This window comes from Arthrobacter sp. 10L430 (assembly GCF_056395245.1).
The window spans coordinates 1-57671 of record NZ_JBFTJD010000022.1; the positions used below are offsets into that span (position 1 = coordinate 1).

Annotated in this window: 46 protein-coding genes and 4 pseudogenes (1 of these 50 running past the window's edge); 24 read left to right on the forward strand and 26 right to left on the reverse strand. The window is 66.2% G+C overall.

Annotated features, from left to right (window positions below; genetic code table 11):
• The 3 genes and pseudogenes from AC1DDG_RS16710 to AC1DDG_RS16720 all read left to right on the forward strand — a co-directional run.
• Nucleotides 1-360, forward strand: a 360-nt coding sequence (locus AC1DDG_RS16710) for an HNH endonuclease signature motif containing protein (protein ID WP_476876914.1), incomplete at its 5' end; no start/stop codon positions are given.
• A gap of 39 nt (nt 361-399) precedes the next feature.
• Nucleotides 400-878: pseudogene (locus AC1DDG_RS16715) on the forward strand (M24 family metallopeptidase); the annotation flags it as partial.
• A gap of 379 nt (nt 879-1257) precedes the next feature.
• Nucleotides 1258-3621: a SulP family inorganic anion transporter gene (locus AC1DDG_RS16720; protein WP_476876915.1), complete on the forward strand. Its 2364-nt coding sequence runs from the start codon at nt 1258-1260 to the stop codon at nt 3619-3621.
• 25 nt (nt 3622-3646) lie between these two features.
• Here the strand turns inward: AC1DDG_RS16720 and AC1DDG_RS16725 are convergent.
• From AC1DDG_RS16725 to AC1DDG_RS16735, 3 genes and pseudogenes are all read right to left on the reverse strand, one after another.
• A pseudogene (locus AC1DDG_RS16725) lies at nt 3647-3946 on the reverse strand (dihydrodipicolinate synthase family protein); the annotation flags it as partial.
• A pseudogene (locus AC1DDG_RS16730) lies at nt 3943-4958 on the reverse strand (NAD-dependent epimerase/dehydratase family protein). The pseudogenes AC1DDG_RS16730 and AC1DDG_RS16725, both read right to left, overlap by 4 nt.
• Nucleotides 4959-4986: 28 nt before the next feature.
• Nucleotides 4987-6501, reverse strand: coding sequence for a Gfo/Idh/MocA family protein (locus tag AC1DDG_RS16735; protein WP_476876916.1), 1515 nt, complete (start codon nt 6499-6501; stop codon nt 4987-4989).
• 185 nt (nt 6502-6686) lie between these two features.
• On the opposite strand from AC1DDG_RS16735, the gene AC1DDG_RS16740 reads away from it, so the two are divergent.
• Complete coding sequence (locus tag AC1DDG_RS16740) at nt 6687-7700, forward strand: LacI family DNA-binding transcriptional regulator (protein ID WP_476876917.1); 1014 nt, start codon at nt 6687-6689, stop codon at nt 7698-7700.
• A gap of 20 nt (nt 7701-7720) precedes the next feature.
• Here AC1DDG_RS16740 and AC1DDG_RS16745 read toward each other — a convergent pair whose 3' ends face one another.
• A complete protein-coding gene (locus AC1DDG_RS16745) occupies nt 7721-8311 on the reverse strand; it encodes a TetR/AcrR family transcriptional regulator (protein WP_476876918.1) in 591 nt (196 codons plus the stop codon).
• Nucleotides 8312-8432: 121 nt separating this feature from the next.
• Here AC1DDG_RS16745 and AC1DDG_RS16750 point away from each other — a divergent pair, with 121 nt between their 5' ends.
• The gene (locus AC1DDG_RS16750; protein WP_476876919.1) at nt 8433-9713 is read left to right on the forward strand and encodes an MFS transporter; all 1281 of its coding nucleotides are present in this window, start codon (nt 8433-8435) and stop codon (nt 9711-9713) included.
• A complete protein-coding gene (locus tag AC1DDG_RS16755; protein ID WP_476876920.1) occupies nt 9714-12254 on the forward strand; it encodes a beta-glucosidase in 2541 nt (846 codons plus the stop codon).
• A 124-nt stretch (nt 12255-12378) separates the two neighbouring features.
• Here AC1DDG_RS16755 and AC1DDG_RS16760 read toward each other — a convergent pair whose 3' ends face one another.
• Nucleotides 12379-13074, reverse strand: coding sequence for a FadR/GntR family transcriptional regulator (locus tag AC1DDG_RS16760; protein WP_476876921.1), 696 nt, complete (start codon nt 13072-13074; stop codon nt 12379-12381).
• Between the two features lie 80 nt (nt 13075-13154).
• On the opposite strand from AC1DDG_RS16760, the gene AC1DDG_RS16765 reads away from it, so the two are divergent.
• Nucleotides 13155-14486: an alpha-hydroxy acid oxidase gene (locus tag AC1DDG_RS16765; RefSeq protein WP_476876922.1), complete on the forward strand. Its 1332-nt coding sequence runs from the start codon at nt 13155-13157 to the stop codon at nt 14484-14486.
• Between the two features lie 20 nt (nt 14487-14506).
• On the opposite strand, the gene AC1DDG_RS16770 is transcribed toward AC1DDG_RS16765, so the two are convergent.
• Nucleotides 14507-15160 carry an ArsR/SmtB family transcription factor gene (locus AC1DDG_RS16770; protein WP_476876923.1) on the reverse strand — a complete coding sequence of 218 codons (654 nt, stop codon included), beginning with the start codon at nt 15158-15160 and terminating at the stop codon, nt 14507-14509.
• Between the two features lie 76 nt (nt 15161-15236).
• Nucleotides 15237-16448: an acetoin utilization protein AcuC gene (locus AC1DDG_RS16775; protein ID WP_476876924.1), complete on the reverse strand. Its 1212-nt coding sequence runs from the start codon at nt 16446-16448 to the stop codon at nt 15237-15239.
• 120 nt (nt 16449-16568) lie between these two features.
• Between AC1DDG_RS16775 and AC1DDG_RS16780 the strand changes: the two genes are divergently transcribed.
• Both AC1DDG_RS16780 and AC1DDG_RS16785 read left to right on the forward strand, forming a co-directional pair.
• Nucleotides 16569-18002 carry a TrkH family potassium uptake protein gene (locus AC1DDG_RS16780; protein WP_476876925.1) on the forward strand — a complete coding sequence of 478 codons (1434 nt, stop codon included), beginning with the start codon at nt 16569-16571 and terminating at the stop codon, nt 18000-18002.
• A complete protein-coding gene (locus tag AC1DDG_RS16785; protein ID WP_230121008.1) occupies nt 17995-18681 on the forward strand; it encodes a potassium channel family protein in 687 nt (228 codons plus the stop codon). The genes AC1DDG_RS16780 and AC1DDG_RS16785 overlap by 8 nt, the downstream gene beginning before the upstream one ends.
• A gap of 179 nt (nt 18682-18860) precedes the next feature.
• On the opposite strand, the gene proC is transcribed toward AC1DDG_RS16785, so the two are convergent.
• The 5 genes from proC to AC1DDG_RS16810 all read right to left on the reverse strand — a co-directional run bounded on the left by proC (nt 18861) and on the right by AC1DDG_RS16810 (nt 25459).
• Nucleotides 18861-19694 carry a pyrroline-5-carboxylate reductase gene (gene proC, locus AC1DDG_RS16790; protein ID WP_230121007.1) on the reverse strand — a complete coding sequence of 278 codons (834 nt, stop codon included), beginning with the start codon at nt 19692-19694 and terminating at the stop codon, nt 18861-18863.
• A 498-nt stretch (nt 19695-20192) separates the two neighbouring features.
• Nucleotides 20193-21185: a Ppx/GppA phosphatase family protein gene (locus tag AC1DDG_RS16795; protein WP_476876926.1), complete on the reverse strand. Its 993-nt coding sequence runs from the start codon at nt 21183-21185 to the stop codon at nt 20193-20195.
• 80 nt (nt 21186-21265) lie between these two features.
• Nucleotides 21266-21715, reverse strand: coding sequence for an SseB family protein (locus AC1DDG_RS16800; protein ID WP_230120997.1), 450 nt, complete (start codon nt 21713-21715; stop codon nt 21266-21268).
• Between the two features lie 183 nt (nt 21716-21898).
• Nucleotides 21899-24637, reverse strand: a complete 2739-nt coding sequence (gene topA, locus AC1DDG_RS16805; RefSeq protein ID WP_476876927.1) for a type I DNA topoisomerase — start codon at nt 24635-24637, stop codon at nt 21899-21901.
• A 126-nt stretch (nt 24638-24763) separates the two neighbouring features.
• Nucleotides 24764-25459 (reverse strand): ArsR/SmtB family transcription factor, encoded by a 696-nt coding sequence (locus tag AC1DDG_RS16810; protein WP_476876928.1) that lies wholly within the window; start codon nt 25457-25459, stop codon nt 24764-24766.
• A 247-nt stretch (nt 25460-25706) separates the two neighbouring features.
• Here AC1DDG_RS16810 and AC1DDG_RS16815 point away from each other — a divergent pair.
• Nucleotides 25707-26846 (forward strand): annotated as a pseudogene (locus tag AC1DDG_RS16815) (MFS transporter); the annotation flags it as partial.
• 105 nt (nt 26847-26951) lie between these two features.
• Here AC1DDG_RS16815 and AC1DDG_RS16820 read toward each other — a convergent pair.
• Nucleotides 26952-28598 (reverse strand): DUF7059 domain-containing protein, encoded by a 1647-nt coding sequence (locus AC1DDG_RS16820; RefSeq protein ID WP_476876929.1) that lies wholly within the window; start codon nt 28596-28598, stop codon nt 26952-26954.
• A gap of 42 nt (nt 28599-28640) precedes the next feature.
• On the opposite strand from AC1DDG_RS16820, the gene AC1DDG_RS16825 reads away from it, so the two are divergent.
• From AC1DDG_RS16825 to AC1DDG_RS16840, 4 genes are all read left to right on the forward strand, one after another.
• Nucleotides 28641-29201, forward strand: coding sequence for a hypothetical protein (locus tag AC1DDG_RS16825; RefSeq protein ID WP_476876930.1), 561 nt, complete (start codon nt 28641-28643; stop codon nt 29199-29201).
• 205 nt (nt 29202-29406) lie between these two features.
• The gene (gene srmL / locus AC1DDG_RS16830) at nt 29407-30564 is read left to right on the forward strand and encodes a PheS-related mystery ligase SrmL (RefSeq protein ID WP_476876931.1); all 1158 of its coding nucleotides are present in this window, start codon (nt 29407-29409) and stop codon (nt 30562-30564) included.
• An 88-nt stretch (nt 30565-30652) separates the two neighbouring features.
• On the forward strand, nt 30653-31096 hold the full coding sequence (locus tag AC1DDG_RS16835) for a hypothetical protein (RefSeq protein ID WP_476876932.1): 444 nt from the start codon (nt 30653-30655) through the stop codon (nt 31094-31096).
• Between the two features lie 69 nt (nt 31097-31165).
• Entirely contained in the window at nt 31166-31735 is a 570-nt protein-coding gene (locus tag AC1DDG_RS16840) for a hypothetical protein (RefSeq protein ID WP_476876933.1), read from the forward strand.
• A gap of 65 nt (nt 31736-31800) precedes the next feature.
• Here the strand turns inward: AC1DDG_RS16840 and trhO are convergent, their stop codons facing one another.
• Nucleotides 31801-32694, reverse strand: a complete 894-nt coding sequence (gene trhO, locus AC1DDG_RS16845; protein ID WP_476876934.1) for an oxygen-dependent tRNA uridine(34) hydroxylase TrhO — start codon at nt 32692-32694, stop codon at nt 31801-31803.
• Nucleotides 32695-32845: 151 nt separating this feature from the next.
• On the opposite strand from trhO, the gene AC1DDG_RS16850 reads away from it, so the two are divergent.
• Together AC1DDG_RS16850 and AC1DDG_RS16855 are read left to right on the forward strand one after the other, a co-directional pair.
• Nucleotides 32846-33538: a GNAT family N-acetyltransferase gene (locus tag AC1DDG_RS16850; RefSeq protein ID WP_230119346.1), complete on the forward strand. Its 693-nt coding sequence runs from the start codon at nt 32846-32848 to the stop codon at nt 33536-33538.
• A 93-nt stretch (nt 33539-33631) separates the two neighbouring features.
• Nucleotides 33632-36028, forward strand: coding sequence for a DEAD/DEAH box helicase (locus AC1DDG_RS16855; protein ID WP_476876935.1), 2397 nt, complete (start codon nt 33632-33634; stop codon nt 36026-36028).
• On the opposite strand, the gene AC1DDG_RS16860 is transcribed toward AC1DDG_RS16855, so the two are convergent.
• From AC1DDG_RS16860 to ssd, 7 genes are all read right to left on the reverse strand, one after another.
• Nucleotides 36025-36393, reverse strand: coding sequence for an Rv3654c family TadE-like protein (locus tag AC1DDG_RS16860; RefSeq protein WP_230119348.1), 369 nt, complete (start codon nt 36391-36393; stop codon nt 36025-36027). The genes AC1DDG_RS16855 and AC1DDG_RS16860 overlap by 4 nt on opposite strands.
• Nucleotides 36390-36788 carry a TadE family type IV pilus minor pilin gene (locus AC1DDG_RS16865; protein ID WP_476876936.1) on the reverse strand — a complete coding sequence of 133 codons (399 nt, stop codon included), beginning with the start codon at nt 36786-36788 and terminating at the stop codon, nt 36390-36392. The genes AC1DDG_RS16860 and AC1DDG_RS16865 overlap by 4 nt, the downstream gene beginning before the upstream one ends.
• A gap of 80 nt (nt 36789-36868) precedes the next feature.
• Nucleotides 36869-37153, reverse strand: coding sequence for a DUF4244 domain-containing protein (locus tag AC1DDG_RS16870; protein WP_476876937.1), 285 nt, complete (start codon nt 37151-37153; stop codon nt 36869-36871).
• Between the two features lie 256 nt (nt 37154-37409).
• Nucleotides 37410-38024 carry a type II secretion system F family protein gene (locus AC1DDG_RS16875; protein ID WP_476876938.1) on the reverse strand — a complete coding sequence of 205 codons (615 nt, stop codon included), beginning with the start codon at nt 38022-38024 and terminating at the stop codon, nt 37410-37412.
• 105 nt (nt 38025-38129) lie between these two features.
• Nucleotides 38130-39044 (reverse strand): hypothetical protein, encoded by a 915-nt coding sequence (locus AC1DDG_RS16880; protein WP_476876939.1) that lies wholly within the window; start codon nt 39042-39044, stop codon nt 38130-38132.
• On the reverse strand, nt 39041-40378 hold the full coding sequence (locus tag AC1DDG_RS16885; RefSeq protein WP_476876940.1) for a TadA family conjugal transfer-associated ATPase: 1338 nt from the start codon (nt 40376-40378) through the stop codon (nt 39041-39043). Before AC1DDG_RS16885 ends, AC1DDG_RS16880 begins: the two co-directional genes overlap by 4 nt.
• Before the next feature lie 59 nt (nt 40379-40437).
• Nucleotides 40438-41784, reverse strand: a complete 1347-nt coding sequence (ssd, locus tag AC1DDG_RS16890; protein ID WP_476876941.1) for a septum site-determining protein Ssd — start codon at nt 41782-41784, stop codon at nt 40438-40440.
• Between the two features lie 271 nt (nt 41785-42055).
• On the opposite strand from ssd, the gene AC1DDG_RS16895 reads away from it, so the two are divergent.
• Nucleotides 42056-43864, forward strand: a complete 1809-nt coding sequence (locus AC1DDG_RS16895) for a bifunctional 3'-5' exonuclease/DNA polymerase (protein WP_476876942.1) — start codon at nt 42056-42058, stop codon at nt 43862-43864.
• Nucleotides 43865-44109: 245 nt separating this feature from the next.
• Entirely contained in the window at nt 44110-44307 is a 198-nt protein-coding gene (locus tag AC1DDG_RS16900; RefSeq protein ID WP_476876943.1) for a YegP family protein, read from the forward strand.
• Between the two features lie 72 nt (nt 44308-44379).
• On the opposite strand, the gene AC1DDG_RS16905 is transcribed toward AC1DDG_RS16900, so the two are convergent.
• The 3 genes from AC1DDG_RS16905 to AC1DDG_RS16915 all read right to left on the reverse strand — a co-directional run bounded on the left by AC1DDG_RS16905 (nt 44380) and on the right by AC1DDG_RS16915 (nt 47604).
• Nucleotides 44380-45057 carry an NUDIX hydrolase gene (locus AC1DDG_RS16905; protein WP_476876944.1) on the reverse strand — a complete coding sequence of 226 codons (678 nt, stop codon included), beginning with the start codon at nt 45055-45057 and terminating at the stop codon, nt 44380-44382.
• Nucleotides 45054-45872 carry an endonuclease III gene (nth, locus tag AC1DDG_RS16910; protein WP_476876960.1) on the reverse strand — a complete coding sequence of 273 codons (819 nt, stop codon included), beginning with the start codon at nt 45870-45872 and terminating at the stop codon, nt 45054-45056. Before nth ends, AC1DDG_RS16905 begins: the two co-directional genes overlap by 4 nt.
• 151 nt (nt 45873-46023) lie before the next feature.
• Complete coding sequence (locus AC1DDG_RS16915; protein WP_476876945.1) at nt 46024-47604, reverse strand: hypothetical protein; 1581 nt, start codon at nt 47602-47604, stop codon at nt 46024-46026.
• Nucleotides 47605-48000: 396 nt separating this feature from the next.
• Here AC1DDG_RS16915 and acs point away from each other — a divergent pair, with 396 nt between their 5' ends.
• The 5 genes from acs (at nt 48001) to AC1DDG_RS16940 (ending at nt 54223) form a co-directional block, all read left to right on the forward strand.
• The gene (acs, locus tag AC1DDG_RS16920) at nt 48001-50013 is read left to right on the forward strand and encodes an acetate--CoA ligase (RefSeq protein WP_476876961.1); all 2013 of its coding nucleotides are present in this window, start codon (nt 48001-48003) and stop codon (nt 50011-50013) included.
• A gap of 164 nt (nt 50014-50177) precedes the next feature.
• On the forward strand, nt 50178-51488 hold the full coding sequence (locus AC1DDG_RS16925) for an ABC transporter substrate-binding protein (protein ID WP_476876946.1): 1311 nt from the start codon (nt 50178-50180) through the stop codon (nt 51486-51488).
• A gap of 16 nt (nt 51489-51504) precedes the next feature.
• Nucleotides 51505-52476: a carbohydrate ABC transporter permease gene (locus tag AC1DDG_RS16930; RefSeq protein ID WP_476876947.1), complete on the forward strand. Its 972-nt coding sequence runs from the start codon at nt 51505-51507 to the stop codon at nt 52474-52476.
• Nucleotides 52473-53384: a carbohydrate ABC transporter permease gene (locus AC1DDG_RS16935; protein ID WP_230119359.1), complete on the forward strand. Its 912-nt coding sequence runs from the start codon at nt 52473-52475 to the stop codon at nt 53382-53384. Before AC1DDG_RS16930 ends, AC1DDG_RS16935 begins: the two co-directional genes overlap by 4 nt.
• Nucleotides 53385-53440: 56 nt before the next feature.
• Nucleotides 53441-54223 carry a DeoR/GlpR family DNA-binding transcription regulator gene (locus tag AC1DDG_RS16940; RefSeq protein WP_476876948.1) on the forward strand — a complete coding sequence of 261 codons (783 nt, stop codon included), beginning with the start codon at nt 53441-53443 and terminating at the stop codon, nt 54221-54223.
• Between the two features lie 52 nt (nt 54224-54275).
• Here the strand turns inward: AC1DDG_RS16940 and AC1DDG_RS16945 are convergent, their stop codons facing one another.
• Together AC1DDG_RS16945 and AC1DDG_RS16950 are read right to left on the reverse strand one after the other, a co-directional pair.
• On the reverse strand, nt 54276-55295 hold the full coding sequence (locus AC1DDG_RS16945; protein ID WP_476876949.1) for a LacI family DNA-binding transcriptional regulator: 1020 nt from the start codon (nt 55293-55295) through the stop codon (nt 54276-54278).
• Between the two features lie 14 nt (nt 55296-55309).
• Nucleotides 55310-56512 (reverse strand): Gfo/Idh/MocA family protein, encoded by a 1203-nt coding sequence (locus AC1DDG_RS16950; protein ID WP_476876950.1) that lies wholly within the window; start codon nt 56510-56512, stop codon nt 55310-55312.
• A 224-nt stretch (nt 56513-56736) separates the two neighbouring features.
• Here AC1DDG_RS16950 and AC1DDG_RS16955 point away from each other — a divergent pair, with 224 nt between their 5' ends.
• Nucleotides 56737-57671, forward strand: the 5' portion of a protein-coding gene (locus tag AC1DDG_RS16955; RefSeq protein ID WP_230119390.1) for a carbohydrate ABC transporter permease. Its footprint extends 10 nt past the window's final position; 935 of the gene's 945 nt are visible here — the first part of the coding sequence; its start codon is at nt 56737-56739; the stop codon falls past the right edge of the window.

Below are 57671 nucleotides of genomic sequence, written 5' to 3' on the forward strand. Positions count from 1 at the left end.
TGCGACGCCGACATCATCCCCATCCTCCTCGGCAGCCAAGGCCGCATCCTGGACATCGGCCGCACCACCCGGATCTTCCCACCCCACCTCCGCAAAGCCCTCACCGCCCGCGACCAAGGCTGCGCCTTCCCCACCTGCACCATCCCCGCCCCCTGGTGCGAAGCCCACCACACCACCTACTGGTCACACGGCGGACCCACCAACACCGACAACGGCGTCCTCCTCTGCACCCACCACCACCACCTCATCCACAAAGAACAATGGCAAATCCACATCACCACCGGCATCCCCTGGTTCATCCCCCCACCCCACATCGACCCCACCCAAAAACCCCGACGCAACCACCACCACCGAACATAAAACGCTGCCCACCCGGCACCCAGCCCAAAGCTTCGCCGCTTACCGATTGGCCGCAGGGCAATGCTGGTGGCCTGCGCCAGGCGTGATGGCCTCGTGGCCAATGCGACCCGCTGGGTCCGCTTCGATGCGTCCAGCCCCGAGGAACGGGACGCTGAGGCCAGAATCGCTGCAGTCGACGCGGACGTCTTCGCTACCACGGTGCCAGGGGGCCCGGCTGGCCGGCATATTCACGGAAATCCAGTCCGCTTACGTGCGCCACGGCTTCGGTCCGGAGCAGTGGGAACTGCATCACCAAGGCGGTCCGGCAGGGTATGCCGGGCGCGATCCGGGTCACGGGAGGCGCAGAGGATGCCGTGGTGGTCAACCGGCCCTTCACTTGGAACCCGTCCGGTCCGGGCGTGAAAATCGAGGACACCATCCAGCTGACCGGCAACGGGCTCAATGTCCTGACTGCACAACCGCGCTGGCCGTCCGCTCCGGCTGACGGCATCGAAAGACCGCTGACGCTGCAGTTGTGAAGCTCATTTTGCGGCTGCGAAGCCAGGCACGGGCAGAATTTTTTTGCGGCAGGGAACCGTCAGATGAGCTGAATTACTAACTTGACTTGATTTTGTTCCTGAATTCCGAGGCGAAGCCCCACCATCCCCATGCGCCTACTCCTCATCTGCCGTCCACCCCGGAACCACGGCAGGAAGCCATCGGGCAAGCGATGAAGGCGCCTTCACCGAACCCGAGGTGGCGGCGCCTCTCATCACGTCAAAAGGAGCCGTTCACACTTTATTAAGCCCCGGTTTACGGGTTCACTCGGGTGTTTCTTCTCACGATGGAGACCCTTGCGGCCCTCACAGCGGCATCAATAGCGTGGACAAGGACCCGCCAAACGAGCCAAGGACTGAAATGCCCTCAACAGCCGCCACGGATCCAATCCCCCTACACACCGGAAGCCGAATTCCCCTACGAACCGTCCTCACATCCGGACTCCGCTGGGACTTGCCAGCGTCCCTGGTGGTGTTCCTCGTCGCGGTTCCGCTGTCGCTTGGCATCGCCGCGGCCTCCGGCGCCCCGGTTATGGCCGGCCTGATCGCTGCAGCCATCGGAGGCATCGTGGCCGGCACCCTCGGCGGATCGCCCCTGCAGGTCAGCGGCCCGGCCGCAGGACTCACCGTCATCGTCGCCGGTCTCATCGACCAGTTCGGCTGGCCAGCCACCTGCGCCATCACCGCGGCCGCCGGAGTTCTTCAGGCCCTGCTCGGCTTTGCACGGGTTGGCCGCGTGGCACTGGCCATCGCCCCCGTCGTCGTCCACGCCATGCTGGCCGGAATCGGCATCATCATCGTCCTGCAGCAGGCGCATGTCATGCTCGGCGCCGAGGCCGGCGAATCAGCATGGCAGAACGTCAAGGCCCTTCCGTCCACCATCGCCTCGCTGGACCACCAGGCCGCTGTCCTCGGCGTCACCGTCATCCTCCTTGTGCTCGGCTGGAAGCACATGCCGGCCGCCGTGCGCCGGGTCCCCGCGCCACTGGTGGCAGTGGTCGCCGCCACGGCGCTGTCACTGCCTTTCAAGTCCGACGTCGACCGGATCACCTTTGACGGGTCGCTGCTGGACGCAGTGTCGTTGCCTCAGCTGCCGGGCGGACACTGGGGGGCCGTTGCGGTCGGCGTCATTACTATCGCCCTGGTAGCAAGTGTGGAGTCGCTGCTCTCCGCCGTCGCCGTGGACAGGATGCACCACGGCGCCCGGACGGATTTCAACCGTGAACTCCTCGGCCAGGGAGCCGCGAACGTAACGTCCGGAATGCTGGGCGGCCTGCCCGTCACTGGTGTGATCGTGCGCAGCGCGACAAACCTTGAAGCAGGGGCACGGACCCGCAAGTCGGCCGTCCTTCACGGCATCTGGGTCCTCGTCTTCTCGCTCCTTCTTGCGGGGGTTATCGAACTGGTTCCGGTGGCCGTCCTCGCTGGCCTGCTCATCATTATCGGCATGCGGCTGGTGAAGGTGGCTGACTTCAAGACCGCCCGCATGACCGGCGACCTGGCGGTGTATGCCGTCACGCTTCTCACTGTGGTGTTCGTCAACCTCCTCGCAGGCGTGCTCACCGGGCTCGCCCTGGCCGTGGCGCTCGTCCTGTGGCGCGTGGTCCGGGCCAGCATCCACGCGGAACCCTTGGGCGAGAGGGACGAACGGCGCTGGCGGGTGATCATTGACGGCTCCTGCAGCTTCCTCTCCCTTCCCCGCCTGAGCCATGTGCTGGCTTCAGTCCCGTCGGAGTCGCACGTGACCGTGGAGCTTGAGGTGGACTTCCTTGATCACCCGGTCCACGACACCCTGGAGGCCTGGCGCCGGCGGCACGTCAGCAACGGCGGCACCGTGAAGATCGAGGAAAGCGGTACAGCCACACTGCACGATGCCCAGGCCGGCCCTCCGGCGCGTGGCAGCTCGCGTTCCGCCCTCCGCGGCGGCTTTGCCCCGTGGCGCAGCTGGCAGCAGCATGAACGGCCGGCCCACGCGGGCGCGGCGGCCGAGGCTCCAGCTCCGCTGCGTCCGGTACTCGAGGGCGTGGACAACTACCACCGGCGCCACGCGCACCTGCTCCGTCCCCACGTGCAGGAACTGTCCACAGCCCAGAACCCCGACACCTTGTTCCTGACCTGCGCAGATTCCCGGCTGGTGCCGAACCTGATCACGAGCAGCGGCCCCGGCGACCTGTTCACCGTCCGGAACGTCGGCAACGTGGTGGGAAACGACCGGCTCGATCCCTCGGTTGAAGCAGCTCTGGACTTCGCGCTCAACGAACTTTCCGTCAGGTCCGTGGTCATCTGCGGGCACTCAGGCTGCGGTGCCATGACGGCCCTGCTGGCTGAGCCCGCCGCGGGTTGGGACACGAAGGCCGGTGACGGTCGGGAAGAGGCCGGGCGCAGCCCCGTCGACGCCTGGCTCGATCACGCCCGGCCCAGCCTGGCCGCATTCCGCGCCGGCCATCCGGTACAGGCTGCCGCGGCAAACGCGGGATATGGAGAGGTGGACCAACTGGCAATGGTCAACGTGGCCGTCCAGCTTGAGCAACTGCAGCGCCATGCCGACGTGCAGGCGGCACTCCGGTCCGGCGAGCTGCACCTCACAGGGCTGTTCTACGACATTGCCACAGCCCAGGTTCTGCAGGTCACCCCGGCCGGTATCAGCCATTTGGATCCGCTGCCGCGGAGTGACGACGGCGGTCAGCTCACCGGGTCTGCTGCGGCGCCCGCGTTGAGTAACTAAGCGTTGACTACCTGAAGCTGAAGCCAAGTCCGTCGGCGCCGGCCACTTCGGCAGCCCGGGTTGCCGAAGTGGCGTGCCCCAGCGGTCCGCCCGCTCCGGCAACGACCGGCACCCGGCCGGCAACGACCTCGACGGCGGCTGCCACCACAGTGCCCACTTCGTCGACGCCCAGCGCGTGGAACTCGCCCGTGCCGCAGGCGGCGAATACTCCACCGGGTCCGAACGGCAGCCGGGAGCTGATGTGTTCCTTCAGGACGGCCACGTCCACGGTGCCGTCGGGGGCGAACGGGGTGACGGGGAAGAAAAGTACGCCGTCGAACTTCACGGTGTCTCCTTGAGTCCTGTCCCTGCCGTGGCCATGGCCGTGGGGGCCTCATCGTTGAGTCGTGGTGGGGCTGGGTTTCCTAGTGCTGGGTTTCCTAGTCCTGGGTTTCCTAGTGCTGGATTTCTCAGTTCCGTCCGCCAGCTCCGTGTGGGCTCCCAGCCGAGCAGTTCCCGGGCTTTTGCGATGGAAAAAGCAGGGCGCGTGCCGGTCAGGGCTGCTGCCAGTCCGGCACTGCCGGGGAGGAAACGCGGGATGAGTTCCGCCAGGGGCTCGGTGGCGAGGGCGTCTGCCGCGCCCACAAAGAACGTCTGGCCGTTGGGGATGGAGTCCATTTTTTGCAGGAGCAGGCCCAGGAAATCGGCCACGTCGCGGGCATCGACGTAGTTGAACAGAGCGGGTGCGGCGAGAACGGGGTCGGCCAGCCGCTCGGCCAGTGTATGGCCCTGCTGGGTTGGCGCGCCCTCCCACTCCTCGGGCGAGATCACGAAACAGGGACGGAACGCGGCGTACCGGATCCTTCCGCCCTGCGCCGCGCAAACATCTGCACCGTCTGTTCGGCGATTAGCTTGGACAGAGCGTAGGCGTTCCAGGGTTTGGGTGTTGTGTCCTCGTCCAGCGGGAAGGCATCCGGCAGCCAGCCGGCAGGTGAACCGTAACCAAGCACGGTCGGGCTGCTCGCGGTGACGATTTTCGGGACCCCCGCTTCCGTGGCGGCGCTGAGAACGGCGTAGGCGAGCCGTGTGTTGGTGCCGAAGATGACGTCCTCTGGCGCGCTGAAAGGTATGGCAATCGCCGCGAGGTGGATGACGGCGTCGGGCGCTGAGTCCCGCACCAGGCGCAGGGCCTCCCCCGGCGCCAGAAGGTCAGCGGTAAGCTGAACGGCGCCGGCGGGCAGCCGGTCTGCGGGCACGGCGTCCCGGTCAACTGAGATGACATCGTGGCCGGCCCCGGCAAGGCCTTCAACAACGCTGCGTCCCAAACGGCCTGCGCCGCCGGTAACTAAAATCCTCATCGATTTTCCTAACTTGTGGTCCGCCGGCTCAGCGGCCGCGGCGGAGGTCTGCGCCGAGGTTGAGCTCGTCAATGCGGACGGGGACGGACGTGGCCAGGGATTCATTTCCGGCAATGCCCACGGATACTGAGCGGAGTCCGTCCCGGTAACCGGAGGGACGGCCCAGCGGATCCGCGCCAGGACCGTTGAAAAGGTCCGAGAGGAGCAGGATGTCGCCCCCGCCGTGGCCGCCCTCGCCGTTGATGATCGGCACCTCGTAGGCAGCTTCCCAGTGGCGCTGTACCACCAGTCGCTCACCATTGCGGCGGACAGCGTCGTCCTCCTCGACCGGTGTGGCGCTTGGGTCCACCGCGGTCTTCTTGTCGTTGCTGTGCAGCACGGCGGACCGCTCCACCACCTCCAGCTCGGCCCGGCCTTCAGTGCCGTTGATGGCCACCCGGTACCCTTCCCAGGGGCTGTGGGCGTTGAGCGAATAGCTCAACGTTGGCCCGCCGTCGTAATCCACCACGACAGCGAGGTTGTCCTCGATGGTGATTCCGGCGGTAAAGACGTCCTGGTCACGGCGGTAGCCGTCATAGCGCTCATTCTGGTAGTAGAGCTCCCGCAGCTTTTCGTCCTCGCGAAGGTCCAGGAGGAAGGGGTCGGCGCCGGCCTCGCGGCCCGTGGCGGCGCCTCCCGTGGCGGCGCCTCCCGTGGCGGCGCCTCCCGTGGCGGGGATGCCGGCGTCGGGATTGCCTGCTGTGGGACTTGGGGTGCCGCGTTCCGGCCGGACGCCCAGGCCCCGCTCGCCTGCATTCTTGTCGCCGTAGAACTTCAGGCCGCCCGAAGCGAAGACGCGCACAGGGACATCGTCGATCCACCAGTTCACGAGGTCGAAGTGGTGCGAGGCTTTGTGGATGAGGAGCCCGCCGGAGTTGGCCTTCTCGCGGTGCCAGCGGCGGAAGTAGTCCGCGCCATGGACCGTGTCCAGCATCCACGAAAAGTCCACCGAAGTGACCTTGCCGAGCACTCCGCTCTGAATGACTTCTTTGAGGGCGCTGTTCCGGGGCGAGTAGCGGTAGTTGAACGTCACCACCACGTTGCGTCCGGTCTTCGACACAGCCGCGGTGATGCGCCGGCAGCCTTCGGCGTCGATGGTCAGCGGCTTCTCCACCACGACGTCGGCTCCCGCCTCCAGCACGGTGACGATGAAGTCGGCGTGCGTGTGGTCGGGCGTGGTGATGATGACACGCGCAATGTCGTGATCAGCGATGAACTCAGAGAGCCTGGACGGTTCAAAGGTGGCCAGGGGTTTCGGCTTTCCGCCAACCAGCTCGCTGGCCAGGTCCTGGAAATACTGCACCCGGCCGGGATTGACGTCGCTGAGGGCCACGAGTTCGGCCACGTCGGCGTGCTGGCCCAGAATGGCGCGGACATACATTTCCGAGCGGGATCCGGTGCCGACGAGGGCGAAACGGGTGCGCGCCGGGCGCTCACCACCCGCTGCAGTGCCGGAGGTCTCAGCCAGCGCGGGCGTTTCACCGGCGGTATCGACGTTGACCATGGATTGGCCCTTTCGAAAGGCAGAGGTGCCAACCGGTTGACTGGCTGGCCTGGGATGGGAAGAATCGAATGAGAAAGCGTTTTCTCATTGCGTTATATGCTTTGTATCAAGTGATCAGCAGGTGCGTCAACCAAATATCCGCAGCTCCGGCGGGATCTGATGTTGCCAGCCAGGGAAGGGGCCACATGGGCCGGAGATCAACCACTCGCCGGATCGGCATAGCCGACGTCGCGTTGAAGGCGGGGGTGTCGCACGCGACGGTTTCGCGTGTCATGAACGGCAACTTCACGGTGGACCCTGCCATCGCCACCCGGGTCCGGGAGGCGGCCGCCGAGCTGAACTACCAGCCAAACCCGGTGGGCCGCAGCCTCGCACTGGGAAAGACCGACACCATCGGCATCGTGGTGCCGGACCTGGCCAACCCCACATTCCAGGCCATCCTCCGCGGACTCAGCATGGCCGCTGCCCAGGATGGTTACCGCGTGCTGATCGCCGATTCCTCCGAAGTCTCCAGCGAGGAGGCCATCCTGGCCGGAGAGGCTCGACGGCGGTGCGACGGTCTGGTGCTTTGCGCACCGCGCATGGGGGATGCCGAACTCGTGGAGCTGGCGCCGTCGCTGCAACCAATGGTGCTGATCAACCGCACCACCACCGAAAGCAGGGTCCCCAGCCTCATGGTGGATTATGGCCAGGGAATCCAGGAGCTGGCCGAGCACCTCGTGGAACTAGGCCACACCCGGATTGTCTTCCTCTCAGGCCCGTCACGCAGCGCCTCCAACGCGTTGCGCGTGCAAGGGCTCGAGAAATTCCAGGCCGGGCACCCCGGCATCGAACTCCAGATGATTGACGGCGGTTCAAATTTCGAGGCCGGGCACGGTGCAGTGGATGCCGTGCTGGCCAGCGGCGGCACCAGCGTGCTGGCATTCAACGACCTTGTGGCAATGGGCCTGCTCAGCGGACTGCACGAGCGCGGCGTCCGGGTGCCCGAGGATATCTCAGTGACAGGCTTTGACGACATCCAGTTCGCCAGGTACACCACCCCGCCCCTGACCACGGCGGCGGTGCCCATCACGGAGCTCGGCGCTCAGGCCTGGCAGCGCCTGCGTGCGCTGATCCGAAACGAAAGCTCCCAGGATGCCGTGAATATCTTCCGGCCGCAGGTGGAGGTCCGCGGCAGTACGGGACCGGCCAAAAACTAAAAAAACTCGGTCGGGGCGAACTAGGACGCCTGCGGGGCGAGCAGGACGCCGATGAGTTCCCCCAGCCCCTGCGCCATGTCCACATTCTTGTCATACAGCCACTGCAGCTGCAGCCCGTCGAAGGCCGCAATGACCAGGCGCGCCAGGGACTCGGCCGCAACGTCCGACCGGACCTCCCCGGACTGCTGCTTGTGCCCGATATCCGCCGCGAGCTCCTCGACCAACCGGGCGTACCTGTCTTGGAAATAGCCATGGGAAGCATGCCCTGGATCATTTGCCGTAGCTGATGCCACGGCATACAGCGTGGTCAGCCCAGGGGCCTCGCGGTTCCGTGCCGCGACGGGCACCAGCGCCGCCAAGCCGATTTCCCCGGTGCTGCCCAGCTCCCGGCTGCGGCGGTCGCGCTCGGCGAGTACCGCAGTCAGGAGTTCCTGCTTGCCGGTGAAGTAGTGGAACAGGGTGGCCTCCTTGACGCCCACCAGCTCCGCCACCCGCTTGAGGGCCGTGCCTTCAAAGCCTTCGGTGGCAAACACGTCGGTGGCCGTCTGGACGATCTGCTCACGGCGTTCCGCGCCTTTTGCATACGGCCCGCGGGGCTTCGTTTTAGACATCCCGCCAGTTTATTTCACGTCCGGCCATGTCACCTTAGGCAAAACCTAGTCAGACTTGGTTTTTACTTGTACGCTATTTCTCGAAGACCCAACGGAGGGTCACTTTTCGTCAGGAGGCAACGTGGCCGTCACGACCATTACCCAAGATTCCGCGGCTCTGGCCGCCCCGTCCCCATCACCCCGCCCTTCAGTCACCAAAGCACCGCGCGCCTACGTCATCGGCATGCCGATCGCCAGCGCGGGCCTGTGGATGGCGCTGCTCGCGCCTGCCATCGTGGTGCTCGCCATCAAGGTTTCCGAGATCACCACGCCGGACACCCGGGCTGGCGCACTGAGCCTCGTGGCCGGCGTCGGAGCCGTTGTGGCACTGCTGGCCAATCCGCTCATCGGCCGGCTGAGCGACCGCACGACGTCCAGGTTCGGCATGCGCAAGCCGTGGATCATCGGCGGTTCACTTGTCGGCCTGGGTGCGCTGTTCCTCCTGGGTGTGGCCGCGGACGTGTCCGGGGTGCTGGTGGCCTGGATCGTGGCGCAGCTCGGTTTCAACGCGGCGCTGGCCGCGCTCGTGGCCACACTTCCTGACCAGGCCGCACCCCAGGAGCGTGGCCGGCTGTCCGGCCTGATCGGAATGACCCTGTCCATCGGACTCGTGTCCGGTGCCTACTTCGCGCAATTGTTCGACAACGCCTTCCAGATGGCCATCGTCCCGGGCATCGTGGGCACGGCAGTGGCGATCGGATTCGCCTTCACCTTCAAGGACCGCGTCCTCACCGAGAAGCCCGCGCCACTGAACCTGAAGGAAGTGTTGGGATCCTTCCACTTCAACCCCCGCATCCATCCCGGCCTCGGCTGGGCCTGGCTCACCAAGTTCATGGTCTACGTGGGCTACTGCGCCGCACTGCTCTACCTTCCCTATTTCTTTGCCGACCAGCTCCACGTTGCAGAGGAGAGCATCGCCAGCCTGGTGTTTCAGGCAACCCTCGTCAGCTCGGCGGGCACCGTGGTCACGAGCCTTGCCGGAGGGTGGATCAGCGACAGGATCGGCAAGCGCAAGGCCCTCGTCATCGCCTCCGCCCTCATCATGATGGCGGGCCTCATCATCATCGCCACGAGTTCCAGCACAGACCAGGTCATGGTGGGACAGGCAATCGTCGGCCTGGGCCTCGGTTGCTTCGGTGCCGTCGACGTCGCCCTGATCGCCGACCTGCTTCCCGGCACACAGACTGAGAACGCCAAGACCTTCGGCGTCTTCAACATCGCCCAGGCACTCCCCCAGTCCCTTGTTCCGGCTGTCGCCTTCCCCGTCATCGCGCTCGGCGGCTACACAGCCCTGTTCCTCGGCGGTGCCGTCGTCGGAATCATCGGCGCCGTCCTCGTAACCCGCATCAAAGGAGTCAAGTAAATGAACCCCACACTCTCGACGCAGAAGCCCGGCGCATCCGACGAGTCTGCAGCCAGCCCCGCAGACGCGCCGCTGGATGCACCCTTGGACCCGTCCGCCGAGGCCCGCCTGCGCGAGCTCGCCGCAAGCCTGAGCCTGGAGCAGCAGGTCAGGCTCCTCACCGGCGCGGACGTCTGGTCCACGCACGCCCTGCCGGAAATCGGCCTCGAGCGCATCGTGCTCTCCGACGGCCCCGCCGGTGTCCGCGGCGAAGACTTCGACGAGCGGCACGATTCCGTCTCGCTGCCGTCGTCGTCCGCCCTTTCCGCAACCTGGAGCGTGGACATGGCCCGCCGCTACGGCCAGGTGCTGGGCCAGGAGGCGCGTCGCAAGGGCGTCCACGCCGTGCTCGGCCCCACCATTAACCTGCACCGCTCACCGCTGGGCGGCCGGCACTTCGAGTGCATGAGCGAGGACCCCCGCCTAACTGCCACCATGGCCGCCGGCTACGTGTCCGGGGTGCAGTCCATGGGCGTCGGCGCCACCCCGAAGCACTACCTGGCCAACGAGGCCGAAACTGAACGCTTCACGTCGGACTCCGTAGTGGACGAGCGCCCCCTCCGCGAGCTGTACCTTGCCGCCTTCGAGGACGCCATCACCGAGGCCCGCGCCTGGCTGGTCATGAGCTCCTACAACTCCATCAACGGCACCACCGCAAGCGAGAACAAGCTCCTCGAAACACCGCTCTCCACCGAGTGGGGCTTTGACGGCGTCGTGGTCTCCGACTGGACCGGCGTCCGGTCCGTGGCTGCTGCGAACGCGCACCAGGACCTCGAGATGCCCGGACCGGTGGGCCACTGGGGCGCAAGACTGATTGCCGCCGTCCACGACGGCAGCGTCAGCCGGGAGGCGATCCTGGAAAAGGCCACGCGGATCCTGCGCCTGGCCGCCCGTGTCGGTTCGCTTGCGGGCTTCGAGCCCGCCGTCACGGAGTTCCCCCGAGCACTCGACGGCGCCCAGGTGGCCCGCGAGGTGGCCGTCCGCGGCGCCGTGCTGGTCCGCAATGAAGGCGGCCTCCTCCCCCTCGACGCTTCGTCGTTGACCAGCGTGGCAGTGATCGGCCACAACGCCGAAGAGGCCCGAACGCAGGGCGGCGGCAGCGCCACGGTCATGCCCAGGTACAACGTCTCACCGCTGGAAGGCCTCCGAAAGGCATTGCCGGGCGATGTTGCCGTCACCTTTGCACGCGGCGCCAAGGTTGCCGAGGGACTCCAGCCATTTGCCCGGAGGTCCCTTCACAATCCGGTCAGCGGCGTCCCGGGGATGCGCGTGACCTTCCTTGACGCCGACAGCAGGGAGATCTCCGGCGAGGACCGGCTGGCCTCGCACCTCATCTGGTTCGGCGTCGGCATTCCGGACGGCACGGCCTTCGTCCGGATGCAGACCGAATGGACTGCTGAAACTGCCGGCACCCATCACGTGGGGGTGGGCACGGTAGGCCGCATCCGGCTGTCGGTCGACGGCGCGGACGTGTTCAGCGGAGAACTGGAGGACGACACCGATGTCCTCGGAGCCGCCCTCTTCGATCCGCCCCAGACAGTTCATGCCATCGAGACCACGGCGGGCCAGCGCACGGCCCTCGAGGCTCTCTACGAGTTGCCGCAGCAGCAGGAGATCCCGCTCATCGCCATCCTGCTCGGCGAGGAAACCGTCGTCGATGATCCCCAGGCGGAGATCCGGGCCGCAGTCGAAGACGCCCGCACGTCGGACGTCGCCGTGGTGGTTGTGGGCACCAACGCGGCCATCGAGTCCGAGGGATTCGACCGCAAGGACCTGGACCTGCCGGGTCACCAGAACGAGCTCGTCGAAGCTGTGGCCGCCGTCAATCCACGCACCGTTGTGGTGGTCAATTCCGGTTCTCCCGTGCTGATGCCGTGGATCGACAAGGTCGGCGCTGTGCTGCTCGGCTGGTTCGGCGGCCAGGAGTTTGGCTCCGCGGTGGCGGACATCCTGCTCGGCAAGGAGGAACCAGGCGGCCGCCTGCCCACCACCTGGCCCGCCGCGCTTGAGGACGTGCCGGTTCTCAGCACCACACCCGTGGACGGCAAGGTGGTGTACTCCGAGGGCATTCACGTCGGATACCGCGCCTGGCTCAAGCAGGAAGCCGCCGGCGGTGCCGCGCCCCTGCTGCCGTTCGGCTTCGGCCTGGGCTACACCGCGTTCGAGCTTGGCCGTGCGCACGCGCCGCAGTCCGTTTCCGCCGGCCAGGACGTGGTGGTCAACGTTCCGGTCCGCAACACCGGAGCCCGGACGGGCCGCGAAGTGGTGCAGGTCTACATTGCCCGTGCGGACTCCGCAGTGGAGCGCCCGGTCCGCTGGCTTGCAGGCTATGCCGGGACGCATCTCGCCGCCGGCGGCACAGGCAGCGTCGAGGTCCGGATCCCCGCCAGGGCGTTCGGCCATTACGACGGCGGATGGCAGTTTGAGCGCGGGGCGTTCCGGCTGCTGGTGGGCCGGCACGCGGCCGACGACTTCCAGGAACTGGAGATCGAGGTCCGCTAGCCAGCCTTTCCCTGCCATGACAATTGGCGGCAGTGTCCGTCGTGAACACTGCCGCCAACTGTCTTCTGGGCGAGATGTCTTCTGGGCGAACTTTCGTCTGGCGAGCTGCCTTATGGGCGAACTGTCAGCCGTGGCCGCGCCCAAGACCGGATTCTTTGTAGTACCCCTCGATGTGGGCGGCAACCAGCTCTGCTGCGCGGCCGCCGTCGCCGTTCCTGATGGCTTCCAGAATCTCCCTGTGCTCCGAGCGCAGCCGGGCAGCGGTTGCATCCCAGTCGGGAAGGTTCGCCGTCAGCTTCGCGGCGTAGCCCTGGATGGCTTCGCGCAGGGACCCCATCATGGCGCTGACCACGGCGTTTCCTGCGGCGTCGGCGAGCGCAATGTGGAAGCGGACATCGAGGGCCAGGAATTCGTCCACTCCCGGCCCGGCGGCGTCCATGTCATCGAGCAGTTCTGAAGCGTGAAGGAGCTCCGGAGCATCAGGCTTCGCCCGGGCCGCAGCCCAGGACTCAAGCAGCACGCGGGTCTCCACAACGTCCGACACCGGCAGGTGCTGGGTGGCCACGTGCAGCCGCAGGGCCGAGCCAAGCGCCGCAGTCGGGTCGGAAATCACCACCGTCCCGGCCTCGGGTCCCGAGCCGACGCCGGCGCGCACCACGCCCATGGCCTCCAGGATGCGGATGGCTTCCCGGACCGAGGTCCGGGAAACGCCGAGCTGCTCGGCCAGGCTGCGCTCCGCGGGGAGGCGCCCGCCCACGGCGAGCTGCCCGCCCGAGAGCTGGTCCTCGATCCACTGCATGACAAGTTGGTGCGTGCGCATGCGCCCATCCTAGTTGATGTGGTTGGACCACATGGACTAGAGTGTGGTCCAACCACATGATTCCGCACTCGGAGGCAGCAATGACGCAGACAGTTGAACCGACCAATCCGGAGGCACCCACCACGCCGAAGGAAACGGCGCCAGCGGGCACGGAGCTCAGTACTCCTAAGGCTCCCCGCATACCCGATGCCCTCAAGCGCCGGGTGCCCAAGTATTCGGACCTTGCCCCGCTGATGCAGTTCAAGAAGCCCGAGTTCAGCAAGGCGGCACGGCTCAACAGGGCAAGCACCATCTGGGAACTCCGCGATATCGCAAAACGCCGCACGCCCAAGGCCCCCTTCGACTACACCGACGGCGCGGCTGAAGCCGAAATCACCCTGCGCCGCGCCCGCGAGGCTTTCCTGGACATCGAGTTCCGCCCGGGCATCCTCCGGAATGTTTCCAGCATCGACCTGGGCACCGACATTTTGGGCAAGCCCTCACGGCTCCCGGTCGGCATCGCCCCCACCGGCTTCACCCGGATGATGCAGTCTGAAGGCGAATACGCCGGCTCGCAGGCAGCCGAAGCCGCCGGCATCCCCTACACGCTGTCCACCATGGGCACCGCGTCCATTGAGGACGTTGCCGAGGCGGCGCCCAACGGGCGCAACTGGTTCCAGCTGTACCTGTGGACGGACCGGGACCGCTCCCTTGAGCTGATCGAGCGGGCTGCCAGGGCTGGCAACGATACCCTCATGGTCACCGTGGACACCGCCGTCGCCGGCGCCCGGCTCCGTGACGTCCGCAACGGCATGACCATCCCGCCGGCACTGACACTGAAGACCGTGCTGGATGCCTCCTACCGCCCGGCCTGGTGGTTCAACTTCCTCACCCACGAGCCGCTGACGTTCGCCTCGCTCTCCCGCTACACGGGCACGGTGGCTGACCTGATCAACTCGATGTTCGACCCCACCCTGACCTTCGAGGACCTCGACTGGCTCCGCGAGACGTGGAAGGGCAAGCTCGTGGTCAAGGGCATCCAGACCGTGGAAGACGCGCGCAAGGTAGTGGACCACGGCGCCGACGGCGTGATCCTTTCGAACCACGGCGGGCGCCAGCTGGACCGGGCGCCCATACCGTTCCACCTGCTCCCGGACGTCAAGGAAGCCTTCACCAAGGACAACAGTGACGCCGCGATCATTCTCGACACCGGGATCATGAGCGGCGCGGACATCATTGCAGCTCTGGCCCTCGGCGCGGACTTCACTTTGATTGGCCGCGCCTACCTGTACGGGCTCATGGCGGGCGGCCGGGCCGGCGTGGACCGCGCCCTCCAGATCCTGGAAAAGGACATGACCCGGACGATGGCCCTGCTCGGCGTCAGCAAGCTCTCAGAACTTACCCCGGACCACGTGCGGATCCTCGGCAAGTAAGCCGCCGGCCAGCCCTTGGGCTATTTCTTGCGGCCGAACTTCGGCAGGTTGGCCAGGAGGTCGGCCGCCTTCTTCGCACCGCGGCCCACGGTGCGTCCGATCTGCTGCGGAACGGTGTCGTCGTGGGCGGCGCCCCCTGGAACCACGACGGCGGGGCTCAGCTGCCCGTGGGCGGGTCGCCCGGGTGCGTCGAGGGCAGGTTCTGCAGCGGCCGCCGCTGTGCCGGCGGGACCGGCAGCGGCGGAACCGGCGGCAGCAAAGGCCTCCGGGACGTCCGTGGCCGGAGCAGCGGCCGGCGAGGCGGCGGCGCGGGAAGTTCCGGCGCTCTGGGGCCGCGCGTTCGCGCGCTGCGGTTCCTCGTCGGACCCGCCGTGGGCCGGGGTCTCGGGCGACTCGGCCGCGGCAGCCGCCGGGCCGACGTCGAAGGTTTCCAACCAGCTGGCGATCCCCGCCAGCGGTTTCGGGTTGAGCGCGTAGTAGCGTTTCTGGCCCTGCGCGCGCATGCTCACGAGGTCGGCCTCGCGCAGCACCTTGAGGTGTTTGGAGATGGTGGGCTGGCTGGCGGCGAGCTCCTCGACCAGCTCCCCCACTGCTTTGTCCCCCTCGCGGAGGGAAGCGAGAATGTCACGCCGTGTTGCCTCAGCAATGACGGCAAATACGTCGTCTGTCACCATGAGTCCAACCCTAGCGACATATACGCCGGATGGCATCTACTATTTCGCCCATCCGATGGCTCATGTCCGAGCCGTATCAGTCGAACCAGGGATCCAGGCCGTACAACGGGAACACTTCCTTGCGGGTGGCCATCACGGTGCGGTCCACGTCGTCGTTGGGATCGAACCCGACCTCCCACGACCGCCACCAGACGTCGGCGTCGTCGCCCATGAACGCGGGGGCTGCAGTGCCGTACCGCTCGTGGACGTACGTCCGCCACGCTTCCGGCACCGGCGTGCGCAAAGGCACGGGGCGGCCCGCGGCGATGCCGATCAGGTGGCTCCACGTCCGCGGCACCACCCCGGTGATGTGGTACCCGCCGCCGCCGGTGGCAATCCAGCGGTTGTCGCAGTGGCGCGCGGCGAGGTTCCCGACGGCGGTGGCCGCCTCGCGCTGGCCGTCCACGCTGACGTTGAGGTGCGTCAGCGGATCCAGGCGGTGGGAGTCGCAGCCGTGCTGGCTCACGATCACGTCCGGTTCAAAGGCCCCGACCAGCTGCGGAACCACCGCGTGGAACGCGCGAAGCCAGCCGGCGTCGCCCGTGCCGGCCGGGAGGGCAACGTTAACGGCGCTGCCCAGGGCGTTCGGGCCGCCGATCTCGTTGGCGAAGCCGGTACCTGGGAAGAGCGTCATCCCCGTTTCGTGCAGGGAGATGGTGAGGACCCGGGGATCGTCCCAGAAAATGCTTTGCGTCCCGTCCCCGTGGTGGGCGTCGACGTCGATGTATGCCACGCGCTGCACGCCGCCGTCGAGCAGTTTCCGGATGGCGAGCGCAGCGTCGTTGTAGATGCAGAAACCGCTGGCCCGGTCGCGTGACGCGTGGTGGAGCCCGCCGCCGAAGTTCACAGCGTGCACCGCTGAGCCGTCCAGGATCGAGCTGGCTGCGAGCAGGGATCCCCCGGCGAGGCGTGCGGCGGCCTCGTGCATTCCCGCGAAGGCCGGGTCATCCTCGGTGCCCAGCCCGTGGGCCTCGTCGGATGCCGTTGGATCCTCGCTGACGCGGCGGACCGCCGCAACGAACTCGGGGCTGTGGACAGTGGTCAGCTCGCCGTCATCGGCAACCTCCGGGGCCGCCAGCCTGACGTGCGCAAGGTCCAGCAGGCCCAGGCTCCGGGCCAGCCGTTCGGTGAGCTCAAGCCGCTCCGGCGCCATCGGGTGGCCCGGACCAAAGTTATACGCCGTCATGGCGGCGTCCCACACCACCGTCGTTGGCAGTACGGGGAGGCTGAGTCCGGGCAGGAAAGTCATCACTCACAGGCTACCCGAGCGGGGTTACCGCCGCGGCGCTCCGCGCCCGGCCCGGCCATATGGCGGACTTTAGTGGTTTACTACTGGAGGAAGCAGATTCAACCGAGGAAAAAGCCACACATGACGCAAAGCCAGTCGAGGTCCCAGAGCCCGGCCAACTGGCAACCCGCAGCGCCGGAGCGGGACGGCCTGTGGATCTTCACCGGTATACGCGACTTTATCGACAACATCGCCAACACCTCCCCCGCGCGCCTGGCTCTCACGGCGTTCTTCGTTGTCATCTTGCTCTTCACCGGCCTGCTGTCCCTGCCGGCGGCGTCGGCCACGGGCGAGTACACCCCGCTCCACCAGGCCCTGTTCACCGCCGTCTCGGCCGTGTGCGTGACCGGCCTGACGGTGGTTTCGACAGCCGCCCACTGGTCGTTCTTCGGGCAGCTCGTCATTCTGGTCGGCATCTTCGTAGGCGGCCTCGGCACCCTGACGCTGGCCTCGCTGCTGGCCCTGATGGTGAGCAAAAAGCTAGGCGTCCGCGGAAAGCTGATCGCCCAGGAGGCGATGAACAACGCAGGGCGCCTGGGCGAGGTGGGCACGCTGCTCCGGATCGTGATCACCACGTCCGTGGTCATCGAGGGCACGCTGGCGCTGGCCCTCGTTCCACGGTTCCTGACTCTCGGTGAACCGTTCTGGGAGTCCGTCTGGCACGGCGTCTTCTACTCGATCTCGGCCTTCAACAACGCCGGCTTCACCCCGCATTCGGACGGCGTCGTCCCCTACGAGACGGATCTCTGGATCCTTATCCCACTCATGCTTGGCGTGTTCATGGGCAGCCTGGGCTTCCCCGTGGTCATGGTCCTGCAGCAGAACGGCCTCAACTGGAAGAAATGGAACCTGCACACCAAGCTGACCATCCAGGTGTCGTTTATTCTGCTGGCGGCGGGAACGGTCCTGTGGGGCCTCATGGAGTGGGACAACGCCCGGACCATCGGGGGCATGGACATCGGGGACAAGATCACCCATGCACTGTTTGCCTCCGTCATGACACGCTCCGGGGGCTTCAACCTCGTGGACCAGAACCACATGGAGTCCACCACTAAACTGCTCACCGATGCGCTCATGTTCGCCGGGGGCGGTTCCGCCTCCACGGCGGGCGGCATCAAGGTGACCACCATTGCCGTGATGTTCCTGGCCATCGTGGCAGAAGCCCGCGGTGACGCGGACGTCAAGGTTTACGGCCGGACCATCCCCCAGGGAACCATGCGTGTGGCCATCTCCGTCATCGTCGCAGGCGCTACCCTGGTTTCCGTCTCCGCCTTCCTGCTGCTGCACATCAGCGGGGCGTCACTGGACCGGGTGCTGTTCGAGACCATTTCCGCCTTCGCCACCGTGGGCCTCAGCACGAACCTCAGCGCCGAACTCCCGCCGTCGGGCGTCTACGTGCTCTCCGCCCTGATGTTCGCCGGCCGCGTCGGCACCGTCACGCTTGCCGCTGCCCTGGCCCTGCGCCAGCGCAGCCAGTTGTACCACTACCCGGAAGAGAGGCCGATCATTGGCTAATTCGTCAGGGGCCGTCAACCGGCCCGCCCACAATGCTCCCGTTCTGGTGATCGGGCTGGGCCGCTTCGGCTCCTCCACTGCCGAGCAGCTGGTCAAGCAGGGCCGCGAGGTGCTGGCGATCGAGCGCGACCGGTCCCTGGTGCAGAAGTGGGCGCCGGTCCTCACCCATGTGGTGGAGGCAGATGCGACCAACATTGACGCGCTCCGCCAGCTCGGCGCGCAGGAGTTCAGCTCTGCTGTCGTTGGCGTGGGCACATCCATTGAATCCTCGGTGCTGATCACCGTGAACCTCGTGGACCTGGGCATCGAGCACTTGTGGGTCAAGGCCATTACGCCGTCGCACGGCAAGATCCTCACCCGGATCGGCGCCAACCACGTCATCTACCCCGAGGCCGACGCCGGGGTCCGTGCCGCGCACCTCGTGTCAGGCCGCATGCTGGACTTCATTGAGTTCGATGACGACTTCGCGATCGTCAAGATGTACCCGCCGCGCGAAACCGTGGGCTTCACCCTGGACGAATCCAAAGTCCGTTCCAAGTATGGCGTGACCATCGTGGGCGTGAAATCTCCCGGCGAGGACTTCACCTACGCGCGCCCGGAGACCAAAGTGTCTTCCCGCGACATGCTGATCGTGTCAGGGCATGTGGACCTGCTGGAGCGCTTCGCCGCACGGCCGTAGCCCCTGGCAGGACGCACCGGACCGGTCACTGGACGCGCCACAGCAGGACGCACCTGACCCCGGCAGAGCCACTTCCCAAATGCACAAACCCGGGCACCGTGGTGCCCGGGTTTGTGCATTTCTGCTGCCGCGGTGCGTGGCCGCGGGTGTGTGCTGCCGGCTTAGCCGAGCTGCTTGGCCTAGCCGAGCTGCTTGGTCATCTCGGCGGCCCGGTCCGCCGCGGCTCGGGCCCCGGCCGCGATGATGGCCGGCATGCCCTTTTCATCGAAGGTGGCGATGGCGCGTTCGGTGGTGCCGTTGGGGCTGGTCACGGCCTTGCGCAGTGCGGACGGCTCGGCGCCGGGTTCTGCCAGCATGAGTCCCGCGCCCGCCACGGTCTCGCGGGCCAGCAGCAGCGAAAGTTCCTCGTCAAGGCCGAGCTCGACGCCGGCAGCCGCCATGGCCTCCGCGAGGTAGAAGGCGTATGCAGGGCCTGAGCCACTGATGGCCGAGAGGGCATCCACCTGCTCCTCAGGAATTTCGACGACGGTGCCCACCGCGGAGAGGATGTCCTTCGCCTTCTGGAGCTGCTCGGGCGTGCAGTGGGTACCGGCCGACACCGAGACCACACCGCGACCCAGCCTGGCAGGAGTGTTGGGCATGGTCCGGATCACGGGCTGGCCCTGCGGCAGGGCGGCTTCAAGCTGGGCGATCGAGACAGCCGCAGCCACGCTGATGACAATGGTGTCGGGGGAAAGCGAATCGCTGATTTCGCGGGCAAGCTCTGTGATGCCCACAGGCTTCACGCCGAGGAGCACCACTGCGGAGCCCTTCGCCGCCTGTTTGTTGTTGTCAGGCTCCTCTGCACCGGCGATGGCGGTAATGCCGTGGTGGCGTTCCGCCAGTTCGGCGGCCCGCTCTGCGCGCCGGACGGTGGCCACCACGTCCATGGGATCGGTGCCGCCGTGTAGGAGGCCGCCCATGATGGCCTCGTTCATTGATCCACAGCCAAGGAATGCGATTCGGTTGCTCATGGCTCCATCATTGCAGTTCACCGTCGCGGATGCAGGCCGGCAGGATTCACAGCGAGCTCCCATGTTGACTGAAGCCTGCACACATCATTGAGTCATAACTTTGGAAGTACCTCATTGAGGGTGCGAGTGATAAGGCAAGCATGGGGATGTTTGCCTGGCACCGACGGTCTGCAGCGGTTTACCCATTTTCCTGCAGCGGGCCGCCGGTGCCTTCGCTTTTAAGCCGGCGCTTGAGGGTGGCGCGGATTCCCAGCTCCCTTTCAGGTAAATCCCCCTCAACGCACATTCTCGTTCGCTAATGTCGTAAGTGCCTCACAAGGTGCGAGTGATGGAGCCGGTCCTTCGGGATCGGCGCGGCGCCGGTCGGTTGCAGGAGTGTTCCCCCAGCTCCTCTTGCAAAACCGTCCGGCGCTTCACCTTTTAAGGGGCAGGGCTGCTCATGAAGGGGCCGGACAGCCCATTAGGGGCAGGCAGCTCAGCCCTGCCGTGTAAAGCTGTTCAGCCGGCAGCCAGCGGCTCCGACTGCTGCGTCCCGACATGCGGAGCAGGCTCCAGCGGGCCGTCAAAGACCAGCTGGTCCAGGCGGCGCAGGATGAGGCCTTCCCGCAGGGCCCACGGGCAGATCTTGATCTTCTTGAATTCGAACAGCTCAAGAGCAGCTTCAGCCACCAGCACGCCCGCGAGGAGCTGGTTGGCGCGCGCCTCCGAGACACCCGGAAGGTGCAGCCTGTCCTCGCTCTTCATGGCCGAGATCCGCTGAGCCCACAGTCCGAGGTCGGTGGCGTGCAGCTCGCGCTTGACATACGGACCGGCCCCGCTGGGTGCCGCCCCTGCGATCCTGGCCAGCGAACGGAACGTCTTGGATGTCCCGGCCACGACATTGGCCCTCCCGATCGCGTCGAAGCTCTTGGCCGCGGGCTTGAGGGTTGCCCGGATGTAGCGCCGGAGGTCCTTGACACTCCTGGCTGAGGGCGGATCCTCGTGCAGCCAGTCCCGGGTGAGGCGGCTGGCGCCGAGAGGCACGGACGTGGCAAGCTCCGGGAGCTCATCCTCGCCGGATGCCATCTCGAAGGAGCCCCCGCCGATGTCCAGGTTCAGGATGGTGCCCGCCCCCCAGCCGTACCAGCGGCGGACGGCGAAGAACGTCATGGATGCTTCCTCGCTGCCTGTCAGTTCCTGCAGCGTCACAGTGGTCTCGTGCTTCACCCGGGCCAGCACTGCCGGCCCGTTGGTGGCTTCCCGGATGGCCGAGGTACAGAATGCCAGCAGGTCGTCGGCCTTATGCCTCGCGGCAAACTCCCACGCCTCAAGGACGAACTCGGTCAGCTCGTGCTGCCCGGCGTCGGTGATGTTGCCGTCGCCGTCGAGATACTGCACGAGGGACAGCGGCCGTTTGTGGGAAGCGAAGGGCACGGGGCGCGCGCCGGGGTGCGCGTCCACGAGCAGGAGGTGGACAGTGTTGGACCCGATATCAAGGACGCCTAGCCGCATCCTGCCATTATTCCCCGAGGAGCAGCGGAGGCTGCAATCGGTTCAGGCACATTTCTGGCCTGCACAGACGTAGAAGGGAGCTATTCGCCTTCGAGGCCGGCGGGGTTGGTATCCGCCTCATCGGCGCGCTTGAAGTCGCGCTTGATGTTGGCGATGCCCTCGGGGTTGATTTCGAACCCATAGGCAGCCCCAGGGTTGATGACCATGCCCAGCTCGTCGCCGATGTTCGCGATGATGGCCGCACCCTGGGTCCCGAGCACGTTCGGGGCCGCCTCGAGGTACTCCGGGTCGACGCGGCTGGGGTGTGAGAACACGGCCAGGACCGGCTGGCCCTCGGCGTTGCCCAGCACCAGCGGCTCAACCTGGGAATCTTCGCCTTCGAGGGCGTCGGAGCTGATGATGTAGACCTCGTTGTTGAGGAACGACAGGATGACGTCCACAGGGTTGGCGTCCTGCCGATCCCCCTGGGCCAGCTTCTCCTCGAGGTCGTTCAGAGGCGTGGTGTCTGCGGTACCGGTCTGTTCAGTCATGTATCTACTCGATCACGTTGCGGAGCCGGGTGCAATTCCGGCCCGCCTGCGCTCCACCCGCCCGGCCCACCGCCGGTCGAGCGCGCCGAGACCCAGGTTTCGCTCCCCACCCGCACCCTAACCTCGCAAGCTCGGTCAGGGAACCCTGCGGTCGTGCCCCCAAGCTCAACCGGCGGCCAGGGGTTACTTCTTCGCTGTCGCCTTCTTGGCCGGAGCCTTGCGTGTGGTGGTGGTCCGCTTGACCGGGCCCTTGGCCCGCTTTTCGGCCAAAAGCTCGACGGCGCGTTCCCGAGTGAGTTCCTCCAGTGAGGTGCTTCGGGGCACGGTGATGTTGGTGACGCCGTCAGTGATGTACGGGCCGAAACGGCCTTCCTTCACCACGATGTTCTTCTCCGAGACCGGGTCCGGGCCGAACTCCGCCAGCGGCGGCACGGCCGCGCGTGCGCCGCGCTGCTTCGGCTGCGAGTAGATCTCCAGAGCCTGTTCCAGTGTGATGGTGAAGATTTCCTCTTCAGAGCCGATGGACCGTGAGTCCGTTCCCTTCTTCAGGTACGGGCCGAAGCGGCCGTTCTGTACGGTGATCGGGTTTCCTTCGGCATCCTGGCCCAGGACCCGCGGAAGGCTCATGAGCTGGAGCGCCTCATCGAGGGTGATGGTGTCAACGGTCATGGACGCGAACAGCGAACCGGTACGCGGCTTGGCCTTCACGGGCTTCTTCGGCGGTTTGGGCTTGCCGTTCTTGTAGTACTCCACCGGCTGGTTGGCCAACTGCTCCTCCGTCATCTCCGGAATGACCTCGGTGACGTAGGCGCCGTAGCGGCCGTTCTTGGCCACAACGGTGTGTCCCGTGTGGGGGTCGGCGCCGAGGACCCGCTCCTCGGGAGCAGCGGTCTCCATCAGCTCAATGGCCTTGGCAGCGGTGAGCTCGTCCGGGGCCAGGTCTTCGGGGACGTTGGCACGGGCGGACTCGACGACTTCGCCGGTCTTGGGGTCAACCGTGGGCACGGAGCTTTCGAGGTAAGGCCCGAACTTGCCGACGCGCAGCGTGATGCCCTCGGCGATGGGCACCGAGTTGATTTCACGGGCGTCAATTTCGCCAAGGTTGTTCACGATGCTCAACAGGCCGGGGTCGGCGTCTTCACCGTAGTAGAAGTGCTTGAGCCAGGCTGCGCCGACGGCCTGGCCGTTGGCGATCTTGTCCAGGTCGCCTTCCATGTCCGCCGTGAACTCATAGTCCACGTAGTCGTGGAAGTGCTGTTCAAGCAAACGGATCACCGAGAACGCGATCCAGCTGGGAACCAGGGCAGACCCCTGCTTCCGCACGTAGCCGCGGTCCTGGATGGTGGAGATCGTGGAGGCGTAGGTGGACGGGCGCCCGATGCCCTTCTTTTCCAGCTCCGCAGTCAGCGACGCTTCGGTGAAGCGCGGCGGCGGCGAGGTTTCGTGGCCTACGGCCAGGATTTCCGACGCGGTGAGGGCATCGCCCTTGGCCACGTTCGGCAGGCGGCGTGCTTCCTCGGACTCGTCGTCTCCGCGGCTTTCGTCCTTGCCTTCCTCGTAGGCGGCGAGGAAGCCGGGGAAGGTGATGACGGTGCCGGACGCCGAGAACTCGGCGTCGCGGCCTTCGGCCGCGCCACTTACAGCCACCGCACCAAGCCGGATGGTGGCCGTGGAGCCCTTGGCGTCGCCCATCTGGGAGGCGACGGTGCGCTTCCAGATGAGCTCGTAGAGCCGGAATTCGTCGCCGGAGAGCTGCTTGGCTACCTGCGCCGGCGTGCGGAACGAGTCACCGGCGGGGCGGATGGCCTCGTGGGCTTCCTGCGCGTTGGCCGCCTTGCTGGTGTAGACGCGCGGTGACTGCGGAATGTACTCGGGGCCGTACAGCTCGGAGGCCTGGCGGCGCGCGGCCGTAACGGCTTCGTCGCTCAGCGCCGAGGAGTCGGTACGCATATAGGTGATGTAGCCGTTTTCGTACAGGCGCTGGGCGATCTGCATGGTGCTCTTGGAGGAGAATCGGAGCTTGCGCCCGGCTTCCTGCTGGAGCGTGGAGGTCGTGAACGGGGCCGCGGGACGGCGGGTGTACGGCTTCGTGTCAAGCGAGCGGACACGGAATTCGGCGTTCTGGAGCCCGGCCGCGAGCGACGTGGCGAGTTCCTCGTTGAGGTGGGCGGCATTGCGCGAGGTGAGTTCGCCGTCGTCGTTGAAGTCCCGGCCGGTGGCAACCTTGGCGCCGTCAACCGCGGCGAGCTTGGCTTTGAACGAGCCGGAGTCTGCGCCGAACTGGCCGGTCAGGTCCCAGTAGGACGCCGACTTGAAGGCCATGCGTTCACGTTCACGGTCAACCACCATGCGGGTCACCACGGACTGCACGCGCCCGGCGGACAGCCCGCGGGCCACCTTGCGCCACAGCACCGGGGAGATCTCGTAGCCGTAAAGGCGGTCCAGGATGCGGCGGGTCTCCTGGGCATCAACCAGCGCGGCGTCGACGTCGCGCAGGTTGTCCATGGCGCGGTGGATCGCTTCTTTGGTGATTTCGCCGAAGGTCATCCGGTACACCGGGACCTTGGGTTTGAGGACTTCCAGCAGGTGCCACGCGATGGCTTCGCCCTCGCGGTCCCCATCGGTTGCGAGATAGAGAGCGTCGGCGTCCTTGAGCTGGGCCTTGAGTTCGGCCACCTTTTTCTTCTTGTCCGGAGACACCACGTAGTACGGCTTGAATCCGTTTTCGACGTCGACGGCGAACTTGCCCACGGAGGTCTTCTTCAGTTCTGCCGGGAGTTCGGAAGGCTGCGGCAGGTCGCGGATGTGACCGATGGAGGCCTCTACGATGAAGCCCTCGCCCAGGTACTTGGCGATGGTCTTGCTCTTGGCCGGAGACTCCACGATCACGAGTTTCTTGCCGGTTTTGGCCTTGCTTGGCACAGTGCTCCTACAGAAAAAGGTTGCTCGGGCAGATGAGCCCATATTGGCCTAGTTCACCATATTTTGCAGAATCATGCGCTGTCATGTGGAAAACACGTGGCCGCTGTCACTGCCAAGCAAACTTAATTAACCACCGGCGGCGGCACCATCGCGGCCACTTCCCGACGGGGACCGGTCGTCCGGAATCATGGACCACATGGTGGCAATCCGCTCGGCCCCGGGCGGAACGTCGTTGGGGTCCTCAAGCTCGTAGTCGCGCAGCAGTTCAAAGACCTTTTCGGTGAGTTCACGGCGCTGTCCGGGCGTCAGGTATAAGAGGTCCGTGGCCAGCACCACCGCCATCGAAGGCTCGGCAGACTCGCCGCGGTTCCGCTGCTCGTCCCGGGTCTTGGCGTAGGCGTTGGCGCGGCGGCGGAATGCCTGCAGTTCGAGGTCGACCACGGCGAAGTCGGGGCTGGCCACCCCGCCGCCCGAGTTGATGGTGAAGTCGCTGCCGGCCGCCTTCCAGCGCCGTTCGCGCGCATCCCCCGCGGTCTCCGCCGGCACCACGATCCCCCACTTTTGCAACGCCCTCAGGTGGTAGCTCATCGCACTCGGCGTGAGGCCAGTCTGCTGCGCAAGCTCGGTGGCCGTGCGGCTGGACTGGGTGGAGTACAGCTCCGAAATGACTTCCAGCCGGGCAGCATGGGCCAACGCCCGGATTGCCTTGGGGTCGGTGATCTCCACTTTCTTTTCCGGGCGGGGCCTGCGCTTAGGATGCTTCTCCTCGGCGGGGGAAGTCGTCTTGTTGGCGGATTCCGCCGAGGGCGTGTCTGTACTCACCCTCCAAGTCTAGCCAGCCCGGTCAGGTTATGAAAGAAATGCTTGACATCACTAATCCTGAAAGAGTACTTTCACAGTTATGAAAGAAACCCTTCATAGCTCGCCGGATGTGGCTGATGTTTCTCGTGCTGAGGGTGCGCCTGCCACGGCTTCCTCCGCGGCCCCTTCCCCGGCTGATTCTTCTGCGTCGGCTGCGCAGGCCCTCTGGCGCAACCGTGACTTCGTGATCGCGAGCAGCGCGCGGTTCATGGCAACGGCAGGCATGGGCGCCGTCGTCGTTTCGGTCATGCTGCATCTTCAGGAGACGGCGGCGAGCGGGAGCGCCCCTGTTCCCGGCCCGTGGCTCGTGGCCGGCTATCTTCTGTGCTCGGCACTGCCGCTCGTGATCCTTGCCCCGTGGACGGGACGCCTGGCAGACACGAAGGACTCAAGAACGCTGGCGGTTGGGTCATCGGTGGTCAGCGCGGTGGCAGTGGCGGTTATGGGCGTCGGAATGGAGTTTTCCGACATCCGCATCCCCGTGCTGTTCGCCATGACTTTCCTGCTGGATGCGGCCCAGGCGGTGGCTGGGCCCACCTGGCAGGCGCTGTTGCCCCGGATCGTCGGGGAGGACCGGACGCCGCGGGCACTGGGCACGATGCAGGCGACGATGATGATTGCCGGGATGGCGGGCCCGGCCGCGGGCGGGCTGCTGAGCGGCTGGGGAGGCACCGGGCTGGTCTTCGCTGTGGCGAGCGGCTGTTATGTGGCCATGGGCGCGGGCGCGGCCCTGGTAGGAACGAGGAGGGCAGGTGCCGTTGAGCAGGCCGGCAGGGCGAAACCTGCGCTCCTTGACGGGTACCGGTTCATCCGCAGGGACAGCCTCGTTTGGGCGCTGGTGCTGGGTGCCCTCTTCTACATCACAGTGGGCGAGGCAACCAATGTCCTGGAGGTGTTCCTGGCCCGCGCCGAACTCGGCGCCACGGAAACCCAGTACGGCCTGCTGGCAGCCGCATTCGGATTGGGCATGGCGGCGGGAGCCGCCCTGGCCGGCCGTATCCGCACCGAAGGGTCGAGGCTGCGGATCCTGCTGGCGGCCATGGTCCTGACATCGGTGTTCCTCGGGATCATGGGGCTCGCTCCGGACGTCCTCTGGTTGTTTGCGGCCTACACAGCCATGGGCCTGGCCTGCGGCGCGTTGAATGCCTGCTTCGCCGCCATCACCATCCTGCGCATTCCGGAGAGCGGCCGGGGGCAGGCCATGGCCATCGTGGGCGGCCTGACCCGGGCGGTGTCCATCGCCGCTCTGGCACTGGGCGGACTGCTCGGGGCCGTGGTCCCGATCCGGGCCAGCTTCCTCATCACGGGCGCAGCGGGCGTCGCCGTTGCGTTGGCGCTGGCGGCCTACGTCCTGCCCCGCTTCGGCGGCAAAGGCGCCGCACCCGGCGCGCTACCGGACGGTGCGGCGGGCGGTGCACCGTCCGGTGCAGCACCGGGCGCGGCACCGTCCGGGCTAGAACCCCTCCAGGGGAAGCAGGAAACCGTCGCGGACCAAGTTCGCCACTTCGGTGAGCAGGCCCGCCCGGAAGGCATCGCCGTCGAATCCCTCGTGGCCGCCCAGCAGGGCCTCAAGGGCGCCGATGATCTGCCCGGCGGAGAGGTCGCCGTCGCACGCTGAGACGAAGCCGGCAAGTTCGGTGCTCAGCAGGTTGGTCCGCCGGAGCCCGGCACCCTGGCGCAGGAGGATGACGCCAGGGTGCTCGGCGCCCGGCCGCTGGTGGCGTTCCTCGGTGACGTCGTCCGCCACCACGAGATGCGCGGCGGAGATTTCGTTGGCTGCCAGCCAGTCGGCGCGGCCGACGGCGGCACCCAGGTGGGGCCCCACCGGCTGCTCGATCGGATACGTGATCTCCTCGAACCGATAGACCCTGCGCGTGCCGGCAGCAGGCCGCCGGAGCCAGATCATTCCGAAGCCCACACCGTCCACGTTCCGCGACGCGAAGTCGTCCAGGTAGGCGGCGTAGGCGTCCTGGTAGTGCTTCCGGTCGCGGTTTTCCGAGGCATCCTGCAGCCAGGTTTCGGCGTACTGCTCCGGCCCCACCTGCTCGCGCTGGATGAACCACACGTCAGTGTCCGGGCTGGTCCAGCTTTGCGGCCGTTCCTCCCATGACTTCCCCGCCGTGATCTCCCAGTTGCCCAAAAGCTGGGCTGTTCCGCCTGGCGCCAGCACGTCCGGCAGGGAACTGACCAGTGACGCCACGATGTCGTCCCCCGGCAGGCCGCCGTCGCGGTAAGTGAACTGGTCTCCGGCGGCCTCTCCGGTGGTCCGCGGCGTGATGACGAAGGGCGGGTTGGACACCACGACGTCGAACAGCTCTCCGGCCACCGGCTCCAGCAGCGACCCACGAAGCAGGCTTACCCGGTCCTCCGGCCGCGCCGGGTCCACGTGGAGGGCATCAGCGTTGAGCAGGATATTGAAGCGTGTGAAGGCCAGGGCGCGCTCCGAGATGTCGGTGGCGGTGACGTGCTCGCTGTGGTGCAGCAGGTGGAAGGTCTGGATGCCGCAGCCCGTTCCCAGGTCCAGGGCCTTGGCCGCGTGGCGCCGGATGGTGGTTTGCACCAGCGTGGTGGAGGCCTGCCCGATGCCCAGCACGTGGTCGTGCCGGAGCACGCCGGGGCGCTGGTGCGCGGCGAGGTCGCTGGCCACCCAGAGTTCGGCGCCGCCGCTGCCGTCCTCATTCGAGTCCCAGCCGTACGGCCGGAGATCCGCCGCAGCCGAAACCACGGCCGCCGCTGCCTCCACGGCCGCCGCAGCCTCCGCCAGCCCGAGCGCTACCAGACCCTCCGTCCGGGTCCGCGGGAGGGCGGCGTCGAGTACCTTAACGTCCTGCGGAACGGCCAGCAGCCAGAAACGCACGATGGCGGCGAGCGCCGCGGTGCGCGGCTCGCCCTGGGCAGCTGCTTCGGTGACGATCAGCGCGGGGATGAGCTGGTCCCGGTTCAGGGCCGTGTACGCGGACGGGCCCAGCAGTTCGGCCACGCCGTCCACGGTGTAATTTACCTCGCGCAGGTCCGCGGCGAGTGCGTTCAGGAGGTCGGGGCGGTCGCTGCGGGGAGCGTCGGGAGTGTTGCCGGCGGTGAAGGGCTTGGATTCGGTCACCGGGCCAGTCTATTTGTCGGAACGGAAGACTAGAGTGGGGCCATGTTCGGCACCCAGGCAACGGCGGCTGATCCAGGATGGCTTCAGTACGTGGCGGCGTTCACTCCGCTCAGCACGTTGGTGGCGGCTGCCGTCGCCGGCTGGATAGGCTGGCGGACGCTCGCCCAGCGGCGTGAAGCGGACCGCCGGGACCAGTGGTGGCAGCGCACCCAGTGGGCTATCGACCTAGCGATGGACCGCGATTTCAGCAGGGCCGTCGTAGGCCTCATTGCGCTCAAACACCTGGCCGGCAGCGATCTGTGCACCCCGGAGGACTACGAGATGCTGGACAAGATCGGCGGTGCCAAGATCGATGCGCTCACCCTGTCGGAAAAGGCCGCTGAGCGGGAGGAGCAGAATGCGCCAGCTGGCCACGGCCCCGCGACGCCGCCCTCGAGACCGGGCTCCTCGGAGCGAGCTCCGTCCGCACGGGCTGGACTGATCCCCGTCCGTCTTGAGTCCCGGGACGAGCAGGTCTTTGCCAGCTCGGCGGGCATGGCAGAGGCGCTGCGGGAGGCAGACAGACTTGTCTCTTTTGTGGCACCGCGGCACTCCGGCCACTGACGGGGACAGCCGGCCCGCGAACCCGGCGGCGGCCCGCGGGCGTACCATAGCCGTATGCAACTGCAGCAGCGATTTATCAGCCCTCGGCCGCTTTCCGGCCGCACGGGCTTCCTGTCGCGCGATTAACTGCAGCAGCCGGGGTCCGTCCGGTGCAGCGGCTGAGGGTGAATCCGCCCCCTCCCGCCCCAGATTTGAAGGACCCGTCATGAAAAAGTATCTCTCCCCCACCGAGCTCAACTCCGCCCTCGCCCTCCGCGATCTCTCCGACCCCGCGGCAGGTCCCCACGCTATGCAGTTGCTGCTCGACCGCATCACTACAGCCCTGGAGCGGCTGTGGAACATCGGTTCGGACATGCACCGTGCCAGCCCCCTGGTGGCCACCTCGGACAACTATGACCGGCTGGGGTATTCGGCCGGAGATGTCACCCGTGATTCGCGCTACTCCCGCCACGTCAGTCCCACCGTGATGCTGCGCAGCCACACATCGGCCGGAGTTCCGGCGCTCTTGGACTCGCTCCGCGGGGAACTGGGCCACTACGACCGGCTGCACATCCTGCCAGGGCTGGTGTACCGGCGCGACGCGGCAGACCGCACTCACGTCGGCGCCCCGCACCAGGTTGATTTGTGGCGGATCAAGTCCCGCGGACTCCTGGGTGCCGGTGACCTCCAGGCGATGATGGCCGCAGTGGTGGAGGCTGTGCTGCCGGCTGCGGAGAATCCGGATGTGCAATGGCGTGCGACGCCGTCAACCCACAGCTACACCGCGGCAGGCCGGCAGCTGGATGTGCTGGCCACCATGCCTGACGGCACCCGCGAATGGCTGGAGCTGGCGGAGTGCGGCCTGGTTGCGGCGCCGGTGCTCCGCGGTTCCGGCCTTGACCCGCGGCGCTGGGCCGGACTGGCTCTGGGGATGGGTCTCGACCGGGCGCTCATGCTGAACAAAGGCGTCGGTGACATCCGCCTCCTGCGGTCCGGCGTTCCCGCGGTCCGGTCACAGCTCCTGGACCTGCAGCCGTACCGGCCCGTTTCGGTGATGCCCGGCGTGAACCGGGACCTCTCCCTGGTCCTCACCGACCCGGCCGACGCCGACGCCGAACTCCTGGGTGACGCCGCCCGCGCTGCGCTCGGCAGGGATGCAGATGTCCTCGCGGCCTTGGAAGTCAGGGCGGTGACGCCGACGGCGGAGCTGCCGCCGGCCGCCGTCGACCGTCTCCACATCAGGCCCGGCCAGGTGAACGTGCTGCTGCGCCTCGTGCTGCAGCCTCTGGACCGGACGCTCACCGACAGGGAGGCTAACGGGCTCCGCGACCGCGTCTATATGGCGCTGCATCAGGGCCAAGTACTGGAACTGATCGCCGGATAACCTGCCGGAGGGGTGCCGCCAGGTGGGCTGACTCCGGAGGCGTCTGAAGGGGACGGAACCTTGGGCGTGCAGCAGGTAGGTTGGAGGCATGGCTGAACGTTTCTCTTCGATGCTCCGTGTCCTGTCAGGGACGGCTGCGGTTGCCTCCATCCTGCTGGCCGTGCCGGCCTGCTCACCCGTTGTGTCGATCGAAAACGCCGACGTTCCTGCATGGAAGGCCACCGCGCTGCCGTCTGTCGGCGGCACGGTCCTTGAAGATGCCGGCAAGATCCTCAACCGGGACCGGATCAACCAGGAGGCGGCCAGCGTTCCGGCCGGCCGCTACACGCTGACCGTGACCTGCGAAGGCGGAGGGAAGGCGTTCTTTGCCGTGTCGCTGGCGGGGAAGCCGCTGGTGGACGCCGGGGCTGCGTGCAACGGCAGCCGCGAGATAACAAAGGTCACGGTAGCCCAGGCGGGGCCGCTGGAGATCAGCGCGTCCAGCGTTGACGCCCCGCTGATTTACGCGTACCAGTTGGTGCCGGCGAAGTAGCCGGCGCGCTTTTTCGGGGAGCTGCTTCCGCCTATGGCCTCGTGCCACCGGCGGGCATAAAGTCGGTGTATGCCCTCTGTGCGGATGGTCTCCGTGCATCATCTCTTCAGGCGGGCACCGCGGGTGCCGCTGGCGCGGACCCCGGCAGCCGCCGTCGTGCTTTCCCTTGCGCTGGCTGCGGGTGCCTTTCTGAGCGGCTGCGAATACAGCTACGACGACGGCCGGGGCGAGCTGCCGGCCGGCACCTTTCCCGCCGTGACGGATCCGGCGCTGCCACGGGACCCGCTGGAGAACCTGCCCGTGGCCGGCGCCGAGCTCGATGCGTGGGCGAAGGAGGTACTGCCGGATGCAGAGGGGCAGGTTTTCCGCACCAGCTACGGGACTGTCGAGGGTGGGGAAGAGAAGACAGAGTCCACGGGACAACTGCCCAGCGGCACGTATTCCCTGACGCTCGCCTGCCGTAGCGAGCGGAGAGTCAGCTTCACGGTGCGCGACTCCGAGTTCGCCCTCGTGGACCTGAGCCTGCGCTGCGGGACGTCACGGGTCAATGTGGTGCACGTGTCGAAGGATTCAGTGCTGCACGTGACCGTGGAGGCGAGGGACGACGCCAACTTCGCCTTCCGCGTTAGCCGGATCTAACCGGGCTTGCCGCCGTCCGGCAGCGCAGCCGTCAGGCGCCCCGCAGCTGTCAGGCGGCGCAGCTGTCAGGCAGCGCAGCCGTCCGGGCAGCGCAGGGTCTCGGGGCTGGAGGCGCACTCCGCGCAGTACAGCGTGAGCGTGCGGCAGCTCAGGTTGGAACAGTTTTCGAACTTGCTGGTGGGCGCGGCGCAGCGGACACACTCGCCGATGGTCTTGGCATCCTCGCTGAATTCAAGATGCATCCGCTTGTCGAAGACGTAGAGCGAGCCCTCCCACAGGCCCTGGTCCTCGAACGTCTCGCCATACCGGACGATGCCGCCGTCGAGCTGGTACACCTCCTTGAATCCGCGGTTCACCATGAGGCTGGAGAGCACCTCGCAGCGGATTCCGCCGGTGCAGTAGGTGACTACCGGCTTGTCCTTGAGGGAGTCGTACTTGCCGGACTCCAGTTCCTTGATGAAATCGTGGGTGGTGGCGACGTCCGGGACAATCGCGTCCTTGAATTTTCCAATCTGCGCCTCGAACGCATTACGGCCGTCGAAGAAAACGACGTCCTCGCCGTTCTCCTTCTTCGCGTCCACCAGTTCGTGGAGTTCCTCCGGCTTGAGGTGCGTTCCGCCGCCCACGACACCGTTTTCGTCGACCCTCAGCTCGCCCGGGGCGCCGAAGGAGACGACCTCGTCGCGGACCTTGACGCTCAGCCGCGGAAAGTCATCGGCCCCGCCCTCCGACCATTTCACGTCGACGCCGTGAAACCCCTTGTATTCGCGGGTCGTCTTCACGTACTGCTTGACGGCGTTGAGCTCACCGCCCACGGTGGCGTTGATGCCGTCCTTGGAAATCAGGATGCGTCCGGTCAGCCCCAGCTTCTCGCAGAGGGCGCGCTGCCAGAGCCTGACGGCGTCGGGGTCAGCGATGGGGGTAAAGCCGTAAAAGAGCACGATTCGGTTCAAAGCCACGTATTTAAGGGTACTGGCTGCGGGGAAGGCAGCGGAATCGGAGGTGCAGGGCGGGGACGCCGTCGCGGTGCAGCCGGCTTCACCGATCACAATTGCATAAGCAAGTGTCAAAGCCCTGTTACTTGTGACAACGCTGGAATAGTCTCATCACATGACGCCAGAAGCCATGGTTGGAGACATCACTCATCTGCTGGAAGTCTGGGTAGCCGGCTGGGCTGGTTGCCGGGGCTATGAGACGCGCACTGAGGGGCGCTTTCCTGCCGCCCTGCGCGCAGACACTACCGGGGACTGGGAATATTTCGCTTCCGATCCCTCCGACACCGAGTTCGCCACGCTGGCAGCCACGACGGCCGAGGCGCCGGCACGGGTGCTTACCATCCTGACCAATGACGTTGGTCGCTACAAAGTCCTGGCACAGCAGCACGGGCTGAACGTGACATCAGCGTCCCAGAGCATGATGGTGGTGGACATGGAGACCCAGGACGCCGAGGATCCGTGGCTTTCCGACGACGAACTGAAACTGGAAACATCCGAGTCCAACGGCGTGCACCATGCTGTGGTGCGGGCAGGCGATGCCCTCGCAGCCAGCGGACAGGTGTGCGTCATCAACGGGACCGCAGTCTTCGACAAGATCGTGACAGAGCCTGACTTCCAGCGCCGTGGACTGGGCAGCTTCATCATGAAGGCCCTCGCTGCCCAAGCGTTTGCGCACGATGTGGAAGACGGCCTGCTGCTTGCCTCACTGGACGGGCAAAAGCTGTATTCACACCTAGGCTGGACCTCGGTGTGCCATGTCCTGTTGCTCTCCGCCTCCAACGAGGGCGCCGACCTCTCGGTGGCCTGACGGTTCTCTTGATCTGACGGCGGTGCCGCGCGCATTCGCGTGCTGATTTTTGCAATCCCGTGCTGATTTCTGCGCGGGTGAAAGAATATTGGGGTGAACCCCCATGACTCGCTGATTCCCCTGCTGGGCCGCGGCCCGGACCCGGAACAGCTGCGGCATGTGCGGACCATCCCGGCGCGCGCGGCTGTGCACGAGCCGTGGCCGGAGTGGGCCCATCCTGATGTCGTGGCTGCGTACGGCAAACTGGGCATCCACCAGCCGTACCGGCATCAGATCCAGGCGGCCAACATCGCGCACGCCGGCGAACATGTGGTGATAGCTACGGGCACGGCCTCCGGAAAGTCGCTCGCCTACCAGCTCCCGGCCCTGGATGCGATCCACCGCTCAGAACTGCGTGTCCTCTCCGAGCCTGGCAAGATCCATGACGATGGCGCCGTGACGCTGTATTTGTCCCCGACTAAGGCGCTGGCAGCGGACCAACTCGCAGCCATCCGCTCGCTGAAGCTGCCCACCGTCAGGGCAGAAACCTACGACGGCGACACGGACCCGGCCTCACGGCGCTGGATCAGGGACCACGCCAATTTCATCCTGGCCAACCCGGACATGTTGCACTTCGGGATCCTGCCCAACCATGCCTGGTGGGCTGGGTTCTTCCGGCGGCTGCGTTACGTAATCGTCGACGAGGCACACAGCTACCGCGGCGTTTTCGGTTCCCATGTGGCCAACCTGATGCGTCGCCTCCGGCGTATCTGCGCCTATTACGCCGGCGCTTCTTCCCCCGGCCCGGTCTTCATTGCGGCGTCTGCCACGGCTTCTGAACCGGAAACGTCCTTTGGCAGGCTCATCGGCGCCCCGGTCCGGGCTGTCTCAGAAGATTCCTCACCGCACGGTTCCACCACCGTGGCGTTCTGGGAACCGGCCCTGACTGAGGTGCGGGGCGAGAACGGTGCCAAGGAACGCCGGACGGCAGTGGCCGAGACCGCAGACCTGCTGGCGAACCTCGTCTCATCCCGGATCCGGACCATCGCCTTCATCAAGTCCAGGCGCGGCGCGGAAACCATTTCCTCCATCACCAAGCGGCTCCTCGATGAAGTCGATCCCAGCCTGCCCCAGAGGGTTGCCGCCTACCGTTCGGGCTACCTTCCGGAGGAGCGGCGTGCCTTGGAAAAGGCGTTGCGGTCCGGCCAACTGCTTGGCATCTCCAGCACGTCGGCCCTGGAGCTGGGCATCGACATTTCAGGGCTGGACGCGGTGCTCGTAGCCGGCTGGCCGGGAACCAGGGCATCCCTCTTCCAGCAGATCGGCAGGGCGGGGCGCGCCGGGCAGGATGCCATCGCCGCGTTTGTCGCCAGCGATGACCCGCTGGACACGTATTTGGTGAACCATCCTGAGGCGATCTTCGATGTGTCGGTTGAGGCCACGGTGTTTGATCCGTCGAATCCGTATGTGCTGGGCCCCCACCTGTGCGCAGCAGCAGCCGAACTACCGTTGGGGGTTGCGGAGCTGCCTCTGTTCGGCGGCACAGCAGAGAAACTGCTCGGTCAGCTAGTGGCGCAGGGTTATCTGCGGAGGCGCCCTGCCGGCTGGTTCTGGACGCATCCGCAGGGCGCGGCTGCCATGGTGAACCTGCGGGCCGACGGAGGCGGTCCGGTAAGCATCGTGGACGCCGATACCGGATCCCTGCTGGGGACCATGGATTCGCCGCAGACCCACTACCAGGCCCATACCGGAGCCATCTACGTTCATCAGGGCGACAGCTACGTCGTGGAGGACCTGAACGAGGACGATCACTGTGTTGTGGTGCGGCGCGCGAACCCGGACTACTACACCACGGCCCGGGACATAACGCAGATCGAGGTGCTTGAGACCGAGCGCACGGCCCAGTGGGGCGACGTCGCCGTGCATTTCGGCGATGTGAAGGTGACGACTCAAGTGGTCTCTTTTCAGCGCAAGGCCCTGATTTCGAATGAGGTCCTTGGCGAGGAACCCTTGGAACTCGGGGCACGGGACCTTTTTACCAAGGCGGTCTGGTTCGTCATGGACAACCGGTCCCTGACAGGTGCCGGCCTGATCGAGGCACAGTTCCCCGGCGCGCTCCATGCAGCAGAACATGCAGCCATCGGACTCCTGCCCCTCGTGGCGTCCAGCGACCGCTGGGACATCGGGGGCGTCTCCACAGCGATCCACGCCGACACGGGCGTGCCCACGATTTTTGTGTACGACGGGCATCCCGGCGGTGCAGGCTTTGCGGAACGGGGCTTCGAGAAGGCCAAGGTGTGGCTTGCCGCGACCAGGGACGCCATCAAGGCTTGCGAATGCGAGTCCGGCTGCCCGTCCTGCGTTCAGTCCCCCAAATGCGGCAACAAGAACAATCCACTGGACAAGGACGCAGCCGTCACATTGATTGACGTTCTGTTGAGGGATGCAAAGGAGTCCGGTGCCCCGCCCGAGGCGTATGCCGCGAGTGCTGTCGTGCCAACCGCGGGCTAAGGCGGCGGCCCCGCCCGGGCCCGCCCGGCTGCTGATCCGAGGATGGTGCCGGCCGTAAGTTGGGTGTGGACTTCGACGGATTGACCACCTTCCTCAGCGCAGCTGAGCAGCCTGGCCCCGTGCCGGCCTGCTACCTCTGCAGCAAGAATGCATGGTTCACCCGCCGTCACGCCGCGCAGTGCATCCGCTGCTGCCAGAGCCGCGAGGTCGGCCGCGGCTGCCGCTTTGGAGGCCATCACGGCCGACTGCGCCAGCAGGAGCAGCATGGACATGGCCAGGATGACCACCATGCCTAGACCCGCTGCGAGCACTGTGCCGGACCCCCGCTCGGAATCAGGCTCCTCCGCCTGCTGACGCCGCTTCACTCCGGTCTCCTTATAGTCGTTTGTTTCTCCGGGCCCCCTGGCTTGCCTTCGAGTCTCCCCGGTGTCCGGGTGGACTCCGCCGTTTCAGCACGGGCCTCGGCCTTCGCCGTCAGTGTCCAGGGCACTACGTTTCCCATAGGCCCTGCCATCCGTACCGACACGGTCACGCTCAGCCATTCGCCCCCGGTGTCCACAACGGAAGAGGCCGAGCCGCCGGCCAGCTTTCGGACAATTACATCGATGGCAGCAGGATCCTCTCCGCGGGCAAGTGCTCGGGCGCCGGCCCTGGCCGCCTCCTCCAGCCGGAGCTGCGTGACGCCCGCCGCAGACCCAGCCAGAAGCATGGTCAGCAGCATCATGACAGCAGGCAGTGCGACCGCGAATTCAGCCGTCACGGCCCCGCGGTTCTTCGTTTTGCGGCTGCCGTTTGTGCTGCTCTCCGTCGCAACAGGTGGCGGGGTCTGCGGCAGGAGGCTCACGGCAAGGCCAGCGCCGTGCGGATCAGGTTGAGCAGGAAACCGCGGACTTCGTCGCTGCGCAGGATGAACACCAGAAGCCCGGCGAATCCGACTGCGGCCAGCGTGGCTATGGCGTACTCCGCCGTCGCCATTCCGGCATCCGAGCCCATCAGGCGCCGCCGCGGGCGCATCTTCACCCGGGGCGCTGCGCTGGCTCCAGGGTAAATTTCCCGGACCCCGGCCTCGTTGCCTTCCTGACGTGCAGGCTGGGATCCGCCGAGATTGTTTTGATTCAGGGACATAAGTCTTCCTTTCTGCTTGGCCGGCGGTCTTGCCGGCTACTCCGACTGTTCCGGGTGGCGGGCCGGCCGGTAAGTGAGAAATTGGCCTAAGTGGAAAAGCGGTGGCCGGGCCACCTTGTGGAGGGAAAGTGTCCGGCGGAGGGAAAGTGTCCAGCGGAGGGAAAGTGTCCGGCGGGAAACGCAGGCGCGCAAGTTCCCGAGGGCACCAGCGCGAGCAGGCACTCACGTTCCCGAGGGCACCAGCGCGAGCAGGCACTCACGTTCCCGAGGGCACCAGCGCGAGCAACACCGGGACCACTCCCAGACAGATGAATGCCGGGAGGGAGCACAGACCAAGGGGGATCACGAGCTTGACGCTGAGGGACGCTGCGCGTTTTTCAGCGGACCGGAACCTCTCACGCCGCATCCTGGCAGCCTGGGCGTAAAGGATCGCGGAAGACGGCGCGCCGGTCAGCGCGGAAAACCCCAAGGCGTCGCGAAGTGCCAGTATCTCCGCTGAATGCCCCTCTGAGCTCCGCCACGACGTCTCCCAATCCGCCCCGATGGCCAAGGCTGCAACCACAGGCCTCAGGGACCTGCTGTACTCCGCGGAGGCAGCTGCCGCCACAAGCTCCAGGGACCGTCCGATTCCTGATCCCGCATCGAGCATGGCGGCGATCAGTTCAAGCATCATCGCCGTGTCACGCAGACCGGGCTCCGGCCCTGAAAAACTCGTCCTTCCCGAGCTCTCATGGGATCTCTCGCCGTCCAGCAACACCCCGACCTTGGAGAGCAGCCGTCTTCGCGCGCGTGAGTGGCCCGTTAAGGCGAGCGCAGCGGCGAAAGCCAGCAGCGCGGCCATCAGCACGGCGGAAAGCATCGGCCCCGTCATGTCCGTAGCCCCGTCACTCCAGCGGTCCTGTCACTGGGCCGGCATCGGCGTCCGTGCCAATTCCCCGACCAATCAACGCGACGGCGTCGTCAAGCCGCGGCGCCGTCATGACACTGCCGTTCCGGCCGCTGCCCGGACCAGCCTGGCAGACCAGATCCGGCCTGCAACGGTGAGTACGGTCCCCGCGACAAATGCGCTCACGCCAAGGGGTGTCCCCACCAGCATCGCCAAGGGATCGACGCCGAGGCAGATCCCCAGCCCGAGTCCGAGCAGGGGAAGCCAGGTCAACAAAGTGACTGTCGCTTTAGGACCTGCGAGGGCGGTCTGGCGGGCAGCCTCTGCGTCGTCTTCAACCTCGAGTTGTGCCGCGAAGCGGGTCAGGACGTCCGCCAATGGACAGCCACTGGCCTCGGCGATATCGAAGCAGGCCGCCAGCTCCGCCCAGATCCGCGGTTCGTGGCTGCCCGCTGCGTGGACAGACGACGGTACCGCGAGACGTATTGCTTCCGCGACCGGGGATCCCCGCATTGCTGCCCCGCGGGCCGCCGCGAGGACTCTCGCCGATCCGGGGCTCAGCCGTGGCCCGTCGGATTTCCTGTCCAACCCGTCAGGTTCTGCGTAAACCACCCACAACTCGTCCCAGAGGCGCGACGGTGTCCGCCCGCCTTTCAGCAGTGCCGCAAGCTGCTGGACCACCACAGTGAGCGACACGGCCGCGTCCGTCCGACCGCGGCCTGCGCTGCCTGCGCCGCCCAATAGCGAAGCACCACGGTGGTTCTGGCCTCCGCCGGCACCGCGCCATTTGCCCCTGCGCCGGTGCTTCTGGTCAAGGCCAGCACCGGCGCCGAGCAAAGGTCCCGCTGGCCTTCGGGAAGCTCCGGGGTCACGGCTCGAGGACGCGCCGCTGCCGCGGGTGACACCCCCAGCGAAGGCCCTCCGGACACGGCGACTCAGGCCGCGCGGGGGACGCAGGATCAACCACAGGGCAAGAGCCAGCACTCCAACGAGTACGGCAATCATGCCGCAGCACCGGCAGGTCCCCGGATCCACTCGCGTACCTGCTCGGTGTCCGTCGGCTGGGTGCCGTCTAAAGTGTGGGCGGTTGCCGGAGCAGAAGCCTGAGCAAGATCCAGGACCGTAGGCTGTGTCTGTCCAAGGGCCAGCTCCGGATCGATGCCGAGGCGGTGGGCCAGCATCGCCCACGCCGGTCCAACGACGAGCCGCCCGCCGGCATTCTCGATGGCTGCGGAAACGCCAAGACTGCCAGCTGTCTCCTGCAGCACCCCGATGCAGGCCACGTGACGCCCTTCCCGGGTTCTCGCGACGTGTACCACTACGTCCAGAGCGCTGGAGACCTGCAGCCGTACGGCGTCTTGCCCCAGCCCCGCCAAGGCTCCCAAAGCAGTGAGTCGGGCAGGCACAGCGCCGGCGGCATTGGCATGGATCGTCCCTCCGCCGCCGGTGTGGCCGGTGTTCATGGCTGTCAGAAGCTCCCGCACTTCTGCGCCACGGCATTCCCCCACCACCAGCCGGTCGGGCCGCATTCTCAGCGCCTGGCGCACGAGTTCGCCCAGGTCCACTTCGCCGCCGCCCTCGAGGTTGCCGTGCCGCGACTCAAGCGACACAACGTGCGGGTGAACCGGGTTCAGCTCCGAGGCATCCTCGATCAGAACCAGCCGCTCACCTGGATCGCAAAGTCCCAGCAGGGTGGACAGCAGAGTGGTCTTTCCCGAACCCGTCGCCCCGCTGATCAGGAAGCTCAGCCGTCGCTCCACCATCTGTTCCAAAACAGACTGGATCAGCGGCCCGAACATCCCCCCGCGCCTGAGTTCGTCCAGGGAAAAGACGCGTTCGCGACGGATCCGCACGCTCAGGAGTGTTCCGGCGGTGGAGATCGGCGGCAGGACAGCGTGGATGCGGTAGCCGCCGTCGAGCCGTACATCCACGCACGGTGAGCCATCATCCAGGCGCCGGCCGCCAGCCGCAACCAGCCGGGACGCCAGGGCCCGGAGCTGGGGTTCGCCGGCGAAGGCTACCGGCGCCCGTTCAATGCCCCTGCCGCGGTCGAGCCATACGGAATCCGGCGCGTTGACGAAGATGTCGGTGACGGAAGGATCCCTGACCAGCTGCTGAAGCGGACCGAGACCGTTCAGCTCGGCGCTGATCCGTTCAACTGCCGCCAGGGATCCAGCCGTGCCAAGCAGTTTTCCGGTCGCCTGCACCGCGGCGGCAACGCGAGACGGCGTCACCGGCCCAGCGTCGGCCATGACGGACTCGCGCACAGTCTCGAGCAGTCCCGAATCAAATTCCCTGGCCGCTCGCCGTCGGCCTCCGGCTTCCGGGTGCCCGGGCATCGCCCCTCCACTCCCGGGACCGAAATGGGCACCAGCCCCAGGGGCACTTGAATGCGCGCTCACTGGGCGTCCCCGGCCATCAGTTCACCATCAAGTAGGTCCAAGACTGAGGCGGCGAATCGCCGGACGCTCCTCCGCTTGCCCTGTTCCAGCAGGCGGCCAAGCTCGGCGGCGCCGGCGGTGCCGCGCACTTCCGGCATGACACCATGCAGCGGGAGCCCCACAGACTCAGCGATCAGGGTTCCGTCCAGGGCAGCCCCGGCTTTGCCCCGGATCACGAGCGCTGAATCCACCGGCGGAAGCTCCTGAAGGAGCCGGGCACAGGCGACAGCGGCCTTCAGCTGGGCCGGAACCACCACGAGCAGTCGGTCGCAGTCCCAGGCAAACGTCCGCAGGGGTTCGACATTTCTGCCGATGTCCACGATGACGAGCTCGTAGCCCCGCCTCGCGGCGTCCAGCACTCCGCCCACAGTGGCCGAATCCACGACAGGCGGCCTTTCCCTGCTTCCCGGCCAGGACAGGAAGGAGAAACCTCCAGCCATAGGCAACGCATCCGCAAGCTGGCCAGGGTCGATGCTGCCGCTGGCATCCGCCAGGTCCGGCCAGCGGAGCCCCGGCGATTCCTCCGCTGCCAGGGCAAGCTCGAGTCCCCCGCCCCAGGGGTCTGCATCCACGAGCAAGACCCGTGCGCCAATTCCGGCGGCGGCCTGCGCGATCCAGATGCCGGCGGTGGTGGCGCCCGCGCCCCCGCACCCGCCGGTGACGCCCAGAACCAGCCCTCCTGCCTCCGGTGAGCGTGAACGACTGAGGTACTCTGCGAGCCAGGCCGCCGCGTCGGGAAGAACCGCCACGCGCTGTGCGCCCAAAACCGCACCAAGGTGCCACAGGCTGTCCCCCTCTCCGCTCAGGCCCACCAGCACGGCGGGCGCCCGGCGCCGCGGGGGCAGCTCACGGATGTCGCTTCCTACCAAGACGGCTGCCGCTGAATCCCAGTACGGTGCAGCCTCCGAGACGCCGGCGACGACGCGCAGCCGTCCCCCTGCCGCCGCCACGATCCGCTCCACCTCCCCCTGGAGAAATTCAAAGGCGGTTACCAGCAGCACCTCCTCAGCTTCGACGGGGAGCCATGCGCCCGGCGTGTCGCCCGGGTAACGCAGTCGCGCGGCACGTCCGGGGGGCTGCGCCGAAGCCCGCCCAGGTCTTGAAAACCGGGGCGCAGAGGGAACCGGCGTCATACTGGCCGGGCGCTCCGGAGCGAAAGTTGGCCGCCGCTCCGCCGAATCGGCCGTGTCGTCGAGGGGCAGTCCTGGCGGGCCGTCCTCCCAGCCAACGTCCGCCTGCGCGGCCGGCAGTGCGGTGTCCGGTTCAGATGGAGCTCCCTGGTTCCGTGCGTGATGCCTGCTCATGGAGCAACTCTGGCTGGGAGCAGTGCCGCAGGGCAGTCGTGGATGGCCGTATGTGGACAACTCCGCGGCGCGAGCCCTGTGGAGGAAAAGTCGCAGTACGGGGAGTGATGCCGCACCAACGACCGGTCCAGCCAAGGACCCACCAAGGGCATCCCAAAGCAGCCACGAAGCAGCCCCCCAAAGCAGCCACGAAGCAGCCACGAATCAGCCCAGGGAACGCGAATACGCACCGCAGCACGGAAGAGGGTCAAACTCAGGGCAGAATTGATCCATGTATCTGTTGCTGGCCGCCCACCCCGACGGCGCGGTGATACAGGAACTCACCGCCGGCGGGCTGCCGAATCCGCGCAACCCGGAACCACGAATCGTCAGCCGCACCGCGGACCGCGACAACATGACCCACCACGTCGGCCCACGGCCCGACGGTATGCCCGCCCGGCCGGACACAGCCGGGAGCCCCGCCGGGGCCAACAGCGCAACCGGGCTCGCCGCCGTCGTACGTGAACTCGAAAAGCGGCGCCCACGATGGATCTGGCACCGCACGCAGGACTGGTATCCGGCGCTGCTGGGTGCCGGCGTTGAGCTGGAACGGTGCTACGACCTCGCGCTGTGCGGCGCCATCCTGGCGCATTCGGAGTTCACCGCCCACACGTCGTATGCACAGAACGCGGAGAAGCTGACGCAGGACGACGACCTCCAGCAACCCCCGCGGGCGCTTCAGCCGCCGCCTCCTCCGTCAGACCAGGGGGCGCTCTTCGACGATCCCGGCATGAGCGCTGAACCGCGGCACACCGCCGAAGAATTGCGTGCCGAGTACGCGGCCCAGCAGGAAGCCGTGGCTGCCGCCAGCGAGGACGGAAACCGAAGGCAGCGGCTACAGCTCCTGCTCGCAGCGGAATCGGCGGGTGCCATGATCGCGGCCGAGATGCAGCACGCGGGCGTGCCGTGGAGGGAAGAGCTGCACGAACGGATCCTCGCCGACTACCTCGGTCCGCGGCCGCCGGCCGGCCAACGCCCCGCCAAGCTGGAGGCGCTCAACACCGAGCTCCGCCGGCTGCTGAACTCCCCCGGCCTGAACCCGGATTCGCCCCAGGAGCTCATGCGTGCCCTGCACCGGAACGGCATCGAGGTGAAATCGACCAGGCAGTGGGAGCTGAAGGAGTCGAACCATCCCGCCATCGAGCCCCTGCTGGCCTACAAGAAACTCTCGCGGCTGCACACAGCCAACGGCTGGACGTGGCTGGACGCCTGGGTCAGGAACGGGCGCTTCCAGCCCGAGTACGTGGTGGGCGGTGTGGTGTCCGGCAGGTGGGCGTCGCGCGGCGGCGGTGCCCTGCAGATCCCGCGGCAAATCCGCGGCGCGGTACACGCCGACCCGGGCCACAAGCTGATCGTCGCGGACGCCTCGCAGCTGGAGCCGCGCGTTCTCGTGGCTCTTTCACAGGATTCCACGATGGCTGAAGCGGCCCGCGACCAGGACCTCTACGCGGGCATCGCGGCAAAGGGATTCGGCGGCGACCGCGCAAAGGCCAAGATGGCCCTGCTCGGAGCCATGTACGGCGCCACCTCTGGCGAGGCCGGCAGGCTCATGCCGCAGCTGGCGCGCACCTATCCGCGTGCCGTCGGCTTCGTGGAACAGGCCGCCCGCGCCGGGGAGGCAGGGAAGACTGTCACATCGCGTTTGGGCCGCAGCAGCCCGCCGCCGTCAGAGGGGTGGTTCCGGAGCCAGCAGTCGACCACCGCTGAGGAGCAGCGCCGGGCGGACTCGATTGCCCGCTCACGCGGCCGGTTCACCCGCAACTTCGTGGTGCAGGGCTCCGCGGCCGACTGGGCAGCCTGCTGGCTTGCGGAATTACGACGCCGGTTGCGCGCCATGCGTGCCGACGGCTCCGCTTCCGCTGAGCTCGTCTTCTTCCTCCACGACGAAGTCATGGTCCATGCCCCGGACGCCGCTGTGGACAGCTGCATCCGTGCCGTAGAGGACGCCGCCAACGCCGCGAAGGAGCTTCTCTTCGGCCGGATTCCGGTGGAGTTCCCGGTGAGTGTGGCGGTGGTGGACTCGTACGACAACGCGAAATAAGGCGGGTGCCGGCGGCCACCGGCGGTGTGGAGATCTTGTCGCCGGGCCTCAACGGCGGACATTAGCCTGTCTGCGGTGGGAACCAAAGTCACACGGTGACTGCACCGGAACGGATCGTTTCAGTGAGTAACGTACCCGCGGGTAGTTCGCGTCCGTGTGGCGCGTCACACTACCCTGAAGTGACCGGGCAGTGGCAGTTAGTTGGCCCGGCAAGTGCAACGAAGCATCATCAGGGGGTCCAGCCAGTGGCGGGCAGATTTGAAGTACATCAGGACGACGAGAAGTTCTACAAGTTCCGGCTCAAAGACGGAGACGGCAACATCGTGGCGGTGTCACCGCGGTTCAGGAGCCTTTCAGGCGTCGTGGCAGGCATCGACGCGATGCGGGAGAACGCCGCAACGGGGCTCGTGGTGGACCTGCGGAAGCCGCACCGCCAGAGCTAGCAGAACCCGGACAGGGCCGGCTGCACCGGCATCCCAGCGTACGCCCAGGCTCGGTTTCAGTCATCGAACGAGCTACAGCATCAGCGGGTGCAGCCGCGTCCGGTCCCAGGGAACCGACCAGCCCAGCTGGTCAAAGAGCTCATTCAGGATCATGCCGGTGAACCCCCAGACCACAACGTCCTTAACGGTGAACGCCGGGCTCTGGAACGTCTGGCTCATCCGCGTGACGGTGGCCATGGCACGGTTTTCCGGATCAAGAAGGTCCCGCACCGGAACGCGGAAAACCTGGGCAGACTCTCCGTAGTCCACCACCCGGACCGGAGACGGTGAGGCCCACCAGCCAAGGACGGGCGTCACGAGGTAGTTGCCCCGGGGCAGCGCCAACTCCGGCAGCGCGCCCAGCACCTCAACTCCGCCAGGGTCCACACCGGTCTCCTCCTCAGCCTCACGGAGAGCCGCAGCAATCGGCGACTCGTCCGGGTCGATGCCGCCTCCCGGAAACGCGACCTGCCCGGGATGGTCATCCAGGGTGTGCGCCCGTTCAAGGAGCAGGACATCCAAATCTGCGGGGGCCAGCGGTTTTCCTGACTCCGCCGGAACGTCATCCAGTGCACCGAACAGGATCAGCACCGCGGCTTTGCGCGCCACCGAGGGGTCGACTGTCAGTGTCCGCCAGTAGGGATTGCGGGCCGGTCCGGTCCCGGCGCTGATCGAATCAACCAGGTCCACCAAGTCCTGGCGTGCGGTCACGGGGCCCTCCGCTGCGATTCCATCCGGATTTCGGCTGCACGGTGCGTCTCAGCCAGTAGCTTCCCCAAGAGCTCTTCGTTGCCGGGGGCAAGCTCGTACTTGAGCAGCTTCGCCGCCTTCACCGGATCCGTCTCGCCCATGCCGAAGCTCGGACACCAGTTCGCCACCGCGCAGGCACCGCAGGCCGGCTTCCGCGAATGGCAGACCCGCCGGCCGTGGAACACCACCCGGTGCGACAGCATGGTCCAGTCCTTGGGCTCGAAGAGTTCGGCAACATCCGATTCGATGCGCACGGGATCGTCGGAGTCAGTCCAGCCGAAGCGCCGCGCGAGGCGGCCGAAGTGCGTGTCCACCGTAATGCCCGGGATGCCGAAGGCGTTCCCCAGCACCACGTTGGCGGTCTTGCGACCGACGCCGGGAAGCGTCACCAGATCCTCGATCCTGCCCGGCACCACGCCGTCGAATTCATCCACCAGTCGCGTCCCCAGTGCCATGAGGTTCCTCGACTTGGCCCGGAAGAAGCCTGTCGGCTTGATGATGGCCTCAAGCTCCTCGGGATCGGCCTCGGCCATGCTGCGTGCGTCCGGATAACGGGCAAAGAGCAGCGGTGTGATGAGGTTGACCGTCACATCGGTGGTCTGGGCAGAGAGTACCGTGGCCACGAGCAGCTCAAACGGACTCCGGAAATCAAGCTCCGCATGGGCGTAGGGATACTGCTCCGCGAGCGCCCGGTTGATCCGCCGTGCCCGCCGCTTCAGCGCCAGCGCAGACCCGCCGGAGGGCTGACCGGCGCCAGCCGCCGGGGCGCCGCCCAGCGGGGACCCGGGCTGCACACTTCCCACAGCGGGGTCCCCGACCAGCGACGGCCCGCCCGTATATGCCTCGGCAGGAATATTTGCCGGGGCAGGAACGCCGCTCCTATGGGCGTCGCCCCGGGGCGACTTGGCGGTGGCCACGGGCGGCCGGCTAGCCGCGCTCGATGTTGCTGAGGTCACGCAAGACTCCCACGCGCCCGTCCGTGTGCTGGACCAGGAATTCGTCTCCCCTGTCCTCAAGCGCCAGAACCCAGCCGCCGGGTTCGATCCCGAACAGCGGTGCACCGGTGCGCTCATCCACGGCCGTGCGGTGCTGCGCTACTGCGAACCAGAAAGCCTCGTGGGCAGGCGGCTGCTCCGTTTCCTCGGGACGGCTGGCCGGATCCACGGTGGCGCCGATCGGCTCCTGTGATTTCACCGGTTCCTGAGCCTTCACCTGCGGATGCACAGCGGTGGCCGGAGTGGCAGAGGCCGCCGGCGCCGCGCTCGCGGCGGCCGCCGCACCGGCTGCTGGAGCCGAGCCGGTGGCCAGAGCTCCATTGACCGGAGTTCCGTCCAGCTGGGTCTCTTCGGCAGCCGGCGATGCCGCTTCCGTGGCTGCGGGACGCTCGGCGGCGGACGGCACGACGGCGGCGGCTTGCGTTTCGGCGGACCCTGCGGCGGAAGGCACGACGGCGGCGGCTTGCGTTTCCGGGGACTCTGCGGCGGCGTTGGTGGCAGACCATGCGCCCGGCGACGGGGCTGCCGACACTCCGGCGGCTGTTCCCGTGTCCTGCGACCCTGTCACATGCGATCCCGACACAGGAGGCGCACCGAAAGTCTGGCCAGCCGCGTACTGGCTGCCCGCCGTCGGGCCCTGTGCTGAAGGGCCCTGTACTGAAGAGCCCTGCGCGGACGAGCCCTGTACCGAAGAACCCTGCACAGACGGCTTAGCATCAAAAGGCTTTGCGTCAGACGGCTTGACATGAGACGGCTTGGCCGGCTTCGGGGCCTTGGGTGCCCTGGGTTTCTGCACCGGAACGGCGGATTCCCGGGCCATGACATGGGCGGGAACTTCGGCGCGGTCCAGGAAGTCGCCGGCGAAGAAGGGGATGAAGCGGGCCAACACCGTGGCGGCGAGCAGCACGAGGGAACCGATCAGGGCAACGAGCAGGCTGGGTGTGAAAGCGCCGGCAATTGAAAGGAAGAAGAAGGCAACGGCAAACGAAGCCACCACGGAGCCGAACTGGTCGATAGACAGCGAGCCGATCCGCACCTTGGTCTCAGGGGCCAGGCGGCGGGCGACGAACAGCGCCGCCACGATGAGCGGCAGGACGATCCCGAGGCCGAGGAAAAACAGGCTGCCGAGGTTCCACAGGTTGTACCTCAAGGCGAACATCGGAATCAGCGATGCGACAAAGAGAACCAATGTGGCCGCGAAAACGGTCAGGTCGCGGACAGTGAAGGGACCTGCGACTGCCTCGTTCTTGGCTCCGGTCCGCTTGCCACCGGCGCCGGCGTTCGACTGGAATGATGCGTTTCCGGCCGGCTGCCCGCCCTGTGGCTTCACCGAGTGGGAGCCGTGGCCCGCATCCAGCGCCCCGCCCCGCTGGGAATCCCTCTGTTGTGAATCTCTCTGGTCCACTCCACCATTTTGGGCGGGAGCCTGTTGGGCAGAGCCCTGATGACCCGGGTCGCGCTGGGCTGGACCCGGCTGGGCCAGACCCGGCTGGTCGTGGCTTTGCTGATTCATACTGTTCTCCTTAGCGTGGCGGCACCCGAGCGGCTGTCAATGCAGGGCGACACCTAACGGCCGGCGGGCCGGACCTTAAGCGGCCAGGCTGCCTCCGACCTTTGTCACGAGTCCTTCTCAGCCTAGCCAAGTGCATGGATGATCACTAGCTGACGGGCCGCGGCGGGGTGCCTGCGGAATGACCGCGAGGGGACCACTCGTCGCTAAATCTGCACCGCTCACTGTTCACTTTGTGACGCGGCACACGTTGGCACAGCAGGAAGCGCTAGGCTGATTTCGGAACAGCTCTTTGCGGTACGTCCGTGATCGGCCGCCGCCCGTTGCCGCGCTCCGCGGCTGGGTGCGGCGATGACGGCGCAGCCGCGCGGCAAAGATCTACGAATGATGAGGTTCACCATGTCCCAGGACACTCCCGGCTCGACGGCTACGGCTTCCACCGCCAGCCAGCAGGGCGACGCTCTCGAAAACCTGCTGCATGAGAACCGTAAGTTTGCCCCCTCCGAGGACTTCGTCGCGAACGCCGTTGTTGGCGCGGAAGTCTATGCGGAGGCGAATGCCGACCGCCCCGCTTTTTGGGCGAAGCAGGCACGTGAGTTGCTGACGTGGAGCAAAGACTTCACCGAAACGCTTGACTGGTCCAATCCGCCGTTCGCCAAGTGGTTCGTCGGCGGTGAGGTCAACGCCGCGTACAACGCCCTGGACCGGCACGTCGAGAACGGCCTGGGCGACCGGGTCGCGATCTACTTCGAGGGCGAGCCCGGCGACACCCGCACCTACACCTATGCCGAACTGACCGAGGAGGTCAAGAAGGCCGCGAACGCCTTCGAGTCCCTCGGGGTGGCCAAGGGTGACCGTGTGGCCGTGTACCTGCCGATGATCCCCGAGGCTGTGATCACGCTGCTGGCCTGCGCCCGGATCGGTGCTGTTCACTCGGTGGTGTTCGGCGGCTTCTCCGCCGACGCGCTGCGGTCCCGCATCGAGGATGCCGAGGCCAAGCTCGTGGTGACCGCGGACGGCACGTACCGGCGCGGAAAGCCCAGCGCCCTGAAGTCCGCCGTGGATGAGGCGTTGTCCGCAGACGGGCACAGCGTGCAGAACGTAGTGGTGGTCAAGCGCAACGGCCAGGATGTGGACTGGCACGAAGGCCGGGACCACTGGTGGGCCGACACCGTCGGGGCCGCCTCCGCCGAGCACACCGCCGTCGGGCATGACTCCGAGCACCCTTTGTTCATCCTGTACACCTCCGGCACCACCGGCAAGCCCAAGGGCATCCTGCACACCACCGGCGGCTTCCTCACCCAGACCGCGTACACGCACAGGGCGGTCTTCGACCTGCACCCGGCAACGGACGTGTACTGGTGCACGGCCGACGTCGGATGGGTCACCGGCCACTCCTACGTCGCCTACGCCCCGCTCATCAACGGCGCCACCCAGGTCATGTACGAGGGCACCCCGGACTCCCCGCACCAGGGCCGCTGGTGGGAGATCATCGAGAAGTACAAGGTCTCCATCCTCTACACCGCTCCCACCGCGATCCGGACCTTCATGAAGTGGGGCCGGGACATCCCGGACAAGTACGACCTCTCCTCCATCCGGGTCCTGGGCTCCGTGGGTGAACCCATCAACCCCGAAGCGTGGATGTGGTACCGCGACGTCATCGGCGGAAACGGCGGCAAGCAAAACCCCGCACCCATTGTGGACACCTGGTGGCAGACCGAAACCGGCGCCCAGATGATCGCCCCGCTCCCGGGAGTCACGGCCACCAAACCGGGCTCCGCCCAGGTGCCGTTGCCCGGCATCGCAGTGGACGTTGTGGACGAAAACGGCGTCTCGGTGCCCGACGGCCACGGCGGCTTCCTGGTGATCCGCGAACCCTGGCCGGCCATGCTCCGCGGCATCTGGGGAGACCCCGAGCGGTTCAAGGAAACCTACTGGTCCCGCTTCGAGACCATGTACTTCGCCGGCGACGGCGCCAAGAAGGACGAGGACGGCGACATCTGGCTCCTGGGCCGGGTGGACGACGTCATGAACATCTCCGGGCACCGGCTCTCCACCACTGAAATCGAATCCGCCCTGGTGAGCCACGCCGCGGTGGCGGAGGCCGCCGTCGTTGGAGCCGCCGACGAAACAACCGGCCAGGCGGTCGTCGCGTTCGTGATCCTCCGCGGCGACGCCGTGGACACAGGTGAGGAAATCATCCAGGATCTCCGCAATCATGTCGGCAAGGAGATCGGCCCGATCGCCAAACCCAAAACCATTCTCGTGGTCCCCGAACTGCCCAAGACCCGGTCCGGCAAGATCATGCGCCGCCTCCTCAAGGACGTCGCCGAAGGCCGCGACGCCGGCGACGCCACCACCCTGGCCGACAACACCGTCATGGCCCAGATCGCGGCTTCGCTGAAGAAATAGTCACAAATCCGCACTTGCAGGGCCTGTCCGCACCGGCGGACAGGCCCTGCTGGTTTTGCGAGAACACGAATGTTGTTTTCCGATCTTTCCTGTTCCCTTTTGAGAGGTTATAGTCGGTCGTATGTGAGGTGTCTCACACGCAGCTGAATTTCAAAGGAGAGATCATGGCAGCACATCCGGAGCAGTCCGCAGCCGCCGGCCCGGGCCGGCGCACAATCCTCAAAACCATGGGAGTCGGAGCTGCCGGAGTGGCGGGCATTCCGTTCCTGGCCGCCTGCACCGGGGGCAGCGGCCCCTCCAGCGGAGGCACGGAATCGTCAGGGCTCACCTTCGGATCAGGTTCCTCGGATGAGGTGCCCAAGAAGGCTTACGAAGCGGTCGCGGAGGCCTTTACTAAGAAGACCGGCAAGAAAGTCTCCACGAACGTGGTGCCGCACAACGATTTCCAGAACAAGATCAATTCCTACCTCCAGGGCTCACCGGACGATACCTTCACGTGGTTCGCCGGCTACCGGATGCAGTTCTACGCAAGCAAGGGCCTCCTCGCTCCCGTGGACGACGTGTGGGAAAAGATCGGCGCCAACTTCTCGGATGCCCTGAAGAAAGCCTCCACCGGCCCGGACGGCAAGATGTACTTCGTTCCCAACTACAACTACCCGTGGGGTTTCTTCTACCGGAAGAGCCTTTGGGCGGAGAAGGGCTACGAGGTGCCGGCGACTTTTGATGCCCTGAAGGCCCTCGCCACCAAGATGAAGGCGGACGGCATCATCCCCATCGGCTTCGCTGACAAGGACGGCTGGCCGGCCATGGGCACGTTCGACTACATCAACATGCGCCTCAACGGCTACCAATTCCATGTGGACCTCTGCTCGCACAAGGAATCCTGGGATCAGAAGAAGGTGATCGATGTCTTCGACACCTGGTCCGCGCTCCTGCCGTTCCAGGATCCGGCCGCACTGGGCCAGACCTGGCAGGACGCCGCCAAGGCCCTGGCAGCCAAGAAGACCGGCATGTACCTGCTCGGGTCCTTCGTCACCCAGCAGTTCACGGATCCCGCCGTGCTGAAGGATATCGATTTCTTCCCGTTCCCTGAGATCGCCGCCGAGGGCCGGGACGCCGTCGAGGCCCCCATCGATGGTTTACTGCTGTCCAAGAAGGGCGGCGAGAACTCTGCGGCGCGCCAGTTCATGGAGTTCATGGGCACGGCCGAGGCCCAGGACGCCTATGCCGCGGTGGATTCATCCAACATCGCCACGGCGAAGGGCACCGACGCTTCCAACTTCACCGACCTTAACAAGAAATGTGCCGAGACCATCGCCAACGCGAAGTCCATCAGCCAGTTCTTCGACCGCGACGCCCTTCCCGCCATGGCCAACAACGTGATGATCCCCGCCCTGCAGACCTTCATTAAGGACGGCAAGATGGACGTCAAAAACCTTGAGGCCCAGGCCAAGACGCTGTACGCAGCCCAATAGCAGGTCGGGGACTCCCATGAGCACTACAGCAAGAGACCTGGTTCCATCGGAATCCAGGGCACCGTCCGGGGCGCCGGCCAAACGGGTCAGGAGCGGCAAGGTCCGCAGGCTATCCCGGCGCGACAAAATCGTCCTGACCCTCATGGTCGGCATTCCCACACTCATCCAGCTGGTGTTCATCTGGCTGCCCACCCTGTTGTCGATCGGTCTCAGCTTCACCCGCTGGAACGGCCTGGCACTGACGGACATCCGGCCGGCCGGCGCCGCGAACTACCAGTACATCTCCCAGGACTACCCGCCGTTCTGGCCCGCCATGCAGCACAACGTGCTCTGGCTGGGTTTCCTGGCGCTGGTGGCCACACCGCTGGGACTGTTGCTGGCAGTTCTGCTTGATCAGAAGATCCGCGGAAGCAAGATCTACCAGAGCATTTTCTTCGCTCCGGTGATGCTCTCCCTTGCACTGATCGGCATCATCTGGCAGCTCTTCTACCAGCGGGACAACGGCCTGCTGAACTTCGTGCTGGGCACGTCGGGCACTCCGCAAGCAGTTGACTGGTTCGGTGATTCCTCCGTGAACATCTGGGCGGCCCTGATCGCGGCCACATGGCGGCATGCCGGCTACGTCATGCTGCTCTACCTGGCTGGCCTCAAAGGTGTCGACCCCACCCTCAAGGAGGCAGCAGCCATCGACGGGGCCAATGCGGGCCAGACGTTCTTCCGCGTCGTCTTCCCTGCCATGCGGCCCATCAACATCGTGATCGTCGTGATCACCATTATTGAATCGCTGCGGGCCTTCGATGTTGTCTACGTCATCAACCGCGGCACCAACGGCCTCGAGCTCATCAGTGCCCTGGTGATCCAGAACCTCGTGGGCGAGGGGCAGGTGATCGGCGTCGGATCGGCCCTCGCCGTCGTTCTGCTGGTCATTTCCCTCGTCCCGATCGTCTTCTACCTCAGCCGCACCTTCGGCAAGGAGAACAAAGCATGAGCACCACAGCCACCCGCGCAGGCCTTCCAGCTGCGGAGGCGCACCGTTCCGGCAGCAAGCCGAAACGCCATTACGGCACGCACATCTTCCTCTCGGCCATGGCCGTTATGTGGCTCGTCCCGCTGGGATGGGCGCTCTTCACGGCCCTGCGGCCCATCGCCTCGACCAATGAACACGGCTACTTCAGCTTTGCCGGGGACTTCAACTTCGACAACTTCGTCCAGGCCTGGACGCAGGGCGGCTTTGCCAAGTACTTCTGGAACTCGGTGATCATCTCCGTTCCGGCCGTGCTGCTGGTCCTGTTCCTGGCGTCCATGATGGCTTTCGCCGTGAGCCGGGTGAGCTGGAAGTTCAACGTCACGCTCCTCATCATGTTCACCGCCGGCAACCTGCTGCCGCCCCAGGTGCTGGCGGCACCGCTGTTCGAGATGGCCAAGCATTTCGAGGTGCCGTATGCCTTCAGCGACTCCGGCAACATGCTCAACACCTACATCGTGGTCATTGCTGTGAACACTGCGTTCCAGATGGGCTTCTGCACGTTTGTGTTGTCGAATTACATGAAAGCCTTGTCCGCTGACCTGACCGAGGCTGCGCTCGTGGACGGGGCAGGAATCTGGCGGCAGTACCGGGAGATCATCATGCCGCTGTGCCGCCCGGCCTTCGCTGCCCTCGGCACGCTGGAAGTCATCTTCATCTACAACGACTACTTCTGGCCGCTCATTTTCATCCAGAGCGGGGACCGGCTTCCCGTCACCACGGCCATCAACAACCTCCAGGGCGAGTTCCTGAACAACTACAACCTCCTGGCGGCCGGAGCCGTGATCACTGTGATACCGACGCTGATCGTCTACCTGCTCCTGCAGCGGCAGTTTGTTGCGGGCCTGACTCTTGGTTCCAGCAAGGGGTAGGCGAAGATGGGCACTAGCAGTCGCGCTTGCCGCTTTCCCCGATTGAGAGGTTCCTGATGCTTCCCGCCGCCCGTCACCAGTCCATAGTGGACGCAGTCCAGCGAGAGCGGGTGGTCCGGGTTTCAGATCTGGCCCAGCAGCTGGGCGTGTCCCTCATGACTGTGCGGCGGGACATCGAAATGCTCGAGGAAAGCGGGCAGGTGGAGCGCATTCACGGCGGCGCCAAGCTGCCCGGCGACGCCAGCACGCACGAGCCCGGCTTCGAACTGAAGTCCACGCAGCTGACTGCCCAGAAACGGGCCATTGCCGTGGAGGCCGCAACACTGGTGCAGGAGGGCATGGCCGTGGCCCTCAGCGCCGGCACCACAACGTGGGCCCTGGCCAAGGAACTCGTGAACGGGCCGCGCATAACGGTGGTGACCAACTCCATCCGGATCGCCGACCTCTTTCATCATGGACCCGTGTCCGGTGCCGCACGCTACAGCTCCACCGTGATCCTGGTCGGAGGCGAACGCACGCCGTCGGACGCCCTGGTGGGGCCCATCGCCACGGCAGCGCTCAGGCAGCTGCACCTGGACCTGTTGTTCCTCGGCGTGCACGGCATGGACGCCGAGGCCGGCTTCACCACCCCCAACCTGCTCGAGGCCGAAACCGACCGGGCCTTTGTGGCCGCATCACGAAAGGTGGTGGTCCTCGCGGACCACACGAAGTGGGGCACCCAGGGCATCAGTACCATCGCCGAACTCGAGGAAACAGACGAGGTGATCAGCGATTCGGGCCTTTCCGGCGAGGCCCAGCGGATTCTCCGGGACCGGGTGAGCAGGTTGCGGCTCGTTTAGGTTGCCATCCCGGCTGCGGCCTGCGGCTGAGGGAACTCCGCCTGAACTTCCCTCAGCCGCAGCCGCAGGATTGCCTGACCAGCAGTCGCGTCGGGAAGATGCGGTGCTGCGCGGGTTCGGCACGGTCAGCGCCGACGAGCGCGCGCACCGCGGCCTCCGCCATTGCCCGCACCGGCTGTTCCACAGTGGTTAGCGCCGGCCACGAATACTCCGCCTCCAGCGAGCCGTCGAAAGATGCCAGTGCCACGTCGCCGGGCACTGACAGTCCCGCTTCGTAAAGGGCACGGATAATGCCGATTGCCTGCATATCGGAGCTGGCAAAGATGGCAGTGGGCCGGTTGCCCGTCCCCAGGAGGCGCTTGCCGGCCGCGTAACCGCCGACGCGGGTGAACTCGCTGCGCGCTATGGGCCCTTCCGCCAGACCGGCGTCCTTGAGGGCCTGCAGCCACCCATATTCACGTGCATCCCCTTCATTGCCGGTGGTGGTACCCATGGCCAGGCCGATATTGGTGTGGCCGTGCCAGATAAGGTGCTCCACCGCCGTGCGGGCTCCTTCGGCCAGGTCCACACCCACAGTGGTGAAGCCTGCGGACCTCTCGCTGTGGCTGAGCAGCACGGACGGTATCTCCGCAGCCTGCAGGTCAGTCAGATCCGGATCCAGCAGCACACTCGCCAGCACCACGCCATCCACTTGTCTGGCGGCCAGGTTGCGGATGTTCCTCCGCTCCTTGGCGAGGTTGCCGTCCGAATTCGTCAGGAACAGCGCGAAGCCCAGCTCTGCCGCCGCGTCCTCCACTGCATGGGCCAGCATTGAGAAGAAGGGGTTGCTGTTATCGGGGACGATCAGGCCTATTGTCTCCGTTGAGCCGAGCTTGAGCGCACGGGCTGCGGCGTTCGGCCGGTAGCCAAGCAGGCGAATGGCGTCCTGGACCTTGGCCTCCGTGGCCGGCGCAACCTTCTTGGGCCCACCATTGACCACGTAACTGACGACGGCGGTGCTCACCCCGGCGTACCGGGCAACATCCTTGCGGGTCACCTGGGTACGGGGGGCGGGCACTGCCGGGGTGGTCATAGTGTCCATGCTAGCTACAGCGACGCCGGGGCATCGCCGAAATCCCGGATGATCAGGCGTTCGCCGTTGCGCCGGGCGGACTCGTGGGCCACGATGCCCGGCAGCGTGAACCGTGCCGCAGTCCAGGCGTTGACCGGCGGAAGCGTGCGGTTATTGACCGCCGTGACGAAGTCATCCACAAGGAAGTGGTGGCTGCCCTCGTGTCCGTTCGGGGCTCCCCGGAATTCTTCGGGGAGACGCTCGCTGTCGTGGACGGGCGCAAGACCCGAAACGAAGGCATCGCGGAGTTCAGGTGCCACATTGGCCAGCGATGGATCATCGAGGGACATGCTGGGCCTTGACTCCATCTGCTCCGAAATGTCGTGGACGTTGGCCTTGTCCTGCCAGACCGTGACCTTGGCCAGCTGCTCAAAGCTGGCCTCCGTGCCGAAGAACCTGAACCGGGACTCGCGGATGTGGGACGGGTACCCCACGCGGCGCATCTCGTTGGTTCGCATCACACCGCCGTCGTTCAGTTCAAACAGTGCCGTGGCGTTGGAAAAGTCATTGCCGAACATGCTGACGTCCCGGTCGAACACTCCGTCCTGCCGGTCATCCCTCACACCCACGCAGCTGACGCTGACAGCGTGCGCCGGCACCGCGCCCAGCACGCCTCCAATGGCGTGCGTCGGGTACAGCATGGGCGGGTAGCTGGCCGTCTCCTTCCAGCGCTCGCCCCCGCTGTACTGGTAGGCGTCGTAGAAGCCCAGATCCATGTCGTGGACGTAGTCGCCCTCCGTGTAGAACACCCGGCCGAATGTTCCGGCCGCATGCTGCTTCCGGGCGTAGACGGTGGCCGGGTTGTAGTAACTGGTCTCACCCATCATGTAGACGTTCCGGGTCTCCCTCACGGCTTCGATAATGCGGGCGATCTCCTCCTCGGAAATCGCCATGGGCACCGCCGAGTACACGTGCTTGCCGGCCCGGAGGGCCCGCTCCACGAGGGGACCGTGCGTCCAGCGCTGCGTGAAGATGGCGACGGCGTCGACGTCGGAGGCTAGGAGATCCTCGAAGCTCGCCACGGAACCTGCCAGGCCGTAGTGCTCGATTGCTTCTGCTGCCCGTTCCGGCCGCTCATCCACCACATAGACCTTGCTCACGCCCGGGTGCAGGTTGAAGAGGTGGGCGAACTGGCCGCCGAACTGGCCTACGCCAACTACTCCGATTGAAAACGTCATTGTTTGGTGCCTCTCAAGGTGGTGGAACTGGCATCCGTTGGGCTGACAAAGGTCCCGCCGGGGGTTGCGATCAGTCTTACACCGGAATCTACTCGAGTCAACGTCTTCAACGTTGCAGAAGAAATTCCCTGAGAAATCCTCAGATTTAACTTGTTCTCTGAAATCTACTCGTGTAGATTCAGTGGCGATTGTTAGTCACATCACACACTCAGGAAGGGTCGATGATGACCACCCTTACCAAGAATCCGCCCGCTGCAGCGCACAAGGCGCCGCAGCGTTCCAACCGGGGCCGTGGCATGGCAAAGCTGGGCGACCTCAGGATTGCGCTGCTGTTCATCCTTCCGGCGATGATCGGCTTCGTTGCTTTTTTCCTGGTGCCGACCATCCGGGGCATCTACTTGAGCTTCACCGAGTACAGCGTGCTGGGCGAACCGGAGTGGATCGGCCTTAAGAACTACACGTCGATTTTTGCGGACGAGCTCTTCTGGAACGCCATGGCGGTGACCGTCCAGTACGTCGCAATCAACATCGGCCTTCAGACAGTCATTGCGCTCGGCCTGGCGCTGCTGATGCACCGCGTGGCAAAGTCCACGTTCGTCCGCGGCGCGTTGCTGCTTCCGTTCCTGGTAGCCAACGTGATCGTTGCCCTGCTGTGGTTCTGGATGCTCGATTACCAGCTGGGTATCGTGAACGAGATCATCAACTGGATGGGCCTTCCCCGCATTGCCTTCTTCGGCAGTGAGCAGTGGGCCATCCCCACCATCGCCTTCGTCAACGTCTGGCGCCACATGGGCTACACCGCCCTGCTGATCTTCGCCGGTCTCCAGTCCATTCCCAACCACGTCTACGAGGTCGCCTCGCTGGACGGCGCCTCGCCGACCAGGACGTTCTGGAGCATCACCATGCCGCTCCTGCGCCCGGTTCTGGCACTCGTGCTGGTGGTCACCGTCATCGGGTCATTCCAGGTCTTCGATACCGTCGCGGTCACCACCGGCGGCGGTCCGGTCAACGCCTCGCGCGTCATCCAGATGTACATCTACCAAAAAGCCTTCGGCGAATCGGACTTCGGGTACGCCTCCGCCCTGTCCGTCATTCTCTTCGTGATCCTCGCACTCGTGGCCTTCATCCAGATGAAGTTCCTCAAGGGCAACGAATCGGA

Coding starts and splice junctions, on each gene's coding strand:
- AC1DDG_RS16875 (WP_476876938.1), bottom strand. CDS start 38,024: ATGACGGGGCCGATGCTTTCCGCCGTGCTGATGGCCGCGCTGCTGGCT.
- acs (WP_476876961.1), top strand. CDS start 48,001: ATGTCCCAGGACACTCCCGGCTCGACGGCTACGGCTTCCACCGCCAGC.
- AC1DDG_RS16795 (WP_476876926.1), bottom strand. CDS start 21,185: ATGCGGCTAGGCGTCCTTGATATCGGGTCCAACACTGTCCACCTCCTG.
- ssd (WP_476876941.1), bottom strand. CDS start 41,784: ATGAGCAGGCATCACGCACGGAACCAGGGAGCTCCATCTGAACCGGAC.
- AC1DDG_RS16945 (WP_476876949.1), bottom strand. CDS start 55,295: ATGACCACCCCGGCAGTGCCCGCCCCCCGTACCCAGGTGACCCGCAAG.
- AC1DDG_RS16770 (WP_476876923.1), bottom strand. CDS start 15,160: ATGGTGACAGACGACGTATTTGCCGTCATTGCTGAGGCAACACGGCGT.
- AC1DDG_RS16880 (WP_476876939.1), bottom strand. CDS start 39,044: ATGATTGCCGTACTCGTTGGAGTGCTGGCTCTTGCCCTGTGGTTGATC.
- AC1DDG_RS16740 (WP_476876917.1), top strand. CDS start 6,687: ATGGGCCGGAGATCAACCACTCGCCGGATCGGCATAGCCGACGTCGCG.
- AC1DDG_RS16870 (WP_476876937.1), bottom strand. CDS start 37,153: ATGTCCCTGAATCAAAACAATCTCGGCGGATCCCAGCCTGCACGTCAG.
- proC (WP_230121007.1), bottom strand. CDS start 19,694: ATGAGCAACCGAATCGCATTCCTTGGCTGTGGATCAATGAACGAGGCC.
- AC1DDG_RS16760 (WP_476876921.1), bottom strand. CDS start 13,074: ATGCGCACGCACCAACTTGTCATGCAGTGGATCGAGGACCAGCTCTCG.
- AC1DDG_RS16780 (WP_476876925.1), top strand. CDS start 16,569: ATGACGCAAAGCCAGTCGAGGTCCCAGAGCCCGGCCAACTGGCAACCC.
- AC1DDG_RS16735 (WP_476876916.1), bottom strand. CDS start 6,501: ATGGTCAACGTCGATACCGCCGGTGAAACGCCCGCGCTGGCTGAGACC.
- AC1DDG_RS16800 (WP_230120997.1), bottom strand. CDS start 21,715: ATGACTGAACAGACCGGTACCGCAGACACCACGCCTCTGAACGACCTC.
- AC1DDG_RS16950 (WP_476876950.1), bottom strand. CDS start 56,512: ATGACGTTTTCAATCGGAGTAGTTGGCGTAGGCCAGTTCGGCGGCCAG.
- AC1DDG_RS16765 (WP_476876922.1), top strand. CDS start 13,155: ATGACGCAGACAGTTGAACCGACCAATCCGGAGGCACCCACCACGCCG.
- AC1DDG_RS16745 (WP_476876918.1), bottom strand. CDS start 8,311: ATGTCTAAAACGAAGCCCCGCGGGCCGTATGCAAAAGGCGCGGAACGC.
- AC1DDG_RS16935 (WP_230119359.1), top strand. CDS start 52,473: ATGAGCACCACAGCCACCCGCGCAGGCCTTCCAGCTGCGGAGGCGCAC.
- AC1DDG_RS16840 (WP_476876933.1), top strand. CDS start 31,166: ATGCCCTCTGTGCGGATGGTCTCCGTGCATCATCTCTTCAGGCGGGCA.
- AC1DDG_RS16825 (WP_476876930.1), top strand. CDS start 28,641: ATGTTCGGCACCCAGGCAACGGCGGCTGATCCAGGATGGCTTCAGTAC.
- AC1DDG_RS16895 (WP_476876942.1), top strand. CDS start 42,056: ATGTATCTGTTGCTGGCCGCCCACCCCGACGGCGCGGTGATACAGGAA.
- AC1DDG_RS16835 (WP_476876932.1), top strand. CDS start 30,653: ATGGCTGAACGTTTCTCTTCGATGCTCCGTGTCCTGTCAGGGACGGCT.
- AC1DDG_RS16885 (WP_476876940.1), bottom strand. CDS start 40,378: ATGCCCGGGCACCCGGAAGCCGGAGGCCGACGGCGAGCGGCCAGGGAA.
- AC1DDG_RS16940 (WP_476876948.1), top strand. CDS start 53,441: ATGCTTCCCGCCGCCCGTCACCAGTCCATAGTGGACGCAGTCCAGCGA.
- AC1DDG_RS16850 (WP_230119346.1), top strand. CDS start 32,846: ATGACGCCAGAAGCCATGGTTGGAGACATCACTCATCTGCTGGAAGTC.
- AC1DDG_RS16915 (WP_476876945.1), bottom strand. CDS start 47,604: ATGAATCAGCAAAGCCACGACCAGCCGGGTCTGGCCCAGCCGGGTCCA.
- AC1DDG_RS16925 (WP_476876946.1), top strand. CDS start 50,178: ATGGCAGCACATCCGGAGCAGTCCGCAGCCGCCGGCCCGGGCCGGCGC.
- AC1DDG_RS16775 (WP_476876924.1), bottom strand. CDS start 16,448: ATGACTTTCCTGCCCGGACTCAGCCTCCCCGTACTGCCAACGACGGTG.
- AC1DDG_RS16720 (WP_476876915.1), top strand. CDS start 1,258: ATGCCCTCAACAGCCGCCACGGATCCAATCCCCCTACACACCGGAAGC.
- AC1DDG_RS16930 (WP_476876947.1), top strand. CDS start 51,505: ATGAGCACTACAGCAAGAGACCTGGTTCCATCGGAATCCAGGGCACCG.
- srmL (WP_476876931.1), top strand. CDS start 29,407: ATGAAAAAGTATCTCTCCCCCACCGAGCTCAACTCCGCCCTCGCCCTC.
- AC1DDG_RS16755 (WP_476876920.1), top strand. CDS start 9,714: ATGAACCCCACACTCTCGACGCAGAAGCCCGGCGCATCCGACGAGTCT.